The organism is Clostridioides sp. ZZV14-6009 (assembly GCF_020658095.1).
Taxonomy (GTDB): Bacteria; Bacillota; Clostridia; order Peptostreptococcales; family Peptostreptococcaceae; genus Clostridioides.
This window is the reverse complement of the sequence record NZ_JAGWDG010000009.1, coordinates 1-57,671: the sequence shown is the minus strand read 5'-3', so window position 1 is coordinate 57,671 and position 57,671 is coordinate 1. Positions and strand designations below refer to the sequence as shown.

General features: G+C 28.2%; 51 protein-coding genes (1 of these 51 running past the window's edge). 29 read left to right on the top strand and 22 right to left on the bottom strand.

Annotated elements, in window-relative coordinates; all coding sequences use genetic code 11:
• From KGF36_RS12505 to KGF36_RS12495, 3 genes are all read right to left on the bottom strand, one after another.
• Positions 1–860, bottom strand: the 5' portion of a protein-coding gene (locus KGF36_RS12505) for a conserved phage C-terminal domain-containing protein (protein ID WP_227828764.1). Its footprint begins 535 nt before the window's first position; the window shows 860 of its 1,395 coding nt (coding positions 1–860); it begins with the start codon at positions 858–860; its stop codon lies beyond the left edge, outside the window.
• Positions 861–1,312: 452 nt separating this feature from the next.
• Positions 1,313–1,570: a Mor transcription activator family protein gene (locus KGF36_RS12500; RefSeq protein WP_227828765.1), complete on the bottom strand. Its 258-nt coding sequence runs from the start codon at positions 1,568–1,570 to the stop codon at positions 1,313–1,315.
• Between the two features lie 507 nt (positions 1,571–2,077).
• Complete coding sequence (locus KGF36_RS12495) at positions 2,078–2,848, bottom strand: nucleoside phosphorylase (protein WP_227828766.1); 771 nt, start codon at positions 2,846–2,848, stop codon at positions 2,078–2,080.
• A 414-nt stretch (positions 2,849–3,262) separates the two neighbouring features.
• On the opposite strand from KGF36_RS12495, the gene KGF36_RS12490 reads away from it, so the two are divergent.
• The 6 genes from KGF36_RS12490 to KGF36_RS12465 all read left to right on the top strand — a co-directional run bounded on the left by KGF36_RS12490 (position 3,263) and on the right by KGF36_RS12465 (position 7,070).
• Positions 3,263–3,484, top strand: a complete 222-nt coding sequence (locus KGF36_RS12490) for a DUF1659 domain-containing protein (RefSeq protein ID WP_227828767.1) — start codon at positions 3,263–3,265, stop codon at positions 3,482–3,484.
• A gap of 290 nt (positions 3,485–3,774) precedes the next feature.
• Positions 3,775–4,005, top strand: a complete 231-nt coding sequence (locus tag KGF36_RS12485) for a DUF2922 domain-containing protein (protein ID WP_227828768.1) — start codon at positions 3,775–3,777, stop codon at positions 4,003–4,005.
• Positions 4,006–4,016: 11 nt separating this feature from the next.
• Positions 4,017–4,166 carry a YvrJ family protein gene (locus KGF36_RS12480; RefSeq protein ID WP_227828769.1) on the top strand — a complete coding sequence of 50 codons (150 nt, stop codon included), beginning with the start codon at positions 4,017–4,019 and terminating at the stop codon, positions 4,164–4,166.
• A 256-nt stretch (positions 4,167–4,422) separates the two neighbouring features.
• Entirely contained in the window at positions 4,423–4,860 is a 438-nt protein-coding gene (locus KGF36_RS12475; protein ID WP_227828770.1) for a LytTR family DNA-binding domain-containing protein, read from the top strand.
• A gap of 508 nt (positions 4,861–5,368) precedes the next feature.
• Complete coding sequence (locus KGF36_RS12470; protein ID WP_227828771.1) at positions 5,369–6,148, top strand: CPBP family intramembrane glutamic endopeptidase; 780 nt, start codon at positions 5,369–5,371, stop codon at positions 6,146–6,148.
• A gap of 94 nt (positions 6,149–6,242) precedes the next feature.
• Positions 6,243–7,070, top strand: coding sequence for a MerR family transcriptional regulator (locus KGF36_RS12465; RefSeq protein ID WP_227828772.1), 828 nt, complete (start codon positions 6,243–6,245; stop codon positions 7,068–7,070).
• A 115-nt stretch (positions 7,071–7,185) separates the two neighbouring features.
• On the opposite strand, the gene KGF36_RS12460 is transcribed toward KGF36_RS12465, so the two are convergent.
• From KGF36_RS12460 to KGF36_RS12450, 3 genes are read right to left on the bottom strand one after another with little or no spacing between them, the layout of a single operon-like run.
• Positions 7,186–8,892: an FtsX-like permease family protein gene (locus KGF36_RS12460; RefSeq protein ID WP_227828773.1), complete on the bottom strand. Its 1,707-nt coding sequence runs from the start codon at positions 8,890–8,892 to the stop codon at positions 7,186–7,188.
• Positions 8,892–9,596 carry an ABC transporter ATP-binding protein gene (locus KGF36_RS12455; RefSeq protein WP_227828774.1) on the bottom strand — a complete coding sequence of 235 codons (705 nt, stop codon included), beginning with the start codon at positions 9,594–9,596 and terminating at the stop codon, positions 8,892–8,894. The genes KGF36_RS12460 and KGF36_RS12455 overlap by 1 nt, the downstream gene beginning before the upstream one ends.
• Positions 9,596–10,225: a TetR/AcrR family transcriptional regulator gene (locus KGF36_RS12450; RefSeq protein WP_227828775.1), complete on the bottom strand. Its 630-nt coding sequence runs from the start codon at positions 10,223–10,225 to the stop codon at positions 9,596–9,598. The genes KGF36_RS12455 and KGF36_RS12450 overlap by 1 nt, the downstream gene beginning before the upstream one ends.
• Positions 10,226–10,640: 415 nt before the next feature.
• On the opposite strand from KGF36_RS12450, the gene KGF36_RS12445 reads away from it, so the two are divergent.
• From KGF36_RS12445 to KGF36_RS12405, 8 genes are all read left to right on the top strand, one after another.
• Positions 10,641–10,817 carry a hypothetical protein gene (locus KGF36_RS12445; RefSeq protein WP_227828776.1) on the top strand — a complete coding sequence of 59 codons (177 nt, stop codon included), beginning with the start codon at positions 10,641–10,643 and terminating at the stop codon, positions 10,815–10,817.
• Positions 10,818–10,910: 93 nt separating this feature from the next.
• Positions 10,911–11,492, top strand: a complete 582-nt coding sequence (locus KGF36_RS12440) for a TetR/AcrR family transcriptional regulator (RefSeq protein WP_227828777.1) — start codon at positions 10,911–10,913, stop codon at positions 11,490–11,492.
• A gap of 224 nt (positions 11,493–11,716) precedes the next feature.
• The gene (locus KGF36_RS12435) at positions 11,717–11,893 is read left to right on the top strand and encodes a hypothetical protein (protein ID WP_227828778.1); all 177 of its coding nucleotides are present in this window, start codon (positions 11,717–11,719) and stop codon (positions 11,891–11,893) included.
• Between the two features lie 352 nt (positions 11,894–12,245).
• Complete coding sequence (locus KGF36_RS12430) at positions 12,246–12,998, top strand: ABC transporter ATP-binding protein (protein WP_227828779.1); 753 nt, start codon at positions 12,246–12,248, stop codon at positions 12,996–12,998.
• The gene (locus KGF36_RS12425) at positions 12,988–15,108 is read left to right on the top strand and encodes an FtsX-like permease family protein (protein ID WP_227854774.1); all 2,121 of its coding nucleotides are present in this window, start codon (positions 12,988–12,990) and stop codon (positions 15,106–15,108) included. The genes KGF36_RS12430 and KGF36_RS12425 overlap by 11 nt, the downstream gene beginning before the upstream one ends.
• A 195-nt stretch (positions 15,109–15,303) precedes the next feature.
• On the top strand, positions 15,304–16,014 hold the full coding sequence (locus KGF36_RS12420) for a LytR/AlgR family response regulator transcription factor (RefSeq protein WP_227828781.1): 711 nt from the start codon (positions 15,304–15,306) through the stop codon (positions 16,012–16,014).
• Between the two features lie 20 nt (positions 16,015–16,034).
• Positions 16,035–17,369 (top strand): GHKL domain-containing protein, encoded by a 1,335-nt coding sequence (locus KGF36_RS20485; protein WP_413894792.1) that lies wholly within the window; start codon positions 16,035–16,037, stop codon positions 17,367–17,369.
• 295 nt (positions 17,370–17,664) lie between these two features.
• The gene (locus tag KGF36_RS12405) at positions 17,665–18,048 is read left to right on the top strand and encodes a GNAT family N-acetyltransferase (protein WP_227854773.1); all 384 of its coding nucleotides are present in this window, start codon (positions 17,665–17,667) and stop codon (positions 18,046–18,048) included.
• Positions 18,049–18,300: 252 nt separating this feature from the next.
• Here the strand turns inward: KGF36_RS12405 and KGF36_RS12400 are convergent, their stop codons facing one another.
• From KGF36_RS12400 to KGF36_RS12365, 8 genes are all read right to left on the bottom strand, one after another.
• The gene (locus KGF36_RS12400) at positions 18,301–18,870 is read right to left on the bottom strand and encodes a GrpB family protein (protein WP_227854772.1); all 570 of its coding nucleotides are present in this window, start codon (positions 18,868–18,870) and stop codon (positions 18,301–18,303) included.
• Positions 18,871–18,976: 106 nt separating this feature from the next.
• Positions 18,977–19,705, bottom strand: coding sequence for a HEAT repeat domain-containing protein (locus KGF36_RS12395; protein WP_227854771.1), 729 nt, complete (start codon positions 19,703–19,705; stop codon positions 18,977–18,979).
• Between the two features lie 141 nt (positions 19,706–19,846).
• The gene (gene fabF / locus KGF36_RS12390) at positions 19,847–21,082 is read right to left on the bottom strand and encodes a beta-ketoacyl-ACP synthase II (RefSeq protein WP_227842730.1); all 1,236 of its coding nucleotides are present in this window, start codon (positions 21,080–21,082) and stop codon (positions 19,847–19,849) included.
• Positions 21,075–21,413 (bottom strand): winged helix-turn-helix transcriptional regulator, encoded by a 339-nt coding sequence (locus KGF36_RS12385; RefSeq protein ID WP_227828788.1) that lies wholly within the window; start codon positions 21,411–21,413, stop codon positions 21,075–21,077. Before KGF36_RS12385 ends, fabF begins: the two co-directional genes overlap by 8 nt.
• Positions 21,414–21,879: 466 nt before the next feature.
• Positions 21,880–22,242 carry an ATP-binding protein gene (locus KGF36_RS12380; protein ID WP_227842731.1) on the bottom strand — a complete coding sequence of 121 codons (363 nt, stop codon included), beginning with the start codon at positions 22,240–22,242 and terminating at the stop codon, positions 21,880–21,882.
• A 109-nt stretch (positions 22,243–22,351) separates the two neighbouring features.
• On the bottom strand, positions 22,352–22,954 hold the full coding sequence (locus KGF36_RS12375) for a lantibiotic immunity ABC transporter MutE/EpiE family permease subunit (protein WP_227828816.1): 603 nt from the start codon (positions 22,952–22,954) through the stop codon (positions 22,352–22,354).
• 293 nt (positions 22,955–23,247) lie between these two features.
• Complete coding sequence (locus KGF36_RS12370) at positions 23,248–23,775, bottom strand: IbrB-like domain-containing protein (RefSeq protein WP_227828789.1); 528 nt, start codon at positions 23,773–23,775, stop codon at positions 23,248–23,250.
• The gene (locus tag KGF36_RS12365; protein WP_227828790.1) at positions 23,772–25,106 is read right to left on the bottom strand and encodes a phosphoadenosine phosphosulfate reductase; all 1,335 of its coding nucleotides are present in this window, start codon (positions 25,104–25,106) and stop codon (positions 23,772–23,774) included. Before KGF36_RS12365 ends, KGF36_RS12370 begins: the two co-directional genes overlap by 4 nt.
• 636 nt (positions 25,107–25,742) lie before the next feature.
• Here KGF36_RS12365 and KGF36_RS12360 point away from each other — a divergent pair.
• The 4 genes from KGF36_RS12360 to KGF36_RS12345 all read left to right on the top strand — a co-directional run bounded on the left by KGF36_RS12360 (position 25,743) and on the right by KGF36_RS12345 (position 28,341).
• A complete protein-coding gene (locus tag KGF36_RS12360; RefSeq protein ID WP_227854770.1) occupies positions 25,743–26,462 on the top strand; it encodes a CPBP family intramembrane glutamic endopeptidase in 720 nt (239 codons plus the stop codon).
• A 330-nt stretch (positions 26,463–26,792) separates the two neighbouring features.
• Complete coding sequence (locus tag KGF36_RS12355; protein ID WP_227828817.1) at positions 26,793–27,002, top strand: Type 1 glutamine amidotransferase-like domain-containing protein; 210 nt, start codon at positions 26,793–26,795, stop codon at positions 27,000–27,002.
• A gap of 155 nt (positions 27,003–27,157) precedes the next feature.
• Entirely contained in the window at positions 27,158–27,787 is a 630-nt protein-coding gene (locus KGF36_RS12350) for a TetR/AcrR family transcriptional regulator (protein WP_227828793.1), read from the top strand.
• Positions 27,788–27,939: 152 nt separating this feature from the next.
• Entirely contained in the window at positions 27,940–28,341 is a 402-nt protein-coding gene (locus KGF36_RS12345) for an FMN-binding protein (protein WP_227828794.1), read from the top strand.
• 129 nt (positions 28,342–28,470) lie between these two features.
• Here the strand turns inward: KGF36_RS12345 and KGF36_RS12340 are convergent, their stop codons facing one another.
• Positions 28,471–28,632, bottom strand: coding sequence for a type I toxin-antitoxin system toxin (locus tag KGF36_RS12340; RefSeq protein WP_227433577.1), 162 nt, complete (start codon positions 28,630–28,632; stop codon positions 28,471–28,473).
• Positions 28,633–29,356: 724 nt separating this feature from the next.
• Here KGF36_RS12340 and KGF36_RS12335 point away from each other — a divergent pair.
• Both KGF36_RS12335 and KGF36_RS12330 read left to right on the top strand, forming a co-directional pair.
• Entirely contained in the window at positions 29,357–29,755 is a 399-nt protein-coding gene (locus tag KGF36_RS12335) for a DUF6110 family protein (RefSeq protein WP_227828795.1), read from the top strand.
• Between the two features lie 86 nt (positions 29,756–29,841).
• Positions 29,842–31,941, top strand: coding sequence for a heavy metal translocating P-type ATPase (locus KGF36_RS12330; RefSeq protein WP_227828796.1), 2,100 nt, complete (start codon positions 29,842–29,844; stop codon positions 31,939–31,941).
• A 274-nt stretch (positions 31,942–32,215) separates the two neighbouring features.
• Here the strand turns inward: KGF36_RS12330 and KGF36_RS12325 are convergent, their stop codons facing one another.
• From KGF36_RS12325 to KGF36_RS12305, 5 genes are all read right to left on the bottom strand, one after another.
• Positions 32,216–37,420 carry a GTPase gene (locus tag KGF36_RS12325; RefSeq protein WP_227828797.1) on the bottom strand — a complete coding sequence of 1,735 codons (5,205 nt, stop codon included), beginning with the start codon at positions 37,418–37,420 and terminating at the stop codon, positions 32,216–32,218.
• 14 nt (positions 37,421–37,434) lie between these two features.
• Positions 37,435–39,936 carry an ATP-binding protein gene (locus KGF36_RS12320; RefSeq protein ID WP_227828798.1) on the bottom strand — a complete coding sequence of 834 codons (2,502 nt, stop codon included), beginning with the start codon at positions 39,934–39,936 and terminating at the stop codon, positions 37,435–37,437.
• Between the two features lie 436 nt (positions 39,937–40,372).
• Positions 40,373–41,608, bottom strand: coding sequence for an MFS transporter (locus KGF36_RS12315; RefSeq protein WP_227828799.1), 1,236 nt, complete (start codon positions 41,606–41,608; stop codon positions 40,373–40,375).
• A gap of 287 nt (positions 41,609–41,895) precedes the next feature.
• The gene (locus KGF36_RS12310) at positions 41,896–42,378 is read right to left on the bottom strand and encodes a MarR family transcriptional regulator (RefSeq protein WP_227828800.1); all 483 of its coding nucleotides are present in this window, start codon (positions 42,376–42,378) and stop codon (positions 41,896–41,898) included.
• A 391-nt stretch (positions 42,379–42,769) separates the two neighbouring features.
• The gene (locus KGF36_RS12305; RefSeq protein WP_227828801.1) at positions 42,770–43,702 is read right to left on the bottom strand and encodes a retropepsin-like aspartic protease; all 933 of its coding nucleotides are present in this window, start codon (positions 43,700–43,702) and stop codon (positions 42,770–42,772) included.
• Positions 43,703–43,990: 288 nt separating this feature from the next.
• Between KGF36_RS12305 and KGF36_RS12300 the strand changes: the two genes are divergently transcribed.
• Positions 43,991–44,461 carry a helix-turn-helix domain-containing protein gene (locus KGF36_RS12300; RefSeq protein WP_227828802.1) on the top strand — a complete coding sequence of 157 codons (471 nt, stop codon included), beginning with the start codon at positions 43,991–43,993 and terminating at the stop codon, positions 44,459–44,461.
• 39 nt (positions 44,462–44,500) lie between these two features.
• A complete protein-coding gene (locus KGF36_RS12295; RefSeq protein ID WP_227828803.1) occupies positions 44,501–44,800 on the top strand; it encodes a hypothetical protein in 300 nt (99 codons plus the stop codon).
• A gap of 350 nt (positions 44,801–45,150) precedes the next feature.
• Here KGF36_RS12295 and KGF36_RS12290 read toward each other — a convergent pair whose 3' ends face one another.
• Positions 45,151–46,602, bottom strand: a complete 1,452-nt coding sequence (locus tag KGF36_RS12290; RefSeq protein ID WP_227828804.1) for a GntR family transcriptional regulator — start codon at positions 46,600–46,602, stop codon at positions 45,151–45,153.
• 419 nt (positions 46,603–47,021) lie between these two features.
• Here KGF36_RS12290 and KGF36_RS12285 point away from each other — a divergent pair, with 419 nt between their 5' ends.
• The 3 genes from KGF36_RS12285 (at position 47,022) to KGF36_RS12275 (ending at position 51,632) form a co-directional block, all read left to right on the top strand.
• Positions 47,022–48,200 (top strand): GGDEF domain-containing protein, encoded by a 1,179-nt coding sequence (locus tag KGF36_RS12285; RefSeq protein ID WP_227854769.1) that lies wholly within the window; start codon positions 47,022–47,024, stop codon positions 48,198–48,200.
• Between the two features lie 565 nt (positions 48,201–48,765).
• Positions 48,766–49,422 carry a GGDEF domain-containing protein gene (locus KGF36_RS12280; RefSeq protein WP_227854768.1) on the top strand — a complete coding sequence of 219 codons (657 nt, stop codon included), beginning with the start codon at positions 48,766–48,768 and terminating at the stop codon, positions 49,420–49,422.
• Positions 49,423–49,547: 125 nt separating this feature from the next.
• A complete protein-coding gene (locus tag KGF36_RS12275) occupies positions 49,548–51,632 on the top strand; it encodes an EAL domain-containing protein (protein ID WP_227828807.1) in 2,085 nt (694 codons plus the stop codon).
• Between the two features lie 466 nt (positions 51,633–52,098).
• Here KGF36_RS12275 and KGF36_RS12270 read toward each other — a convergent pair whose 3' ends face one another.
• Positions 52,099–53,559, bottom strand: a complete 1,461-nt coding sequence (locus tag KGF36_RS12270) for an NADP-dependent glyceraldehyde-3-phosphate dehydrogenase (protein ID WP_227828808.1) — start codon at positions 53,557–53,559, stop codon at positions 52,099–52,101.
• Positions 53,560–54,012: 453 nt separating this feature from the next.
• Here KGF36_RS12270 and KGF36_RS12265 point away from each other — a divergent pair, with 453 nt between their 5' ends.
• From KGF36_RS12265 to KGF36_RS12250, 4 genes are all read left to right on the top strand, one after another.
• Entirely contained in the window at positions 54,013–54,591 is a 579-nt protein-coding gene (locus tag KGF36_RS12265) for a TetR/AcrR family transcriptional regulator (RefSeq protein ID WP_227828809.1), read from the top strand.
• 172 nt (positions 54,592–54,763) lie between these two features.
• A complete protein-coding gene (locus KGF36_RS12260; protein WP_227828810.1) occupies positions 54,764–54,997 on the top strand; it encodes a hypothetical protein in 234 nt (77 codons plus the stop codon).
• Positions 54,998–55,005: 8 nt separating this feature from the next.
• Positions 55,006–56,268 carry an MFS transporter gene (locus tag KGF36_RS12255; protein WP_227850491.1) on the top strand — a complete coding sequence of 421 codons (1,263 nt, stop codon included), beginning with the start codon at positions 55,006–55,008 and terminating at the stop codon, positions 56,266–56,268.
• A gap of 300 nt (positions 56,269–56,568) precedes the next feature.
• On the top strand, positions 56,569–57,138 hold the full coding sequence (locus KGF36_RS12250) for a hydrolase (protein ID WP_227433591.1): 570 nt from the start codon (positions 56,569–56,571) through the stop codon (positions 57,136–57,138).
• Positions 57,139–57,671: the final 533 nt, after the last annotated feature.

The window sequence follows — 57,671 nt, the reverse complement described above, 5'->3', positions numbered from 1 at the left end:
TTTATAACATTTTTACTTTGATTATCTTCTATGTCATTTTTAGTTATTTTATCTATGTCATTATATGTTTCATTAAATCTGACATTTGAAGACCTCGATTTTAAATTAGAGTTTTCTATTTTCAATTCTTCTCCAATAAATGGTTTGTTAGTATAATCTTTAATTTTATTAGTTACATTAGTAAAATTAATAGTAGGTTTTTCAGAGTTGATATTTTCATTATTAGAACGAGTATTTTTACCATGATTTTTTATTCCACTATAATCTAAGTCATTGCTTTTTTTATTTGCAGAATTATTCTTACTACTTGAATTATTACTACTTAATATACTACAGTCATCACAACTACTACATTCTGTATTATCATCAGTACTACTATCATATTTTGACATTCCACCATAAATACAATCTTCATCAATACAACCTTTATTTTCTGTATTTCCATAACTATACTCTAAATTACTGAACTCATAGCTCTCTACACTGTCATAGTTAAAATCTATAGTTTTATCACTATCAAATAAATTCTCACTAATACTATCAAATAAATCTTCACTAATTTCTGAACTAATATAACTATATATAGAATGCATCTTCCCCTTTGCTCCCTTAGATACAAGCCTTATTACTCCTAAATCTGAAAACTCTCTTACAAGCCTACTTATAGTAGAAATAGAAAGTTGTAAATCTGTAGCAGCTCTTCTTACTGTCATATAAAATTGACCTCTTGGTAAAGTCCCTTGCAATCTCTGTATATTTTCTTTTCTCATTATATAATGATTAAATCTTATTTTATTAATATCACTTGTTATATCAAAGCCTAATACTACCGAATTCAATTTATAAAATCCATTATTCATCTCTACTAACCCCTTTTCTACTAATAAGTAATCGATTCTCAATAATTATTACTTTATATAAATAACATAAAGTTTAAATTTAAATATACATTTATTTTAATATATTTTAAATATACTTATTAATCCCTTAAAATCCCTATTTATATTCTTAAATATGCAAATGTATTATGTCATATTTATTTATATTTTTTTATTTATATAGCTTATTTATTGTTTTTTCCCCTTTATACAAGCAATTGTACCATTTTGTTTATTTTTTATCCAACAAATATTTTCGACTATTTTTTTTGGATTCTCAATATATCTCCATTATTTAACAGAATATTTTATAGAATATACAGTCTATTTAAATTAATAGGCAATAAATTTAGTAAATTTGTCTAAAAAAAACTTTATAAAATGTCTTTTACCTACTCCATACTTAATCTTTACAAAATATTTTGTATAGCATTTTATATATTGTTTTCATTTATTATTCGCTTAATATTGCTCACACACATGTTGTGTTTAATAGCTAGTTCCCCATAATTAACTCCATTAAATTGTCTCACTATCTCCCTATTTCTTGCATATCTAAAAATCCCCTTACATGTAGGTATATAAGTGTTTGTACCTCCATACAATTTAGCAATCTCTACAAACTTATCAATTCCCACTATTTCCACCATTGCATGAAACTGAACTGGTATATCTTCTAATTTTACTTTCATAAACTACACTCTCCTTTAAAATATTTTTAATAGCTTTAATAGCTTTAATAGCTTTAATAGCTTTAATAGCTTTAATAGCTTTAATAGCTTTAATAAAGATTTTAATGGTTTAAGAGTAAAATGTTAATATTGGACTTTTAACTTTTTTATTTACAGATTAAATTTAATAATTTTTTTAACATAAACCTTAGACTAAAACGAACACTTCTAAAGAACTTTGACTATAATAATATTTTTCTATAAGTAACATAGAGCTATATATTCCATGTTATTTCTATATTCATATTTAAAAATATAATAACTTTGATAAAAGTACCTAATACTCTCTCCCTATATTCAAAAACTGATTCTTATCATGTGAATTCATAATTGAAAATTTCATTCATTGTATTTAGTGAATGAATGACTGTCCTTGCAAAACTTTATTAACAAATCATAATCCTTTCAAATCTAACAACAAAAAAAGCAGTAAACCTTAGTCGATTTACTGCTCTGGTAATTTTAAATTTACAACTTAATAGCACACTCCATTGCAAGCTCAAAGGTATGTACTTTTTGTGAAATCGGACGTATAGTTAATCCTCGTTGTTCCCATACATCTGAGTTTAGATTATCACAAGCATAAACAAACTGTGAAAATATAACATTTCTAAATTGTGCTGCGGCAGCTACAGCAGCACATTCCATATCAACTGCAATACATCCCTGTTTCTTCCGTGTAAGCATTTTATTACGTGTTTCACGATATGGAGCATCAGTAGTCCATATTTTACCTTTTATGTATGATAATCCTTTACTTTTAAATACAGATTCAATCACTTTAACTCCATGTGGGTTAAGTATAATTTCATCAGAGGCTGGTTGATAATGATAACTTGTGCCCTCATCACGGATAGCTGATGTTGGAATGATTAAAAATGCATCATCAATAGAATGGTCTAACACACCACATTCTCCACAGATAAATATCTTCTTTGCTCCTAACGCGACTAATTCTTCAAAGTTGGTTACACATGCTGGTGCACCTACCATAACCTGACAAATCCCAATTCTTATATTCTTGAAAAATACTTCATAAATTGGTATATCTCCAGCAACACTAATTAAACGACCTATTTTTTTGCCATTATACTTTTCAACAATTGTTTGTATCATAGATTTTGAAAATTCACATACGATAGTTTCAGGAAAATGACAATCAGGTTTTTCTATTACATAATCTGGCCTCAAAATCCCCCAAAAATCAGAGTCAAACTGTTCCAACAGAATTTCACTCATAATATAACCTCCTCTCAAAATTTAGTATAGCGTATTCCTGTTAAATATATGGAGTATATTATATCACGATGAACTAGCTAAAACAATTAAATATGTATATTTACAATCTAGCTACTGGACACAGATACTGGATACATCTAGATAGTTCATTCTAAAAGAACATATTGGATATTTTATCCCCCATATAAAATATTCTAAACAAAATCAATAAAAAACTATTGCACATATCACATATAAACATTAAATCATTCATTAAATCATTAAAACCATATATACTTATAAAGTTTTTTATAAAATTTTAACAAAAAATCTTAAGAAATTACTGTTTAACTCCGATATTATCTTATATGATACTATAGATTTAACAAAGAAAGTCGACAAATCTTTGAAATTAAATTTTTAGGAGGTAGTTTTATGGCAGTTGTTTCAACAAAAAATTTATCTAGTATAAAACTAAAATTGGATGCTGGTTTTGATGATAAGGGTAAGGCAGTTATTAAAAGTAAATCTTTCGCAAATGTAAAGGCAGAGGCATCAAACGATGATGTTTATGCTGTTGCAGAGGCAATCGCAAGTCTTCAAGAAAATCCTATTGTAGATATTTTAAAACTAGATAGCACATCACTATCTAAATAGTAACTTTCAAATATAGTCTACATTAAAATTCATCAACTATTTATATATCATGTTCAATATATAATACACTTGATATTATATAGATTTAACAAATTATACACTTAATATATTGATACTTTAAACAGGTTAATATCTTAAGTAATTTAAACATGTTCGTAAATTAAACATGTTAGTTATTTTAAATACTGTTGTGCTTTAAGTATAACAATATCAAAGTATTTTCTAAACTAACAATAATTAAAATACTTAAAGCAATTAAAAAAATAAATTATTATCGTGGAGGTAACTGTATGGAGATTAAGAAAAAATTAGTCATGAGTTTCAAGAATGTAAAGGATAAACAAGTTTCTTTTTCTATAGAAAATCCAAAGGAGGACTTAACTGAAGAAAATATAAAATCTGTTATGGATTTGATAGTATCTAAAAATGTTTTTTCAGTTGGAGGATTTGACCTTGCTTCTGCTGTTGAAGCTAAAATTGTAGAAACTAATACTACTCCTTATGACCTAGTTATAAGATAGGAGGTAATTTTGTGGATGATAGTTTACAATTGTTAATAACTAATGTTGGTTTTCCTATAGCTCTATCCATGTATTTATTGGTTAGAATTGAGGGCAAATTGAACACACTATCCAACAGCATTGATGCACTATCTAAAAATATTTTGACATTTGAGAAGTAATTTGACAATATATGCAAGTCATAAGATAGGTCTATTTGTAAAATAATTAGAGATATTCTATGAAAAGTACTACGATATTTGGATAATATTCCCAAATGGTCGTAGTATTTTTTCGAATTTTACCACTTTAAATTTGAATTTCACTATTTTAAATTTGAATTTAACTGTACTTAATTTGAAATTTAGCACTCATCTAGTTGGACTCAATAAAATATAATGCTATTCTAATGACAGTAATAAAATGAGGTGATAATTAATGAAAATACATGTCGAACAATCCACTAATTTTGATGATATTGAAATAATTATAAAATGCTCTGCCATTGACAATAATATTGAAAAAATAATTTCATTACTAAATACACCATTACTAGATATAAATGGTAAAAAAGCAGGAGAAATTTATAAGCTTAATATTTGCGATGTTTTATACTTTGAGACGGTTGGCAATAAAACATTTGCTTACTATAAAGATGATGTATTTGAAATTGACCTAAAAATATATGAATTATCAAACCTACTACATAATACATCTTTTTTAAGAATATCTAAATCCATGATTTTAAATATGGATTACCTAGAAAGTATAAAAGTAATATCACACAATCGCATGCAGGCTACTTTATCAAATAATGAAAAAGTTATTATAAATCGCCGTTACATAAAAAATATTAGAGATAAGCTAAATATTTAATAAAAATTACAAAAGTCCAAAATATTTTATTAATATCACTAATTATCTACTTATTAATTCACTTTATAGTCAAAGTAAAATAATCTATCTGGTATTAAATCTAAACTAATTATACATAGTGTAAATAGCTAATTATGTATAGTATAAATAGTTTAAAAATAATTAGTTAATACAAAAGCTAATATAAGTACGCATCAACGAAAACTAGTAAACTATAATTACTAATAGACTATCAATAAACACCAATAAGCTATTAATATTACTAACGGACTATTGATAAACACTAATAAGATATCAACAATTACTAATACTAAATAATACTTTCAGCCCTAAAAAATAAATATAAATTAAACCACTATTAACAAAACGAAAGGATAGTGAACATAAGATGCAATTATATAACCCCCATTTTAATTCAGATAAAAATTTAATTTTTTTCTTTACAATCACGCTATTATGGACTTGGGTATTCAGCTTTACACCTGTATTACTAGGAGTTACAAATACCATGCTTGGAAAACTTCTTTTTTACTCTGCATATACAGCCCCTTCCATCATAGGGCTACTTTTTGTTTTCACAATATATCCAAATAGTGCAAGAAAAGATTTTCTTTACAGGAGCTTTAGCTTCAAAGAAATAGAAATAAAATGGCCATTACTAACAGTACTCTTTTTTGCTTTAATTGTCATTTGTTCTTTACTAATAGGAAAGTATTTTCATCTAGAAATTAATGATGTAGATTGGATGCACATAGCTATTTATACACCTTATAAAATACCAATTATGCTATTTATAAGCTTTATACTAAGTGTACTTAGCCAAGAATTTGGATGGAGGGGGTATTCTCTTGATAAATTATTAGTCAGGTTTGGATTTACAGGTGCTTCAATTATTTTAGGAACTATTTGTGGAGTTTGGTATCTGGGATGGTATCTTACACCTGGTCAAATTCCATATAATCTACTGCAATATTCTTTATTTGATGCACTTTTATTTATACCATCTACTATACTTTTAAGCTTTGTTATTACATTTGTATATATTAATACACATAGAAGTATTTTAGCAGGCGGATTTGTACATATGATGTGTAACTTCTTTACCATTCAACTATGTTCTTACTATCATATTGAAGTATATGTAATAACTCAATATGTAAAAATAATATTTTGCCTCATATTAATTATTTACATAATTTCTTCTACTAAATTTAAACAGAAAATTAACTCTGAAATTGAGCAGATAAAATCAGACGAATTTGAATTCGAGTTAGACTGGGGATTATAGATTAAACTGGTAATTAAATGCATTTTCCTAAACACTTGAAGTATACAAAAACAATATATATACTGATTATAAGTGAGAAGGAGGTCATATTTTCATGTTTAAAATTGGAGAATTTTCAAAACTAACACAAGTCTCTATTCGAATGTTACGTTATTATGATGAACTTGGCATTCTAAAACCAGCAAAGATAGATAAATACACAGGTTATCGCCTATACTCTGCTGACCAAATTTCAACTTTACAAAGAATTATTTTACTAAGAGATTCAAAATTTACTGTTTCAGAGATATCAAATATTATTCATAACTGGAATGACGAGCTTGTGATTAAAGAATTGAATCGAAAAAAAATTGAAATACAAGATGAAGTCAAAAAAGAGCAACAAAGAATAAATAATATTGATAAATTGATTGATGCTATAGATGACAATAAAGATGAGATTCATTACAATGTTATCTTTAAGGAAATTCCCAGTTATAAGATTATCTCGCTTAGAGAAATAATTCCAGACTATCACTATGAAGGTATACTGTGGGAAAAATTATATGAATTTATTAAAGAAGAACATATAGAAATATCCCATCAAGCAAACAACAATATGGCACTTTATCATGATGAAGAACTTAAAGATTGTGGTGTAGATATAGAGGTTGGAATGGTTGTAAAAAAATTAGGCAAAAACAAATCTGGATTTATATATCGTGAGACAGAAGCAGTTGATATGATGGCATGTAGTATGGTATATGGTCCATATGAAAATATAGCTGGTGGGTATGAGTCATTTGCTTACTGGCTAGATACAAATAGTGATTATAAAATGGCTGGTATAAATAGGCAAATTGGTCATAAAGGGGTTCACAACGAGGAAAATCCTGAAAACTATCTTACAGAAATTCAAATACCAGTTATAAAAGTTAAATAGATTTCAATATAAATATTTACATATTAATGTTAAAGGTGGTGTCTCAAAATGAACTTTTTAGTTCATGAGGCACTCTTTTTTGTATAAAATCAAAAATATTTTTCTCCAATCTTTTTTAACTTAGATATCTCAAAGTAATATCTTTTTTTTGAATGCGACTAATTCTTGAGTTAAATAAGAACTTGATTATGGTATATAGTAAATTTAGTAAAATGAAAATAAACAAAATTACAAATATATTACATTGAAAAGGAATATAGTCATTTGTTGATAAAGATAAACTTTTATGAATGAGCTTACAAATTTCAATACTTGGTATAAGTAAAATGATAAAAGCAATGTTTAATATTGGACGGTACACACTTATGAACATCTTGTTGATTTTCTTGGCAGTATATCCCATCATATCTAAAATAAAAATGTTTTTGGTATCTTCTTGAAATTTTAAAAGAATAGTTAAATATAAAAGCAAACACCCAATAACACAACCTAATATTTGGCATATTACAGCACTGGTGCGGTTTGAAACATTATTCTCTTCAAGTTTAGCTATTCGTTCTGATGTATTTTGTATATGGGCTGTTCCTATCTCTGGTATATCTGTTATACTATTTGTATAAATACCGTTGTAAGAGTCTTGCGATATATTTAATAATTTTTCCAAATTACTTTTTGATGTGTATACGGAATAATTATCTGCATTTTGTGCAATATTGTAAACATGAAGTGATTTTTCTATATTATTTAATCTTACAGTTATATCAGTTCCCTTTTGAATGTCATACAAATCTGCCAATGCCTCACTTACAACAACATTATTAGTTGGTATATTCTCTATTTGACTTCCCCTCTCATCAGTTAGAAAAAATAAGCCCTTACTGTTTTCTATTCCCATAATAGAACCATTGATTTTTTTGCCATTACTTTCTACTTTTATATTTTCCTTTATGTAATACTCAAATTTTTCGTAATCCTGATGTACAGTCTGATAAACAGGATAAGATACATCATATTGATAGTTTCTTCCATGAGATTGTGTATCAAAAATATATTGACTACTTAAATTTAAAGAAAAGCTCATAATAAAAAGTATAGCAAATATCCACACAGAAAGAATAGAAATAAATATCTGAAATGGTTTTCTTAGTGCAAGTCTCATTGAAAAACTTGAAAATTTACTTAAAATCTGACTAAACATTCCCACATGAAATGTATTCATATTGTTATTTGCATTTAAAAAGTCAATAGTATCCTTTTTATTCATTTTTTCAAAAATTATCATAACTGAAATTGCAGGTAAAAAAGAACTTAGTAAGGCTGTACTATAATTTTGTATATATATCCCTTTAACCAAATGCTCCAAAGAATATACATCATTATATAAACCTAACATCACATCTGAGCCTATCCACCCTAAGCATAATCCGCAAATATTAGCAATAAAATTTAAAATTATGCTAATCAAAAGAATTATTAAAGCCATCTTTTTTGTAGAATATCCTAATGCAATATAACACCCTAATTCTTTTTGGTGCAAAGAACAATACTTCTTGTAAAACATAAAATATACAAAAACAGTAATCAATGTAAGCATTACTAAAAATGTAATAGCTAAAGTTTGATTTGATTGTAGAGATATAAGAAATTCTTTTTCTATATTTGTTAATACTGGTTTACTATTCAAATATTCTAAATTACCATCAATAGAAATCTGAACAAAAAAATACATAAATGACGATAATAAGCTCAACAAAAAAAGAATTATAATATTAGATTTCATGGATAATGCACTCTTACAAAAGTATTTTGCAAAAAATTTCATTATTCAATCCCCCAATCTATATCTTCAACAGCTAGTGGTGTATGATTTTGTATATCATTTATGACTACACCATCTTTCATTGTAATAATACGGTCTGCCATTTTTGATATTTTAACATTATGGGTAGAAAATATAACCGTTGTACCATATTTGTAGTTAAGTTCTTTCAAATATGAAACTACTTTTTTGCTGTTTTCTTCATCTAATGCTCCAGTTGCTTCATCACAAAAAAGAATATCTGGATTTTTTATAATTGCTCTTGCAATAGCCGTTCTTTGTCGTTGACCTCCCGATAGCTCAAAAGGAAATCTATCCTCTAAATCTTCTATATCTAATTGTTGCATAATTTCTTTATACGGAATATTATTGCTTCTAGACGATTTTCCTAATTCGATATTCTCTTTTACAGTCAATTCTGGCAAGAGAAAATACTCTTGAAAGATATTACTGAATTTCTCGTGACGTAAATTAAGTTGCTCTTTCTTTGATATATTTGTAATTGCTTTATTACGATAATATACTTTTCCATTAGTCGGATGTAGCAAACTGGACATAATATTTATTAATGTTGATTTTCCAGAGCCACTCTGACCTAAAATAACAGTAAATGTTTCAGAAATAAAATCCAAAGTTACTTCTTTTATTGCGCTCTCAAAAGAATTAAATTGTTTAGTAATGTCGACTACCCTTAAAATTTCTTGCATCATATAACCTCCATAGTAATAAAATCAAAAAACGCAATGTACTTTTGTGTTCCCAATGATTTATTTACTAATTCTTCCAAAGCTTTAATTTTATTTTTCATGTTCTTTGCTTCCCATTGAAAGAGTATATTATCAAGGTAGAAATTAGATAGTGTCAATAACATTTCAGCAACTTCCAAAGGGAAAGATGTCTCAAACTCTTTGCCTATTACTCCATCCTTTATAATAGAAGCATAGAAAGGCGACATATACTTTGTAAATGCAATCATTAGTTTTTGATGAAAAATAGCATTCTCAGGTTTATTTATTACTTTTGACTGTTCAATGTTGTCATGGAATAGGGAAATTCCATTCTTGATTGCCTTTTGTAATCGAACGACAGCACATTCTGAATAGTTATCCATATTTCGCAAAGCAATTACTGACTGGTTCACATACTCAATGATTGCTGAATCGACACATTCTTCTTTAGATTCAAAATAGTGATAAAAAGCACCTCTTGAAATAGATAACTCTTTAATAATTATAGAAATCGACATTTGCTCATATCCGTATTTTAATAATATCTGCCATATAGAAGCAAGAAGTTCTTGTTTTTTACTATCAAAATTAACTTTAGTTCGTGCCATATTTACCTCCTTATAAATAAACCGACTATCGGTTTATTTATATATTATCAAACCTACTTCACACTGTCAATGAAATATAGCTTATAAAATTTTACCTAAATATTATAAGCTCATAAAAACCTTAGAGATAATGGAGTTATTTAATCATCATCCTACTGTTACTCTTATTTAATTATTCTTATTTAATTATTCTTATTTAGTTGTTCTCATCCAATAATATTATTTATATATTGTCTACTTTTATCAATGTGGAAGAATTTCTAAACTCTCTATATACAGTTTACCAATATTTGTATTTTAAAAACAAAGATTATATTACAATTAAAAAATTATTTCTAACCTTTCATTTAGTAGCCACTTTTTATATCATTTTGTACAAAAAGATGGTATTGATATAGTTTTTGCAAAGGTATATATGAAGATTTTAAGTTCATTAAAATATGACGGAGAATGGATTTATGCTCCTTCTATACATTTTATAGAAGATTTATTATCTACAGAAGAATATCAAGTTAAACGAACTCCTGTAAATCATGAATTCAACAAGACAATTATAAAAAAACTGCCACCTTCTACCCTACTTAAAAACTAGCACTACATTGACATATAAAAGCTTTCGTGATAGTATCTAAACGTGTATTAAACACGTTTAATTTTTTTATGAGGAATTCTTAAGGGGAAAAATATGAAAATAGATTCAAAAAAAGAGCAACTAATTAACACAACAGTCCAGCTATTAACTTCAAATAGAGATATTTCAAGTATCACAGCTAGAGAAATCATCGCTAAAGCAAATGTCAATTTGGCTATGATTAATTATTATTTTAAATCTAAAGAAGCACTAATTAATACTGCTATTAAAAGAATTTTAAAATGCCATATGGATGAATATAAAGCTACACATGATAAAAAAAATTTAGCACCTAGGCAGGAATTAAAAGAAATGCTAATGACATTTTGTGATGTTATAATTTTATATAGTCAATTTATAGAGATTTCTGTACCTTACATATTAGTGCAGGAAGACATTATTTATCCATTTGAAATATTGCCTTTGATTAGGGCTCATTATAAAAATCACGACAATAACAAAACTGAGGAAGATTACAAGGTTATTGCATATCAAATAACTTCATTTATACAGTTAGTTCTTCTTCGCTCTAACGCTTTTTTAAGGTATAGCGGTATTGATATTATGGATTCAGAGAAAAGAAGTGCTTTAATTGACTCTCAATTAGATTTATTTTTAGTAGACACTATAAAGTAGTACTATTTCAGTTTAGTATTATCTCTATTTAGTATTTATATGTGTTTAGTATTATGTCTGTTTGGTACTATTTCAGTTTAATTATATGTCTACTTAGTTATATGTATATTTAATTATATGTTTGTTTAACTATATGTCTATTTAGTTTTGATACATAACTCTGACATAACTTAAAGATATTCTCATAGACTCAAATACTTACATTAAATAAAGGGGGAATTTTAATGTTTTTTACATTTATAGGGATAATATCAGCAGTTTTATTAGTATGTACAATTATATGCGGACTCTGGATAAAACTTAATAATCGCAACAATGACTCAAATTCTCACTTTACTTTTTCAATACTTTCAATTGTATTTTCGTTATTGATTGTGGTAGCTTTTTTAGTAAAAAAATAGTGTTTTTATATCATAAGATAAAAACATATAATTATTTTATGTTGTCTTCAAGTTATCATATAGAAGCTTTTTAGGCAACTAGTTTTTATACTATCACAATAATACTCTTTTCTATTGATTAAAATAAGTACAACCGCATTAACATAAATTTTATCTAAACAATTATAATAGTCTACCCTTTACATATCAGCATACCTTTTATCTAAATAATCGTAGCAATACCCTCTCAACAATTTTTCTAATTCAAACATTACAAAAAAACACCCAATTCTTACAACGAGACTTATATTCCCAGACCCCTTTCAAATGCTATCATTGACTTACAAGATAAATGAAAGCGAGGATGATATATATGCTTAAAGTAAACAATTTATGTAAATCATACAAGACAGGTAATAAAACGTACCCTGTATTAAAAAATATTTCTTTTGAAATCAATAAAGGTGAATTCGTTGCAATCATGGGTGCATCTGGAAGTGGAAAGACAACTCTCTTAAACTGCATTTCATGCTTTATACCAATTGATGAAGGTGAAATAACTCTTGGAAACAATAATATAAGAAACCTACAAGAAAAAGAACTTTCCGAAGTTAGAAATCAGCAGTTGGGATTTGTATTCCAAGATTTTATGCTGTTTGATGGTCTTAGTGTCTTTGAAAATATCTGTGTTCCACAAATTATCAAAGGTGGTCAAGTTATACAAATGGAAAACCGTGCTACTAGTCTATGCAAGTTATTTGGTATTGAACATATACGCAAAAAATACCCTGCCGAAATATCCGGTGGTGAAAAACAACGTACCGCCGTAGCAAGAGCTCTTATGAACAATCCAGATTTGATATTAGCAGATGAACCAACTGGTAATCTTGATAGCAAATCTTGTCGTACAGTAATTGACTCATTCCTAAAAGCCAAACAAGAACTAGATGCTACTATATTCATGGTTACACATGATAGCTTTGCTGCAAGTTTTTGTGACCGTGTTATTGTCCTTAAAGATGGAATGGTTTACAAAGAAGTCGTAAAATCAAATTCAAGACGTGAATTCCTAGACGAATTGTTGGAACTTTTAAAAGAAATGGGAGGCGGTCAAGATGACAATTAATAAATTATATGGAAAACTTCGAGCCTACAATTGGAAAAACTATACAATATTATTCTTTTGTATAATACTGTCTGTAGTCTTAGTAACTTCATATGCTTTAATTTATTTTAGCCCTACAGTACAAACAATCCTTCCAACTGGTGGAGATAGTAGAAAACAAGCCATAATGATATTTGCAGTTGCTATATTAGGATGTGCTGTTTTTACTACTTATGCCTCTTCCCTATTTTTAAAATTTAAAAGTAGAGAAATTGGTATTTTTATGGCTCTAGGAACAGATAAGAAAAATTTGAAAAAGATTCTATTTTCAGAAATACTACTTATTTCAATAGTCTGTTGTCTTTTAGGTCTTATATTAAGTATACCTGTATCTTTTGGTATATGGAAGATATTCCAATTAGTAATTATTGATACAAGAGAAATGGCGTACCAATTTGGAACTCAAGGATTTATATATGGTTTCATATTTTGTATATTTGTAACTCTATGTATTTTCTTACTTTCAGTAAAATTCATTAATCGTACAAATATAATTGATATACTAAATGACCAAAGAATCTCTGAACCAGTTCATGAAGTGAAAAGTTGGTATGGTATATTGGGAGCATTTTTTATGGTATTAGGACTTCTTCTAGGTTATGTCGTACCTTCAATAGTCATAAATAAACTTAATTACAGGTTGCCATCTATATGGAGCATCACTTACATATTCTCTGCTGTTGGAATTTACATGATTATGACATATGTAGTGGTACATGCAAAAAGAGGAAAACATCCAGAAAAATACTATAAGAACATTATATCTACTAGTATGATGCGATTTATGGGCAAACAAACAGTAAAAAATATGTGTGTTATTGCATTTTTAATTGCAGGAGCCTTATTTGCTGTATTCTATGTACCTAATATGGTTACAGGAATTAACGAAAATATTAAAAAGAATCCTATAGATTACACGTTCACTTATAATCAAAGTGTAAATCAAATATCAAAAAAAGAAATTGAACAGTTGGCAGATAAGCATAACGTAAAAATCCAAAACTACATGGAACTTCCTTCTATTGAATTAATTGTAGATGGTACAGAATCAATATTTAATAAAGATAGAACTATTGATGATGTATATATGAAAAAACATTCTTTAGCTATGTTCTTTAATTCTAAGGATTTCTCTAAATTAATTGGTAAACCTATCACTATAAAAAATGGCGAATATCTTGCTGTTGTAAGTAAAGGGAATGAAAATAGAGATTATGATTTTCCAAAATTTATATCAAGCCCAGCCACAGAAAAAGAAACTCCTTTTAAATACGCTGGAAGCCTAATATTTAATGGTTCTTTCTTTCAAAATGCTGGTATGAATGCTTATGTCCTTAGTGAAGATGATTACAACACATTTACTAAAGGTTTATCTATAAACAATTACAATAATTCTGTCCTATTTGATGTAGATAAAGCTACAGATACCTATGCTTTTGCTAGTGATTTAAAGGCAGAGACTATAAAAAGAACACCTAAGGAAATGGGAAAATACACTAGTTATGATGAATATGTGAAAAAACGCTATGAATCAGCTGGTCAAAAATATTTTATGGATGAAGAGTATCCAAGTGGAGAAGGTTCTTTAAAATTAACTCCAGATAATAATCAATTATATCTCCAATGGAAGTACTATCCTAATTTTAAAATTTTACAGAGTCAAGATATGATAAAAAATACGGCAGTATTCTTAATGTTATTTATCTATGTAGGTATCATCTGCTTTACGGCTGTGGGAATCATTGCATATACAAGAGGTGTTACAATAGCAGTAAATCACAAACAAATTTTTATAGACTTAAATCGATTAGGTGCTAACAACGACTATATAAAATTCTGTATTCGCAACCAATTAAAGAAAGTCTTTTCGTACCCTCTTATTACTGGAAGTTTTGTAATATATCTTTTTAACTTTATGATTATGGTAAACAATGATGGTAGAATTGTTCATAGTGAAGTCAATGCTCTTCTGATAAATCTAGGTTTGCTAGCGATTTGTGGGGTTTATATGTACCTTATATATCGGTTGACTTATAAAAAATTCAAAGAAATTATTGGGATTTCAAAATAAGTTTGCTTAAATGATTCTAGATAAGGCTTCTCTAAGTACATCTATATAATTTTTATCTGTACGATTCTAGTTAAAACTTATTTAAATAAGATTCTACTTTGCTACCTAGATATATTTTCTCTTTTATATATCTAGGTATCTCAATTTATTATATACTTAATTATATAAATATAAAACTTGAAAGGAGAATACTCATTGATTTCAATTTGTATTTGTGATGACGAAAAACAACAAAGAAGTATGCTAAACAAAATCATCACAAGAGAAATGGATTTGTGGGGCTATCCCTGCCAGATAAAAGAACACTCAAATGGCGAAAGTCTAATATACAACCTAGAACACGAAAATTATTATATGGACATCATTTTTTTGGATATTGAACTTGGAGAAATTAATGGAGTTGATATAGCAAAAGTCATCCGAAAATACTCAAAAGATACTATAATTATCTTTGTCACAGGTTTTTCTGACTATGTGTTTCATGGATATGATGTAGGAGCTTTAAACTATATCTTAAAACCTTATAAAAGTGAAAAAATATGTGAAGTCTTAAAAGAAGCACTAAAAAAATTAGAACAATGGAAAGAACACTTTATTACAGTTCAGATTGGAACTAACCTTTGTAAAATCAATACAAAAGACATTCTCTACTTCAAAAGTGAATTAAGAAAGTTGACTGTAGTAACCCCTGACAAATCTTTAGAATATTATGGAAAACTAAATGACATGGAAGACATCCTTCCATCTAATTTTATACGTACACATCAGAGATATATTGTCAACTTAAACTATGTAGACAGTGTAAATCAGACGTATGCTAAAGTACAAAATGAAAAAATTCCTATAAGTCGTCAAAAATATCAAGAAGTTGTAGGAAAATTTGCAAGACATATGCTAGAATCTTAATTTTTAGAAAGGTTTTTCAAATGGATACTTATTCAATAATATCAAACGCTACAATTTATATTACAGTTTTAATTAGCATTTTTATAGCTTTTTTTCTTTATAAGCTAACATCTTATTTTATAGACTTTAGGAAACACTGGATTTTTAAAATAATATTGATTTTGGGTTATTCTATTATCACTCAAATGATAATATGGCTTTCTGACCCTGTAAATATCCTCTTTACACTACTTGGATATTTTATACTCCTTATAGTCTGTAGTAAAAGTAGGTTGATTCCTATAATATCAGTTATAATGATACTCTATCCTATTATAGTTGGTATTAATTTTCTTTTTATAAACAATCCTCTATATAGAGAACTTGTAAGCTCAATTGAGTATACTGCAATACTTTCAATTGTTAAGATAGTTTCTGCCATAATTAAAGCATTTTTATGGTTTTTGATACATTTTTTCTTAAAAAATAGATTAGTTAATATAAAACAGTACCTTACAAATCGCATATGGATTTTTATTGATGTTGTATGTATGTCTTCGTTTTTATCAATATTAATCGCCATTATTTTACCACCTACTAATTTAATTCCTATGGGTAAGGATAATATTATTTTAGGTAACTTGCCTTATGGTACTTATCTAATTATTTTATCTGCAATTATAGCTAATATTGGTGTAATACTTCTTTTAAATCCACTAATTGAAAATGTAAAGATGAAGTTAGAAAATCAATCGAATCATATAAAAGAAGAATATTACGACTTACTAGAGAATCAACAGGTTCAGATACGCAAAATACGACATGACATAAATAACCACTTCCAAATGATTGAATCTTATTTAGAGGTTGAAGATATTGATGGAGCTAAAGATTATTTTACACAATTAAAACTTGGTTTTGGGACTTTAAGTGGTAAGCAGTTTTGTAAAAATCCAGCCCTTAATTCAATTTTAAATCTTCGTCATGCAAAGTTGGAAGAAAATGGTGTTGATGTTCATTTTAATATAGATATAGACAATCACTTTGGTATAGAGCCAATGGATTTATGTACTATTTTTTCAAACTCTTTGGATAATGCTATCGAAGCATCCTTAAAGATTCCCGACTTATCCAATAGAAAAGTGATATTAAAAGCACGTTGTGAAAATGAATATTTTAGTTATTTATTGACAAATAACAAGGTAAATACTATCACTAAAAAACATGGCTTATTTATTTCAGATAAAGATAATAGTAAATCTCATGGATATGGTGTTGAAAATATCAAGGAAATTGTTGATAAGTATAGTGGAGAGTTGAACATTTCTTATACTGATACAGATTTTTCTTTATTTCTTTATATTAGGTTATGTTAGTGTTAAGCTGAAAATCATATTGTACAATAAGAAAGCAGGACATTGTTTGCACCCATTAAACTATACACCAGCTTTTCAATCTCACTGCCCACATTATCAAGTTCCACTTGCAGGTCACTGATTGCCAGACAAATTGGACAGGTCATGTCGATGAACGAGAAAACCTCTGAGAAGTTTCAGCATTTAGCGAAAAAGATTATGGATAAGGTGTGAAAATAGAGTTTTGAATGTGATTGTTATTTCATAGCTTGAATGATATAATATTGAAAATAAAAATTTTTTAAGGAGAATAATCATGAAATATATTGTTGATGATTATGAATTGGATGCTAAGGTCTTCCTATCTTTGGCCAACAGTGTTTGGCCTGGCAAATATGACGTTGAAAAAACACAGAAGGCATTGAAAAAAACAATCAATATTACAGCATATGAAGAAAACCGCCTTATTGGGTGCATCAGAATATTATCTGATGGTTATTATTTTGGTACAATCACAGAACTGCTGGTTTTACCAGAGTTTCAAAAGAAAGGTATTGGAAGCAAATTGTTAAACCTGGCCAAAGTCCACACACCGACATCACTATACTTTGGTGCACAGCCAGGAGTAGAAGAATTTTATGAAAAGAACGGTTGTCAAAAAGATATGCAATCATATATGATAAAAAAGACAAATTTCTAAGTAAAACCATATCTACTTCTATACATGAAATTGAATTGACAAATCCTAATTTGCTGGGAAGATAGTAAAGTCAGTCGAGTCAGTCAACGGTTAAGCCCATTAATTTAAGACTTGATTGGTTGACTACTCCCCTCTCTAGGAGCATACGATATTTGTTACCAACAACCTGCTTCACTATCTACATGTACTTCCTTGTAAACTTATCTAAACTTAAATTTAAATATATTAAACTTAAATATGGCAAATAATATCCTAACTGTATCTATTAGAATACAATTCCCTAGCCTTTTCAGTAACCTCTTTAACAAAATCTGATTTATTATCTGTATAAGCATCACGATTATGCTCATATTCCTTCCATAATTTCAACTTAAGACTTTCATATTCCTTCGCAACACTTGGATTATCAATCAAATAATCTCTAAAAAATAATTCATCATTATCTCCTGCACACCTTATATGTAAATGAAAAACCCGTTCTGCAAACCCATCTACTGTATATCCTTTATTAAGTGAAACCCTCTCACCACTTTCAGACATGCAAATATAGCCATTTGACTCAGTTAATTCTTTAATCTTTTGCATGTTGCAGTCAGGCTTTATCTCAATCAATATATCAACAATCGGTTTTGCATAAATTGTATTCACAGAAGTACTTCCAATATGACTTATTCTCACAATTTTTTGCATAGGAAGTAGTTCAGTTAGTCTAGATTCTTCTTCTTCAAACCAATCTTTCCAACATTCCCTATGATTAGTTAAAAATATAGGAAATAGCTCCCATAATTCTTCTAATGTCATATCTGGCAATTGTTTTTTCATAAATCAGTTACTCCCTTTTAGATTAGTAAATTTAATTGTTCTTTATACAATTTTATTGCTTTTGATTTTATTAATTTCTACGATTTTATTAATTTTGATTTTATTTCTACAACTTTATCTCTTTTTTAATCTTACTTAGAGAACACTCAGCTTCATTTTTTATTAAATCATTTTTATCACTATATAAAACTTGCTCAAGAATATCTATACTTTCTTGAGTCTTAAAAGAAGAAAGGCACATTACACATTTCCAAATAATTAAATCATCTTCCGAATACTTTTCCATTACACTTACAATCTTTTTAAAATAATACTCACTAGCTACCTCTTGATTATAAAATATCATAAATCCTATCGCATCAATTAATTCAGAAATCTTAATCCTATCATCACTCTCTAAAACATCAAACAATGCAGGTAAAACCTCTACATTCATCCTTGCTAAACTTCTCGCAATTATATCCCTTGCCAATGGGTAACTCTTCTTTTTAGAAACCTTGTCTGGCAAATATTTATGTTGATTGTTTCCTATTATTCCAAGATATTTAATCATCTGTTTTGCAGTATAAGTATTACCCTTTTCAAGGGCATTACAAATCTCAATCTTCGTATATAGAAATTTTTCACCACAAAGCTTTCCTAACAAAAATTCTACAAATTCTTTATTTTCGACTCCATATCTTTTTGACATTAAGTTTATAGAAACTGACCTTTCAACTGCTTTTGATGAATTTGCTAGTTCTAATAACTCTTCATCTGAATACGATTGAAATTTATTGATATATTCTTCTGTAATAAAACCTCGCTTTATCCAATCTTCATTATTACTTTTCATAAATTAACCTCATATTATTAATAAATTAAATTCCATCTTATAGCTAACAAGTTTTAATTTAACAATTTAATATTACTTACAACAATCTAATATACTTCCTTTGCATCTCTCGGTAGGCTTCTCACATGCTCCAAAAAACTCCTACTCCTCAAACTTCTTCAAACAAATAGTTGCATTATGTCCACCAAAACCTAAAGAATTAGAAAGTGTATATCTCACATCTTTCTCAATACCACCCTCTACAACATAATTTAAATCACAATCTGGGTCAAAATTTTTATACCCTACAGTCATAGGAACAAATCCCTCATCTATAGATTTTACACAAACTATTGCCTCCAAAGCTCCAGCTGCACCTAATAAATGTCCTGTCATTGATTTTGTTGAACTAATAAGTACATCTTCAGAAGCCTCTTTTAATGCTAACTTTATCGCAATGGTTTCGTATTTATCATTAATTGGAGTAGATGTACCATGTGCATTTATATAGTCAATTTCACTTGGATTGATTCCACCTTCATTACACGCCATTAAAATTGCTTGGCAAGCTGCTTCTCCTGTAGGGTCTGGACTAGTAATATGATATGCATCTTCTGTTACACCATAACCCACTACTTCAGCATAAATCTTAGCATTTCTTTTTTTAGCATTCTCCAAGCTTTCTAATATCAAAACAGCTCCTCCTTCACCCATGACAAATCCATCTCTGTCTTTATCAAAAGGAATTGACGCTCTATCAGGATTATCGCTATTACTCAAAGCTTTCATATTATTAAATCCAGCCAATGTAAATTCAGTTATACATGCTTCAGAACCACCAGCCACACAGACATCCAATCGTCCATGTTTAATAGCTGTAAATGCTTCACCTATTGTATGAGTAGATGTTGCACAAGCAGAGACCAAAGCATAATTAATTCCTTTAAATCCATATTTAATGGCAATAGTTCCAGCAGCCATATTTGATATTAACATTGGTATTGTGTATGGAGAGACACGTCTCCCACCCTTTTCTACAAACTTTCTATATTCACTTTCAAAAGTATGTATTCCACCTATACCACTACCAACTATTACACCTATACGATAAGGGTCAAGTTCTTTAAAATCAGTTCCACAGTCAGAAATTGCTTGTCTTGTTGCTTCAACTGCATATTGACAATACAAGTCATTGTGTCTAATCTCTTTCTTAGAAAATGATAACAAAGGATTAAAATCTTTTACTTGCCCTGCTACTTTTACAGATAAATCCGTAGTATCAAATCTATCAATCATCTGTATACCATGATTTCCTTGTTTTACATTACCCCAAAACTCTTCAATATTATTTCCAATAGGGGATACTACCCCAACGCCAGTTATTACAACTCTATTCATATTTACTCTCCTTTTTATTATACTCTTTATACATATTACCCCATTCAACTAAAGAAACTAATATAGGACGCAAAGTCATACCTAATTCAGTTAAAGAATATTCAACTTTAGGTGGAACTTGTGCATAGACTTCACGATGCACCAAGCCTTCATCCTCCATACTCTTTAGATTCTGCGATAACATTTTTTGACTTATATTTTCAATTGATTTACTTAATTCACCAAAACGCTTTTTTCCACTTATTAATTCTCTTAATATTAAAAACTTCCATTTATCACCTATCATTTGCAGTGTGATTTCTACTGGACAAGCAGGTAAATATTTTTTCATATTATCCTCCTTAACTAACTTAAAGTTATATACTCACTTTTAGTTAGTATAATTATATGATACTATATTTACTACGTCAAGGTAACAGATTTTATTTGTAAAAAGCTTCTGTATTTATTATAGAAGCTTTATATATTCATTTAAAAAACTCTTTGTATTTATTTGTAGAAACTTTATATATTCATTGTAAAATCTATTTATATTCATTTAAGAAGCACTTTGTATTTATTCCACAAACTTTATATATTCATTTAAGAACTTATAAGATATTTTCTTTCCATACTTCAATACAACAAGAGGTATCAACATATTGCTGATACCTCTTTTATATACTTAACATAATCACGTATTAATATATTTATAATATTTACCCAATAAAAAATTAAAGATGAATGATTAGAGATTAAGAATTTAACCATCATGGAAAGTATGACATTATTGTCAAATCTAAGTAAGTGTGGGAAGATTACTCTTCCACTTCCCTTTCATCAAATATTTTATGCTGAAATATCACACATGTACCACCATATTCCGCATTTTCTATTCTGATTGAACCACCAAGCATCTTAACTAATTGCTTGACAATGTACAACCCTAAGCCAGAATGTCCACCTTCAGTTTGTCTAGCCTCATCACCTCTATAAAATTTTTCAAAAACTTTATGCATATCTTTAGCACTGAATCCAGTACCAGAATCACAAATCTCATATGAGATATATTCTTTTTCTGCCTTTGCTGATATTTTGATTTTTCCACCTTCCGGAGTATATTGCAGACTATTGGATACGATATTATCAAAGATTCTTTCCAATTTCTCTATATCAATCAAGATAGGTTCTTCTACATCACTTTGAATATAATGACTACAGGCATAAAAAATGTAAGCCAACGAATTGCTGTACGTTTTGTTTCTAGCCACTCTGATGATAATACTCCTATCATTTTACTTCCCTCCTATTAAACCAAATGCTTGTAATTACTGTAATTACAACAAATACAACCATGGATACGATAATTCCAACAGGAATCACAGATGAATCTAAAAGGGGATTTCCAGTCTCCAAAATAGCTCCATTTGGATGCACACCAACAATAGGACACATCAGCCTCATAGCCCAACTCCATGGTACTGCAAACCATAAAGATTTTATTGCTGTAAGAACACTTACCATCATACCTACAAGTGCAATTCCCATACTTAAGAATGTTCCTTTCCATGTAGCTGCCCACAACTGAATAGGAATAAGTGTAAGAGAAACAAACCAACAAACAAAGCCTCCAGCAATAATCTTTCCAAATGGGATTGCTCCTTCTGATAAAAACAAACCACTAATGATTGTTGCAACTATCAAAACTAGTGTTGAAAGCAGAGTGTAAACTGCCATAGCCATAATCTTATTAATCCAAATAGTCATAGGTGAAACATTATATGCACACAAAGTGCGATAATTCCCAGCTTTTCTTTCCTGACCAGCTACCAAAGTTGCAAATAATCCCATACCAAGAGGTAAAAATACAAGTTGCCACGAATATTTATTTATAAATGAAAAAAGTTAAGCAGTACTAACAAAGAAAAAGAGCAGGATATCATCCTACTCTTTTTCTTTGTTAATATTATGTATTTATATCTTACACTACTCTATTCTCAATACTTGTATTTATTCAAAAGCTTTAAACTCAAGTATATTTTCTTTAATATACTGCTTCATATTTCTTTAAAACACTTCTTCATAGTTCTTTAAAACACTTCTTCATAGTTCTTTAAAACACTGCTCCAAAAAGGTTAATAGTATTTCTATAGTATTTAGACTAAAAACATATCTTTTTAATTATCTTATTTAGTATCAGAATCAAAAGGAATCCATGCACGTCCAAACTCTTTATCTTTAAATAAATAGGATAATCCAGTTATTTGCTTTAATCTAAGAATCTCCTCAATATCCATCCCTAAGTGCTTTGATATCCATTTATCAGATTTTCCAATATCACAAAGTTCCTTTATAATATTGCTCATTAAATCCACATTATGTGAACCTCTTGCACGATTGTGACGAATAGTACTTGCCATTCTCTCATCAAGTGATTTATCAATTACTGAAACAGGAAGTACTCCACCTTCTCTATCATATATATCCTTATTTTCAAGCATTATTCGATATCTATGAAAACCATCTACAATAACATATTTGTCATTTTCTGGATTATAATAACAAACAATCGGCATTGTATATCCATCTTCTTTTATACTTTTATACAATAACTGCATTTCTGGTGGAGCCACTGCATTTGGATTATAGTCGTTAGATTCTATCTTTTCAATCGGGACAGCGATAATTTCATATACAGGACTTTTATACTTCATAGCATCTTAACTCCTATCTCAAAAAATTTTTCATACTTTTTCTTAATGTACTCTGTTTTCATTCTTTGCTCTTTTGTAGGACTAAATCCCATAAACTTACACATATGGTCATTTTTCAAAATACAATAACACATTCTTTTCCAACTTGGTATATCTTTAGTAAATTTAATATCATCTGTATCATCAGGTATATCTCCTAAGAATATAACTCTACTTTTTTTATCTTTTGTATGATTAGAAATTCCATTTCTTTCTATATTATACCCTTTTCTTATCAACTCACATATAGCGATTTCTGGCAAACCTCCGCCTTTATTATTCCAGAAGTCAATAGATGTTGAAAATTTTTTAATATAATTATTTCTTATATTTTCAGGTAGAGTATCAAGCAGAAAATAAGTGAAACTTTTCCATGTATGTCCTTCTGGCAACTTTACACTACGATACCCCATAGCTTTTGTTTTTCCATAAATAGAAGTAAAATTAGCCCCTTGTACTCTAGCAACCAATTTCACCCATACTTCTGGGTCCAATATCTTATATAAATTTAAACTCTCTTTTGCTGAATCATTGAAAGGAGATGCTACTCTCATTTTTCTTGGAGGCAATCCAGCTTTATAGAACAAATCATAGATTTTATTGTATTCATAGTCGAATTTATAATTGGCTACCCAAACATCTTCTAGTCCCCAGTCATATAAAGGAGATGCTGTCCATACATTTTTAAACTCCTTTGTTATCCAACACTTGCCTTTATATCCATGCTGTTTATTCACAATAGCACAATAACGTTGTAAGGATTCCGAGGCTCTTGTTCCAAGTAAACAAACAATTTTTGCACCCTTATGCTTGTCTCTCATCCACCTACCAAATTGCTTTGCCAAACTTTCCTGCTTCATCTTATATTTATAGTAGGTAAAAGGATTACTTTCTTGATTTATTACGTATTCTTTGTTTGGCATTCTTCTTACCCATAATTCTTCTTTCTCATCATCCCATGGATACCAAAACATTTCATGATTACCTACAGCTGTTCTCGTAGCCATTGGCAGACATACCCAATATGGTTCAATATCTTCAAGATTGTCTTCAAACATTTTTTCAACATATTCTGTTGTCATACTATATTGAGCCTCAAAATCTTGATGAAATACTCCTATTTTGGATTTTATATTATATTTTCTTTTATAATCCAAAACTAAATTCAATAATAGACCACTATCTTTTCCTCCACTGAAAGATACATAGATATAATCAAATTCACTGAAAACATAAGAAAGTCTGTCTTGAAAAGCTTCAAATACACTGGATTCCAAATATCTTTTATCCATTTGTAATCTCCCCTTTCAAATAGAAGTTCATGAAAACTTATAACATAATATTATATATGCACTTTTAGTAGTAATCAGCATAAATTATGAATCCTCTAAGTGCATAAATCAAAAAAAATAAATATAATTATAATATAAATCAATTTTTCTATTATAAACTATATTTTACCATTATTTTACATAATTTTCCAACAGCATAATTATCATTATTTCTTCAGTATTTAGCCCAATATTTTGTATTTTACATATTTTTAAAATCAAATTTTTATTTTCCAAGTTTATAATTTTTTAGATTATATATTTCTTAGGTAAATTTTAAAAATGTCTTTGCTTTTTTTATTGTTTTATAAGAAAAATAATATAAACATATATCATATTTAAAATAATATAGACATGTATAGTATTTAAATATACTATTAACTTATAAGGTCGTAATTTCATACATCAATAATTTTTATAAAAATCAACTATTTTTAGATTAATTATTTCATTGATTAATTTTTAAATTGATTGTTTCATTGATTATTTTCAAGGTAATTATTTCATTGATTGTTTTCAAGTCAATTATTTTATTGATTATTTTCAAGTTAATTATTTTTAAATTGATTGTTTTATTAATTATTTTTAGGAGGATTTATGAATTTTTCAAACATAAAAAAGTATTTTTTAAATTTTTGTGGAGCAATACTAGTATCTTTATTAATAGTTTTCGTATATCTTATTGCTTCAGCCTTTGAATCAACCAATAAATTATTCTCAAATCAAACGATTAATTCTATGTCAACTTTTATAATTTCTTTTATAATCGTATTCGTATTAGCTAAGGTATATAATGAAGGTATACTAGAGGATTCATACAAAAAACTTTCTATAAAAAGTTTTTTAAACTATGACAAAAAATATATCTCATTGACATTATCACTATTAATAATATCTATAGTATTTTGTAAAATACTAGCATTAATTATATATGACTTAACACAGGAATATGGTTCTGACACAGAGCTTAGTCTTGCCATTTTTATAAGTTCTTTTACATATGTACCATTTATAGAAGAATTAATATTTAGAGGTATGTTTTTTAACATTGCGTCTAACTTACTAGATATGAAAAATAACACTGTAATTAAGATTACAATTATAGTCAATCTCATAACGTTTTTAATAATGCATTATACTAGTTTTGGTTTTCCAAATTTTAATTTATTTTTATCCTTATTAGCGTCTATTCTTCCAAGAGTAGTGATTTCAGCATCACTTATATATATTTACATTAAGACTAAAGACATTAAGTACGATATTATTTTGCATATGTTATATAATTTTATTATTATTATCATAAATTCAATTTTCTAATTATCATCACAAATTGTACTCTCTTTTACATATGTTATATTATTTTATATCGCATCATAAAACACACTTTTATGACCTAATTACAAATTATCCCCTATAACTTAATTAGTATATATTTTTAGTTAAATTGGGTAATAAAAAATAAAAGGATGGTGATTTCATTGAAACTTAATAAAGGTATCAAATTTACAATAGGATTGCTTATGGATATAGGAATTAGCTTAGTTTTAGGTCTCAATCCTCTATTAACAACTTTATTTGCTCTACTATATATAACACTCTATATTCCAGATATTTGTAATATTATAAAAAAATAAATATTCATCTGAAATAGACTATATAGAAAAAGCTCCCTACTTAAAAGACTACTCTCGCTTGAATTTAATTGATTTTTATGTAGTACCACATTCCCAAAATTGGGAATTTGGAAAAGCTGTAGAAAAAATAGTAAATGCGTATTCTAAAACTTTAGAATTAAAAGCTATTAATGATAATCAAGCAATATTAATTGAAAACGACAGTGTTAGAATTTTAAAATAATTTAATATAAATAGCACCAAAGAATGATAAACACTGGCTTGTCATATCTTTGGTGCTTTTTTATGCAATACGTTTTAGAATACTAATTGACAAAAAAACTAAACCTCATTATAATTAAACTACTAGTTTAATTAATTTCATGAAAGGAATATGATATGGGAAGAAGAAAAAAAGAGCCAAAAAGTGTACACCGTGAAAACATTGCTTCTGCTGCTCAAATTCTATTTATGCAAAAAGGAATTGAAGCAACATCAATGGATGATATTGCAAAAAAAGCTGGTTACAGTAAAGCAACCTTATATGTATATTTTAAAAACAAGGAAGAAATTGTTGGTGTATTAGTACTTGAAAGCATGAAAAAACTGCATACATACATCACTTCTGCTTTAGAAAAACAAACAAGTACAAAAACAAGATACGACTTTATCTGCAATGCACTATTAAAATATCAAGAAGAATTTCCATTTTATTTTAAAATAGCTCTCGATGAAATCAACATTGACTTTGAAAATACCGACTACTTACCTGAGGAAAAAGAAACCTTCCGTGTTGGTGAAGAAATCAATGAGAAAATAAAACAGTTGCTAAAGGCTGGTATCTTATCAGGTGAGCTTAGAGAAGATATTGAAATTATGCCTACTATATTTTCACTTTGGGGAATGTTATCTGGCATTATACAGACAGTAGCAAATAAAGAAGCTTATATCAAACAAGAAGTAAAACTTTCTAAACAGGAATTTCTTAAATACGGATTTGATATGCTTTATCGTTCTATTTCTAAATAGATAAGATAAATCTACAAATATACAACTATACAATTTCTTATAATAGACATTATTACTTTATATATTTGAATATATCTGAAATTCCATTAAAACAAAAGATATTCAAAACAATTACCAAATACTCTAACTAAAAGGATTGAGAGGTATTAGAAATGAAAGTAAGCAAGAAAAAAATCATTTATCGTATTATCGTTATAGTTTTGCTGATAGGACTTGCATGCCTTGGAATATATTTAAAACAAGTTAAAGATTATAAACAAACAGTAAAAAATATGACCTTTAAAAAAGTAAATATTTCCGATATTGCTGATGGAACCTATGTTGGAGAATGTAATGTAAATATCATATCTGCTAAAGTAGAAGTCACTGTAAAGAGTGGTAAAATTTCAAGCATTAACCTTTTGGAACATAAAAATGAACGAGGAAAAACAGCAGAAAAAGTTATTGATAAAGTACTTAACAAGCAAAAAGTAGATGTAGATGCTGTATCAGGTGCAACAAATTCAAGTAAAGTTATAAAAAAAGCAATCGAAAATGCACTCATAAAAGGATAACTATACTTAACAAATTTCTATAAGAGTAAAAATATTGTTTTTGAATATCTGTACCAATTTGTGGTATAATAAAAGCAAGAAGAACTACAATCTATTTCGTCGTAGAGTGAAGTTCATAATTAAATGAAGCTATTTAAACTTATGGAACTTGATTTTAAAATCAAATTCCCAGCCACTTTTACTCTTGCCACGAGTTGAGTGGCTTTTTACTTTCGTAAATACTTTACAAATTAAGTAAAATATTAAACTAGCAACAACGCCAGCTATTACATTAAGTAAAAAGTTATTCATACTTCCCACCTCCTTTCATTAGGAAGTAGGTTTTATCCTAGTATGAACTCCACTCTTAAATTATAGGTTACATCTTCTTGCTATAAATATTATAACATATACTTTCCCATATTTTACCTGTGTTTTTATTCTAATAACTCCTTTTTCTTTTCAGCATCATATATACCTACTATCATCAAATATTATTTAGAAATTAGATTTAATATAATAAAATCAACTATAAACAAGAATAAGTTTGTTTCTCTAAACAATGTGATACTTATAGGAATATGTTACAAATAAAACTTTCAATAATTGAGCCTTGAGTAGTGATAAAATAATATTTTTCACAAAACAAGCCAAATAATTGATATAAATTATCATTTTCTGTTGAAAGTTACATTCATGCGTGCTATACTTAATTTCATAAATGGTAATAAATGTCATATGATTTTACAATTCTATTAATAATAATTATTATTAACTTTTAAATTTCGAAATGAATATCAAGAATTTTCTAAAATATAGAAGAATTCTCTAAAATACAAGAGAATTATTAAAATATAAAAGAATTATATATGTTATATAAAAACACATAAAACTACACAAAAACATATAGTACACTTAAAAATATAATAGAACTATATAATACTACTTTCGTAAAATCATACTCTATTTTTAGCATTTATTACTCTATACATAAGATATATAAATAAAATTTAACTTAATGAAAGGATACGATAAAATGAATATTTTAAAAATGAAAAAAACAGGGATATTTTTAGGAGGAGTACTTTTAGGTACTGTAGGTGTCAAAATACTTTCAAGTGATTGTGTAAAAAAATCTTGTACTAAAGCAACTGCTGGAGCATTGAAAGTTAAGGATTCTGTTCTTGAGACAACTACTAAAATCCAAGAAAATATGGAAGATATTTTAGCTGAAGCAAAAGAAATCAATGAACTAGAAGAATTATCTTCATCTAAAGTAAAAAAAGTGCAAGAAGATGCTGAAGTTGTACAAGAAGCTCTTAAAGCTGAAAATGTACAAACTGTAGAAAAAAACACTGATTCTAATAGCATTAAATGTGAAGACATCAAGGAAAATGGTACTGAAGAAAAAAATAGTACTTGCACAGCAGAATAAATTTAACGATTATTATGGTTAATACTATCAGGTGTTATGATTAATAATATCAAGTATTATGATTAATAGTATCAGGAGGAAGTAAATTGAATCTTTATATAAAGCATGAAATCAGAGGTCGTATACGTTTTGATTTACAGCTTGGTAAATTGAATAACAAGCAGGCAGATACTCTACTATATTATTTGACTTCTATAAATGGTGTTACCAAAGCAAAAGTTTATGATAGGACTGGTGACGCTGTTATTTATTACACTAGTGAAAGAAACTCTATAATAAAAGAAATCACTAAGTTCAGTTTTAATAATAGTGAAATAGAAAAATTAGTCCCTGAACACACTGGTAGAGAGTTAAATAATTACTACAGGGATAAATTAGTAAATAAGCTATTGGTAAAGAGTGTATCTAAGATATTTTTCCCAAAATCTTTAAGATTTTTTTTTATAGGACTTCACTCTATAAAATATTTCAAAAAAGGTATCTCTTCTTTATTAAATAAAAAGATAGAAATTTCTGTTTTGGATGCAACTGCAATAGGTATCTCCATTTTTAGAAAAGACGTGAATACAGCTGGGTCAGTGATGTTTCTTCTTGGTATAGGCGAATTACTAGAAGAATGGACTAGAAAAAAATCTATAGATGATTTAGCACAAAGTATGTCGTTAAATATTGAAAAAGTATGGTTAAAAAAGGATGATACTGAAATTTTAGTTCCAATTTCAGAAATAAAAGAAAACGATTTAGTTAGTGTAAATATGGGAAATATGATTCCATTAGATGGAGTTATTGAATCTGGTGAAGCAATGATTAATCAGGCATCTCTTACAGGTGAATCTCTTGCAGTTAATAAAAGACAAGGCTCTTACATATATGCTGGAACTGTGATAGAACAAGGTAATATTGTAATGTGTGTCAAAGAAAAGGCTGGTACTACCAGATTTCAAAAAATTGTAACTATGATTGAAGAATCTGAGAAACTTAAGTCTTCTGTCGAAGGAAAATTTGAACATTTAGCAGATACCCTAGTTCCATATAGTTTTTTAGGAACTCTATTTACTTATGCAGTTACTAGAAATCCTATAAAGGCACTTTCTATTTTGATGGTAGATTTTTCTTGTGCATTAAAACTCTCTATTCCTATTTCTGTATTATCAGCTATGAGAGAATGTAACAATTATAATATTGCTGTAAAAGGTGGGAAATTCCTTGAAAATGTTGCATATGCAGATACTATTGTATTTGATAAAACAGGCACATTGACAAAGGCTCAACCAACTGTTTCAGATATAATTACCTTCCAAGATTATAATAAAAAAGATATGTTAAGACTAGCTGCTTGTTTAGAGGAACATTTCCCACATTCTATAGCTAATGCAGTAGTGCATGAAGCTGAAAAACAAGGTCTAAGTCATAAGGAAATGCATACAGAAGTAGAGTATATTATTGCACATGGTATTTCAACAAAAGTTGATAATAAAAAGGTTATAATAGGTAGTAAACACTTCGTATTTGAAGATGAAAAATGTATTATACCAGATGGCGAGGAGTATAAATATAATAATCTTTCAGACGAATATTCTCACCTATTTATGGCAATATCGGGGAAATTATCAGCTGTTATTTGTATCAGTGACCCTTTACGAACAGAAGCTAAAGATGTAATTTCAAACTTAAGACAATATGGACTCAAAAAAATTGTAATGATGACTGGTGATAGTGAAAAAACAGCTAAGTCTATAGCCAGCAAAATTGGAGTAGATGAATATTATTCAGAAGTTCTACCAGAGGACAAAGCTAATTTTATTAAAGATGAGAAACTAAAAGGTCGTAAAGTTATTATGATTGGCGATGGAATCAATGATTCTCCTGCTATATCTGAGTCAGATGTTGGAATTGCAATGAGTGAAGGAGCTGAGATAGCAAGAGAAATTTCAGATATTACTATATCAGCAGATAACTTAAATAATTTAATTATTTTAAAACAGATTAGCAATAAACTTATGAAAAGAATTGGTTTAAGTTCTAAGTTTATTATTGCTTTCAACTTAGGTTTGATTTTTCTTGGTGTAGGTGGATTTATTAGACCAAGTACATCTGCATTTTTACATAATGCTTCTACGGTTGGAATAAGTTTAAACAGTATGACAAATTTATTAGATAAACCTAATACTTATAACTACAATTAAAACCCATTGTATAACACATTTCTATCTAAAAAATTTATAATTCATATTTAAAAAAGCACTTTTAAACAATTAAACAATAATATTTAAAAGTGCTTTTATGACTAAATTTTATAACTAAAATCAACCTACTTCAATATTACTTCTCAATAATATTCAATACTGCTTAATACCATTCAATATTACCTCTCAATACTACTCAATACTAAAGGTAAATTTCCATAATATTTCTACTTCACTACTAAAAACACCCTTCCTTAAATCTCACTTCAAACTGCTATATTTCAATCAATCTCTGTTCATAGCATTTTAGCTCATTTTGTTTTAGATAGTTAAATTCAGACTCTACATAAATACCACAACCAATAAACTCAATTGTTAGATTTGGTATATTCTCTTTCAATATACTCATCTGTTCATATATAATTTTTTCCCACAAATCAGCCTGTAATATAGAGAAATACTTCATACTTTCTCCACTGTTATCCATATCCTTTTTGATTTCAGACCAGTTTTTTAGCAAGACGCCTCTTTTATCAATATATCCAAGTTTTTTAAAGCTCTCTATACTCTGATTCCATGCATCTTTACTACTCTTATCAAAATATGACTCTAGCTTTTTACTTTGCTCACTTGTCAATAAGTCATAAGAAAGCTTCTTATTAAAATGTGCTTTCAAAGAAAGTTTAGCCATAGAATACGGGCTTCTACCAGAGTTTAATCCCGCATTTTTAAACTTTTCTATTCCTTTATCTTCTATTGAAGACCATATAGAGTTTACTGAATCTGAATCATCATCTTTTCTATATTTAACATCCAAACCATGTGTAATATCGATATAATTTTGTGGAAATACATATTGATAGTACATATCTTTGTTATCATCATACAGAGAAAAATATCCTTTATCATATAAATGCATATGTACATTTATTTTTAAACTATCATCTAAAATATTTCGTCTAAGATTAGGTATATTTGCATAAATAGTTACATATTTCATTGCATCATAGTTTTGATTTATTGGAATTTCAAAGCTAATTTCTTCTCCTGTCAAAAGCTTTTTCACTTCTTCTTCATCACAATCATATAAAGAAAATGTATTTTCAAATCCCACACGTGATTTTCCAGCCAAACTTCCTGCTAATGGTATTTTCAAAATATGATTATCTGTTTTTTGCCATTGATAAGTATCTTGAGCTAAAAACTCTTTAATTTGTCTATTTTGTTCCTTTGCCTGCTTTAGCACCTCATCTTCATTTTCTGTTATTCCTACATGGCATCTATTTAAGATATTTACTATATTGCTTCCAAATGGAAACGTCCATAATTGAAAAGCTGCTGCCTCCACTTGGCACAAATATCTAATCTGATTCAATTCAATTTGATGAATAAGCTTTTTCTGATACTCATTCATTTGGTTACCACTGTCTGACATGTGATAAATCAGTTCTCCCATTGCAAGATTGTCTTTTTTCTTGTCAATCTTGTCAGTAATAATAATCTGAGCATCCATCATGTCCTGTACTTTTTTGAAAATTCCCGAAATATCCTCTGCATTTTCCATTTTCAAGCTTTCAAACTTCTTAATTAATTCAGTTAATACATCTTTCATTTTTAGTCTGCTTATCTCATTTTCAAAAATATCCTGATTTTTAACTATAGTATCAAATCCGTCTACAAATGGTATAATAGATTCTTTCAATGTTTTATCTTTGAACTCTGCCATCTGAGTATTTAAACTATCTAGTTTTTTAATATTATCTTCTTTTGTCTTAATCGCATCTTTGACTACTTTTATTTTATCTTCAAAACTAGCTTTTACATTTAGACAATTATTAACACTACTAATTGCTGTATTGATAAAAGAACAACTTGCACTACCAATACTTAATACATTTTTAATAGTTGCTGTTCTTTGCTGTCTTTCAATAGATGCTTTACACTTCTCTAGTGCAGCCAACTTATCTTTTTGTTGTTTATTACTATAATTTGCTTCCAACATACCCATTTCTTTTTTCTGAATGTTTGTGTATATCTTTTCATACTCGCCTTCATCCAGTCCATTTTTTGCTGCTGCAATGTCATTATCTTTCCCTTGGTAGTCATTATTATCTAAAGACTTAGTCATAATCTCTTTAATTTTATTAAAATTATCTATCTTTCCATCATCGACACCAACTAATTTATTTGTCATTGCTCCTAAAGCATTCTTTCTATCTTCATTTAACTGAGCTCCAAGGACAAAACTCATACCTTCAGAATCCATTTTGAAATCTGAAAAACTAACCATTCTGTTAGTCCATTGGTACTCTTCTTCCTTAGCTGAAAGATTTTCTTTTAAAGATTTTGCACTATCAAAAGCTCCCAGACAAGCTTGACCAATACCACTTAATGATGATAGTAAGCTCAACGCACTCTGTATTCCAGAAAGAATTAGCTGTGTTTTCATTTGTTCCTGAAGTTTTTCCTTCTTTTCTTCTAATTTCTTTATGTCTCCTTTTTCATCTTCTTTTATCTTTAGAATTTCTTGAATCAAAAGATTCATTTTTGCTCCAACAGAAAGCATTTTATTTTCAAGTTCTTTTTTCAAAACTTCTATTTGTTGATTTCCTGAGTCAATTTGAGTTAAGACATTTTCCTTATATGTATTGAAATATGCTTCTTTTAATTCATCTTTTTTTCCTTGTTCCAATTCTTTTAAAGTCTTCTCTAGATAATCTGTCAGAGTTCGAATATCTGTAACACGATTTCCTCCAATTTCATCTTCCTCTATCATCTGCATATAAAATGCTGCTTTCTGTTCTAATGCAAATAAAATCATGCTCCATTCACTAAAATTCTGATTTTCTTTTACAAAAGCTTCTATTCTATTAGACTGCATCAATTTATTTATAAGATAGTCATAAATCTCTTTTGCTTCTTGGTAAAACTCTTTCTTTGTATGCATATCATCTAGTGAAATTACTTCTTTATTTTTCTTATCAAATTTATAATACTTCTGAAGAATTTCTCTATTTAACTGCATTTCCACTTTCTCAACTGCATTAAAAATCTCATAAATATGTGAAATTTCTAAAATATCTGCTTCTAAAATTCCTACTGCACACAAAAGTTTAAGGTTTCTATATCCTTTACTTCCAGAAAAACCAAATCTTTCAAAGAATTGATAGAAAAATGTATCCATTGATAGAGAATACTCCTGCTTTAGCAATGCGTTTTCTACTAATGATTTTCCAGGATGCCCTTCTTTTCCATCTGCTCCATCTAGACCTGAGTCTGCAAGTTTTTTAATTGTCCAGTCCTTGTGTTTTGCATAAAGAGCATCTAGTGCCTTTCCATCATCTGCTGTTTCCTTACTGTCTGAACCACGACCTATCACATATCTATCAAAATAGTAATAGTTTCTGTCACTATCATCTATTGGAACAGAAGTTCCTATATATCTTATTGTTTCTTCAAAAATTCCTCGGATTCCTCCAAGACCTCCAGCTCCACCTTTTCCTCCAGAACCGCCTTTTCCTGCTAAGCCATGTCTTCCGTCTCTTTGGTTTATAGAATTTTTTAGTACTGTTGCTTGTCCAAGGAGATAAATCTGTCCAGCCTTACTTCCAAGACCAGCATTTCCACCATCTCCACCTGTTCCTCCAGTATTTCCTTGTTTTCCTTTTTCTGCTTCTACTATATAGTATTTTGTATCTTTCTCCTTAGTAAACTCTTTTTTCTCTGGCTTAGAACCTAGTTTTGCATTTGCTCCAGCTATTCCGGATGCTCCTGTTTCTCCTACTTTTCCATCTTGGCCGTTTCCACCTTGTCCACCATCAGCATAAAGCTTAAGTTCGCCTTCTTTTTGTATATGTTTAAAAGATATTAAAATATCGCCTGAAGTTCCTGCATTATTTCCAGCTCTGCCATTCATTCCGTTATAAATAGAACTTTCTCCATCCAATTTTTTTGCATCATTTCCAGAAACATTAATTGAATAAGAACCTTTTGGTATACATAATTTTTCAACTAATAGAACTATGTTTTTACCTGAGAAAACATCCTTCTTCATATCACAATCTATTTTTAGCTCACACTCTCCATACATATATATAGATGATAATTCATTAAGTTTATAGCCAGATATGATTTTAGTCAAATCTGATAAATTCACTTTAGGTACAGGAATATATATAGAAAGTACTTTGTCTTTTTCATATGATTTTATATATGTACAGTTTTGAATTTTTTCTCTTCTATATTCTTCATCTAGAAGTTTCTCAGCTTCTTCCTCTTCCAATTCCTTCTCTGCTATCCAGTATTTAATACATTTTAAAGTGTCTTCTAGCGTTGTATTTAATAATGATTTTAACAATTCACTTAGACCGACAATATTAGTTTCTCTACAATAACTATTTAGCTCTAAAACAAGGCGTATTTTTTCTAATATGTTTACTTTTTGTACACCATCACCATAGAAAAGTTCTTGCACAAATCTCATGAGTCCTTCAATACTATTTGTTTTTCCTAAGCTCTGACTCATTTGTTCCAACTGAGTTTTTTTCTCTTTTAGATTTTCTATAGAAGATAAAATAGAAATAGAATCTTCTAACGCCTTTTTTACACTTTCTATATAAGGAGCTAGAAGTTTTTCTAGTTCTTTATATGTTATATCAACAGCTTTTTGTATCTCTATTTTACAAGAGGCAGTAAGCATTAATCCCATATCAGTTTTTTGGAAAGTATTTGGAAGTTTTTCTAGTTCTCCCAATAGATTTTCTGGCTTTGTGTCCATCGGATTACATAATTCTATAGACACATTATCTGATAGTACCACATTTAACAGATATACCAGTTCTTTATAACCTTCATAATCTTTTTCTTGGCTATCTAGGTCTTCTTTTACTTTTTTCAGTATATTTCTAACTTTTTCTTTTGTTACACTACTACTAGGTGACTTAGGTATTTTATTGATAAGAAAGAAAAAATTTTCCTTATACTGTGTATATTCATTAAACATATCTTTTAAGTTTTTAGCTGTATCAATTAACAGTGTATGTCTAGAGTCCAGTAAAGACTGGTAGTCTAAAATGACTACTATCCCTTTTACATTTGAAGATGCAGAGATAGTTTCTCTTACAAGCATTGCTCCTGCAATCATATATTCAGCTCCACGATTATCAAAAAAACCAGGACAATCGCATAAAGAAAATGCTTTATTTTCAATATCTACAACTTCTGGGCATAAAGTCTTAGAATATACACCATTTCCAATATCAACTGCTGAATCTTTAGCTGTGATGTATACTTGTCCAGTTTCCGCATCTGTCTTTTCTTCCATCTCACAACCTTTTAAATAGTTGATACAAGTACTTTTTCCAACTCCTGAAGCACCCAGGAATAACAAAATCGATTTTTCTCCTAAATTGTATCTTTCCAGTTCATGCCTTCCATCTTCTAAAAGATTTATGATTCCATTGTACAATTCATTTGCCATGTGTTCATCCCTTTCTATACTTCAGCACAATAGTTTTGATATTTCTCTTTAACAAAACTTTCCTCTACTTTTAAAACTGCTGTTGATACTTTAGAATTTGGATTATTATATCCTCCAGATTCTCCTCTATCTCCATAATCAGCATACTCTCTTGATGGACCTTCTTTTCCTTCTTTCCAACTTCCACCTTCAAAAGTTATACGATAACTAGCAATACCAGTTAGCTTATAATCCCAACTTGTAAAATATCCTGTATAGTATACAGTGGAATCTATAGCACTTGGAGAAAATGAAAGTGTATTATAACCATGATGACCTCCTTTTCCTCCATTTCCACCAAAACCTGGTCTTCCATCTGGACCTCTTTCTCCATCTCTTACTGTTATATCACAACAGCTGATTAACTTATCTCTCTTTTCATCTGAATCTGCCAAGAAGTAGATATTTCCTTTACTTCCTCCATTTCCACCTCTTCCAGCATTTCCTCCTTTTCCTCCATTATCTCCTTTTGCACCACTTGTTCCTGATGCAAAATAACCTTTAAACATTTTTCCATGGAAACTACTTGTATATCCTGCATCACTTCCATTTCTACCTGTGCTTCCAGTCTCACCATCTTTACCATCTGTTCCTCTTGAACCATTTCCTCCATTTGCTATTAGTGTAAGGCGATAGTTTTTAATTTCTTCTTTAATATATAAATAAATATTTCCTGCATCTCTACCATCTTCACCATTTCTTCCATATATAGAATTATCTATAATATTTCCACTCTTTCCGCTTACATTAATCTTAGCATTACTACTTACATCAAGATTCTTACAAGAAATAATGATATTTTTTTCTGATGCAAAATCCATTCCAAGATTATCATCCATATAGATAGTATCTTTAGCTGAAAACATAATTGTAGAGACATCCTCTCCCACTTTTCTATTTCTAAAAGCCTCTAGAACACTACTTATTACTAAGTTTGGAATTAGTGCCTTCACTTCTATGACTGTCTTGTTTTTAATTTCAAATGTTTTTATTATAAATGGAGTTAAAATATATTTACTTACAAGATTTCTAATTATTTCATTACCTTTTTCTCCATAGGTATTTAATCTTGTTATATTTTCTTCTAATTCTTCACTATTTCTATCTGTAAGATTCTTTAAAATAGGCTCAAAATCACGTTTACTATATATGTAATCTGTTTTATTTGCAACTTCCATCAATTTATCTCTATTTGATAATGTCCATACCTGTTTTTGTACCTCATAAGAAACTAAAATCTCTTCTACTTTCTTTCTTATAATAATAAATTTTTGTTCCATTATACTTTTACTTGTTTTTTCTATAATAGATTCCATATATACAGAAGATAGTGAAATTTCAGCATCTCCATGGTCTGTATATTTATTTAAGTCTTTAATTATACCCAAGTTTCTCTTTATCTCATTTTGTAACTTTATACATGTGTCTTCCAAGAATAATCCACTTTCTCCTGACAATAAATTGATAAATTTATCTAAAGTAATACTAGCTGTATTAACTGAACTTTCTAACCAGTCTTTAAATATGTCTACTACTCTATCATATTTTGACATTTCTTGAATCATTGTTACTCTTTCAACCTTTTCAATAAAGTCTTCTGTATATTCCTTAACATAAACTTCTAGTCTAGATACTATACCACCTTGAATATCTTTTATTAATGTATCTAAAACTAATCTTGCATCTGCACTGATTGGATATTGGAATGCTGATGTTTTATCTTTTACTTCTTCTAAATTTATTACTTCTTTTAATAATCCTTCTCTTTGCTCTGCTTCAAGTGGTTTACAAAGATGAATATTTTTTCCTTCTCCTTTTAGCAATTCTTCAAATAACCAAGCTTTATCTTGTATATTATTTTCTGGACTTTCACACAATTGTTCGTATTTTTTTCTAATCACATTATATATTTGTTTTTCTGTTCTTCCTAAAAAGCTTTTAGAAACAAAGAAAGTAATACTTCCTCTAAAATTCTCTTTATGAAGACACATATTTAATTGTTGAAATAAATCAAGTACTTTTGTAAGTCTAGCCTCTAATATATCTGCTTCTGGTATTAGTACAACTACGCCACATATAGATGCAGAATTTCTAAACACCTCTCCCAACGAAACTGCTGCACTAATGTCATGTGCTACACCTCTGTTATCACTGAATCCTGCAGTATCACATAATTTTGCATCCATTCCTTCTACTTCTCTTCTCATATCTACAATATTTGGATACAAAGTCTGTGAAACAGCTCCTGAACCAATTTCTGCAACAGGGTCTACACATTCAATATATGAGATACCAGTATCTTCATCTTCTACTTCCTTCATTTCACATCCTGCAAGATAATTAATTGCTGTACTTTTCCCACAACCTGTGCCTCCAAGAATCAAAATTAGATTCTTATTTATAGCCTTATCTATTGCTACTTTCCCTTCATCTAATAGGATTTTGATTTCTTCTAAAAGCTGATTTTTTTCTTCCATGTATCTTCCCCCTTGTTTATTGTTATAAAATTTTTTAATGTTAAAATAACTGTGCTTGTAAAATATAGCCTTTACTAACACAGTAATTTTATTTTATATATCTAATTATACTTTTTATTTTATATCTAATTACATTTTCTACTTTATATTATTTTTTCTACTGCTCTAAACTTTGACCATCCTCCACAATGAATATTCATATAAAAAACCTCCTTATATGTTTAAATTTATTTATATAATAGTACCAATTTTCTAAATATTCAATACAATTCGTGTAACTAGTCGATAAAAGTGCATAACTGGACAAATAGTTTGTATAAAAAACTTTGAAAGTCAAATTTATTTAATTAAAAATAATATAATACAAAAAAACAGTCAATCTATTAAAATCAACTGCTCCATAAATTGAATTTTTACTTATTAGATTTTACAAAGTTTATACATTTGCATGTGTTCCCCTATACAAAACTGATATTGCCACTGCTATAAGTATCATGCCCATAAAAGCAGGTGCCGCATGACCAAGAGACACATAGATTTGACCTCCAATGATAGGTCCAATTATTCTCGCTAAAGATTGAATAGATTGACTACCCCCTTGAATCCTTCCCTGTTCACTAGAATCGACAGACTTGGATATCATCCCATTGAATGAAGGTCCAAAGATAGAATCGCCAAAACCAAATATAAACATTCCAACAATAAAAATAGGATAGAATGAAAACAGTGCCGATGCTGCAATAAAACTGTAACCTATAATCTCCGAAATCATTCCAAGAATGGCTATCTGTGCATCACTGAGTTTTCTCAAAAGCTTTGGCATTATAAAACCTTGTGAAATGATGTCTTGGATACCCATAATTGAAAATACAAGTCCAATTAGTGCGGGTTTCCAATTGAAAGTATCTATTGTAAATTGTGAAAAGACAGACTGTAAAGACCCATTTGGTATCCAAAGTAAGAATGCTGATACAAGTAGCCTTTTTAAGTTTTTTACAGAAAGTACATTTGCAAGCTGTATAAATGGATTTAGCCTTGCAAGTGTAATCTCCTTTAATCTATTCTTCTTATCAAGGCTCTCAGGCATATATAAGAATCCATAAATAACATTCAATAAAGTTATTATTGCCCCAAAGTACATTGGTACAGAATAACCAAACTTAGCAAGTAATCCACCTACAGTTGGACCAATAACACAGCCTACACCTGAAAAGGCACTCACCCATCCAAAGTATTTGCTTCGATATTCTCTAGGAGTGATGTCTGCAAAATATGCGAAGATAGTGCTTATGCTACCACCTGTTATACCTTCTATTATACGTCCAACAAATAGTACCCACAGAGCTCCTCCTATTCCAAAAACTAAGTACCCTATTGCAGAACCCAAAAGGCATGATAAGAGTAATGGACGACGTCCATATCGGTCGCTTAAAGCTCCAAGCCCAGGAGCTGCAAAAAACACGCAGATTGCATAAACAGAAGTTAGCATTGTAACAACTATAGCTTGTTCTGATGGACTATTTGTATAAGGTTGCACTAAGAATGGAACAACAGGCGCTATGATAGTGAATCCGATTCCGCAAAGAAACGCAGATATAAGACCAAATATCAAAGCCTTTTTATTTACAATTTGTTCTGTATTCTGTTCATTATTTGATTTAAATATAAACACTTAAATCCTCCTCTCAAAAATTATAATTTGGTTTCCTTCAGAAACATATTCCTTCTATTTCTTTATTACTTTTTTACTTTTTTACTTTTTTCATTATTTTAATTCCTTGGAGACATATTCTTTTTTTATTACTTTAACTCCTATGGAATATATTTATCTCTTTATTATTTTGATTCCTTGGAAACATATTTATCGTATCACCATTTTGTTTCCTTGTCAACAAAATAATAGCAATAAAAATACAGCCCGCTCTCAATAGAGTTGGGCTGTCTATAGTTTCAATTTCTTTATTCTAATTTATTTTGACTTAATATTATACCTTGTTTCTTTATTTCTGCATCCAGATGCCTATTGTAATTTTCCGCAAAGCTAATCATAATATCAAATTGTTCGTCAGTTACCTGCTCAAATACAGCTTTATCACGTTCTTGAAACTCATTGTGCAGTCCCTCATGAATTTTATAAACTGCTTTCCCCTGTTCAGTAAGTCTAAAATAAATTTCTTTCTTGTTATCAGACTTCTGGTAGCTTTCGATAATTCCTTTTTTTATGAGTTTCTTAGTTAGCTTACTTATTGCACCTCTAGTCATATAAAAGTGCTCTGCAAGCTTTGTCACGTTGCAATCTACATTTCTTTCAATGTATTCGATACAATGTACTTCAGAAGATTTATAACCTTTAAGACTTTCTTCCATCTTAAATTTATTAAGCCAAACCATCTTGTTTAATAAGTCCCTGAAACCCATTATGACCTGTTCTTCTTTATTCATAGCCTGTCCTCCCACCCGTTAGTGCATTAACAATATTATATTAAACTTTTGTTTCTATTTCAACAATGTTAAAATAATTATTTTAGGAATCGAACTATACATAAACATAAAAAAGGAAAACAGAATCATCTAATTTAAACCTACATTCTTTTAGATTTAATCAATATCATATAAGTGTTGATAACTATACAAGTAAACATAAATTTGAATGATGATTAAGATAATTAAATGGTTTACAAATAATTTATATTATAAATAAAACAACATGACAATACATCTCTTGTACTGTCGTGTTGTTAAAATACATGTAATGTTTTAATAATAGTTTTTACAATAAAAGGCAGTGTTAACTAAGTTTTATTTATATACTGTTTAGTCTTTAGTCTATATACTATTTAGGATTACTGAAAGTCATCTTCCTAGAATCGAAATCAATTGACCATTTATAGTTTTTCAAATAATTATGACCTATCAAACCATCTTCAAAGAATCCAACTTCCTCATAATATCTGGATTCCTCACCTGTTGTATAGTTCCCAAATCCATTTTCCAGTTGCAAGCTACCTAGACCATATGATGAGATTTCAAAAGTACCGTCTTTATAATCACTTCCTCCCATTCCACTACTTTGTCCTTCAGAAGCTGACTTTAACTCAGGCATTGGAATCCCAGCTAAGTCCATTGTTTCTTTAGGTAGTTGCATTCCAGCATCTTCTCCATTAGCAAACCCTGAATCCATAAAGAAGTTCATTCCACTTTTCTGATTTGTTGAACCTTTAGCATACATGTAATGAGTAGAAGCAAGCGTGAATGGAATCTCTTCTAATACTTTATCGTTGGCAAGCATTTTATTGGCATTGGCCATACCTACTTCATTTCTAGGTCTTAATACTAACTGGCCACTAGAATAATCAATTGTAGGTATAAATTCCTTCAATACACTTGTACCAATAACGCCATGAACATTTGACGCATTACCTTTAAATGCTTCTTCAAATCCCTCAAATGAACCCATCATTACAGGGACATTCTTCATGTTTACATCTCCTATAGTAAGTGAGTCAACTTGACCAAAACCAACTTCGACGATATTACCTCCTTGGAATGTACCTTCTTTCTTTGAAGCTGTTTTAATACCAAGCTCTTTTGTAAGTTTACTATCCGCAACAAACATTGCACCACCAGTATCAATAAAAGCATTTATTCTTTTTCCATTTATCTCAACTGGAACAACAGGTAGGGGTTCACTTGTTACAAATGGAATAGCACTTTCTTCTTTTCCATTCCAGTTAATTTGTCTAGTTTTGCAATAAATAACTCTCAAATTCAAATGAGCTTGGGAGTTTTATTTAGTAATTAGTAATATTTTAAGCTTATACCAAAAGATTCATTCCTCTAATTTTATCCCCTGTACTATACTTAGATATTAAAATTTTCTTGAATTCATAACTTTAAGCTACTTTATCAAATAATAAAATTTATATAAAATGCCTATTATTACAAAGATGCAACTCAAAGTTGACAAAAAACATAGTAGGATTGATAGTGTGCAACTTGTATATTTGTTAATATTTTAGAATAAAGATTGAGAAATATTGAGGAGGAAAATAAAATGGATATATCTGAAAAAATTTTAAAACTAAGAAAAGCAAATAATCTATCTCAGGAGAATTTAGCAGAACAACTTAATGTATCAAGACAAAGTATATCAAAATGGGAAACAGGTCAATCTGTTCCAGAAACAGAAAAGTTAATTGCTTTAAGCGAAATATTTAATGTTACAATAGATTATCTTTTGAAGCCATCTGAAATAGATGAGATATCAATTAGAACAGAAATTCTAGAAAAACAGCAACAGCAGTTAGTTGAAAAGGAAATAAAAAAGGATAAAATCTTATTTATTGTATTAAGCTGTCTAGCCACATACTTAATTGCATTCGCTATATATATTATTGGACACTTCTATTTTGAAATTTGGAATCCAGGTGTAATATTAAGCGAGTTTATAATAGCAACAGCAATTGCTATTACTATTAATTTAAAGCATAAGTATAAAGTTGATAAAAATTCTATAAATAATTAAATCGTAGGATAATGTAAAGTTATTTGAGGGGGAAAACAAATGAAAAAAACTAAATCAAAGGTATTAAGTTTAACACTAGCAACTACTTTTTTCGTAGCAACAACAGCAAATTCATATGCTATGTCAGCAGCTAGAAAAAATCAAGAGGTAGGAGCTCCAAAATACAATGATGAGGTAGTATATATGTATTTATCTCATTTTGTAGATTTTGAAGGAGATAATTATGAAGAAGGTTTGTGTACATATATAACTAAATACGATAGAGAGGCTTATGATAGATATTTAAGTAGAGGTTCTGCTTTTAGAAGTGCTAATTCTATGCGTTTATTACAAATCTAATAGCATTGAAGGGAGATTTACCTTCATTTTAAAGAATATTGGACTGTATATGGAGTTGGAAATTTTATAATAATTTTAGAGTGTATGTTAATTATTTTTGATGACAGTTACTATTTATCCCATATAAATAAAAAATCTAATTCTGATAAATAATAAAAAGGGTTCACCCTAATTAGAGTGAACCTTTTTTTATAGTAAAATATGTATTGTTGTTAAATAAACATTTAAAAATTAATAATGGATGCTTTCAACTGCTCCACCCATAAAACATCCACTATCTAGCCTATTATACGTACAAGATAAATAAAATTTATACTATCTCTATATTGTCTTTAATGATACTTTTAACTTCACTCTTCTATTATACTTTCTATATAGACATAACATTTTTTCAATTGTTGAAAAGACTTCTTAAAAAGATTTGAAAATGCTACTGAAAATCCTTTAACATCACCTTTTTTTAAGTACATCAATATTTCAAAACATATCCCGAAACGTGTTTTTAAAATTTCGGGGTATTTTTCAGGAAAAAATCGCTCTATATAAATCCCAAATACAATATATTGCTTTAAATGCATAAATATTTCTTGCATTATATAAATTTCTGAACAATCCACTATTTTACATAGCAAAACGAAATCTGGATAGATATTGCATTCTTCAGAATTCTTTTGTAAATGTCTTAAATGAGCTTCTATATTTTCTATCACCACAGAATCTATATTCTCACCCACTAAAAGTACCACATCTTCTAATGTAATTGTAACAAACTCCATAGCATCTAAAAGCAATTTTAATCTTTTAGCTCCTTCTTTTGTTTTAATATAATCATCAGTATACTCAGAAAAAAGAGTTATATATGTTCCCTTTCCATTAATTGTTTTAGCAATTCCACATTCATTTAATTCATTATATGCACTTCTAACTGTTGGAAGAGATATATTATACTTACTAATTACAGAATTAATAGATGGTAGACAATCCCCTGTTTTAAGATTTCCTTCAAAAATTTGAGATATGATATCAGAAACAATTAAATCATATAGATAACAATTTTTTAATGCCATAGAACTAAAATTATCTCTAGCTTTCTCCTGTGAAATACGGTTTTTTACAATTTCCAAAGTAAATTCCCTATTTTTTTCATACATATAAATTAATAATTGTTTAAGTGCAGTAAAATTTCTATTTAATACATATAAATAAACCTGCTTTATTTGTTCAATATACTTATCTCGAAAAAAATCTACAGAACTATCATCTAATTTATCAATACTATAGGTTATTTGTGAAACCATTACATTACTCTGAATAATATCACAAAAAGAATGAATAAGTAAATTATTTGACTTGCTGATTAGTTTATTTATATATTTTAGTTTTTGCTCTCTAAATATAAAATGGTTTGAATTATTTTTTTCCATATAGCTGATAATATCATATAATTCTTGCAAGTCTTTTGATGTAAATCGCTCTATATTATAAACAGCAAGCGCAGGAAATATTAAGCTAAAAACTTGATACATATCTGCTATTTGCAAAATTTTCTCATACACCAATTCAGATTCCACTAATTTTTCACTTACATTATGAATCAATACTGGTCTAGCACCAGCTTTTGTTTCTATAAAACCTTCTTCTGATAACATTTTAATTACTGTTTTTATGGTATTTTTTGATACCATATATTCTTTAGACATTTTTTGAATGGAGTCGAGTTTATCTCCAACTACAATTTTGCCTGTATAAATTTGCTGAATTAAGCATTGAAAAATAATTAAATACTGTGGTTTTTTTTTCATATTTTTTCCTCTTTAATAATTTAAAATAGTTGCTTATTTTTATGCTATAAACTATAATTATTATGAACCATTTATATATATGGTCTAAGTTTTATAATCTTATAACACTGTAAAATATCCTACCATTATTTATAAATAAGTTAGAAAATTGTCAATAATGCAAATTTCTAATGAATATATACATATATTTAACAATGAAATGGTTTAACTTATTTTACAGAATAAGCAGATAGAATTATGGTAGTAATATAAAATGGGTGAACAAGATTGAAATACTCTATAACATAAACACATATGATAAAAAAATATAATCATATTAAAGCAATTTGTAGATATACAACTAAGATTCGCAAAATTTGAATACATTAGACTTATTCTATTTTAATTAAACACAATTTCACTTTAAAAGAGGATTTACTATGAAATACTATATTTTTTTAGCTATAGCTATTATATCAATAATTGAATTCTGTAATATTTATATATGCAGAATATTATCTGCCCAAAACAAAACTGTATCACCATATAAAAATTATAAATCAATATTTTTAATAAAACCATTAATTTTTTTGATAATGATGTTTACAAAATTACCATTACCACTATTTTATATATTATTTCATCTAATGAATCATAAGGCATTTTTAATAAATAATAAAAATGCTAATAAATACTTTATATCTAATATGTCAGTGATAAGTTTTTATATTTTTCACCTTATTACTTTAAGTGTAATATCACTCTTGGAAAATACAAGCTTATATACCCTATATATGGATACATACTATAGGTTAATTAGTATTTTAATAGCTTATACTTTAATTTTTATCTTGTTGTATTGTATAGATAAAATAAAAGAACATGTTTTTATATTAGTTCAAAATAATATAGAACTTAATTTGTTTTCAAAGTTTATTTGGTTTGCTATAGGATATATCTTGTTTGACAGCATACAGGTTATACTTTCACCTCCAAAGGCTTTAACTTCCTACTTTATAATTGGAAGTAATATATTATTAGCTTTACAAATAATTATATTTATTAATCATATATATTCTATTGAAAAAAATATTTATTTAGAAAAAGAACACCATAAATTAGAAATAACAAAATATGAACAATTATTAAGAGTTGACTTATTAAATAAAAAGGCTAATATTGATGATTTAACATCAGCATATACTCGAAAATTTGCTTTTGAAAAAATGCAATCTTATATTGATAATAAGTTATTATTTTCATTAGTATATATTGATTTGGATAAGTTAAAAACAATAAATGATACATATGGACACTTGGCTGGAGATAGCTACATTATTAGCTTCTCAAATATAGTTATTGACAATTTAAGAACAGAAGATATATTTGCTAGAATAGGAGGAGATGAATTTATAGTGATTATGCCTCAATATAGTGAAAATATTACAAAAGAAGTCATGGATAAAATACGTAATACCATGAAAAATCAGATATCTTTTAGTTATGGTATTGTAGAGGTATCCAGTAAAAATAAAATGACTCTAGAAGAAATTATTAATACTGCAGATATTAGAATGTATACTGATAAACAAAATAATCATAGAAAGAACAAAAACTAAAATGAAAATGTATATGATAATTATCCTAACAACGTTACCATGTTATTTATCTTATTATCTTTATCACTATAATTTTTTTAAATATCTTGATGCTATAACTGATAACTCTAAAAACAAATATAAAATATATATTATATATTCTTTATTTAATTATTCAATTTTTTTAATCTGTACCTATCTAAGGTTAAATTTAATTATAAACTGGACAATTTTTATGTTAGTTTTATTTACACAGATTAAAGTAACTTACTCCATGTCTAACATAAAAGCCTTTTTTTATTCATTAAACTGTACTATTATTGGTCTGTCAATAAATATATTTTTCAGGTCATTAATTTCGATAGTCTTAGATATGCCAGCATATTTATTTGATAGTAACTCTATTACAAATATTTACAGAGTATTTCCTATAGCATTTAGTTTTATTGTTACAGGATTATATTTTTATTATAAAATTTATAAAAATACTCAGATTAGCTTTGAAAATATCTTAGAAGATAAAAAAAATTTAATTTTTTTACTGAGTCTTATGTTTGTAATGTATCTATATTTGTGCCTGAGTCTAATGGTATACTATACTGTTGAAAACACATTAATTTTGAAGTTATATGGAATTAAATCATCCATAATGGTTTTAATAGGTAACTATATTGCAGAAAAATATAGCTTTAGAATCACTCAAATTAAGGGCTATGATATTAAAAACCAACTAGATTATTTGGAAAGTCTAAAAATAGAAGATGAAATTAAAAGATTGAGTGATACTGTATATAAAGACTTATTGACTGGTTTTTATAATAGGCCTTTTGCAAATAAAAAGCTATCAGAATGGAGATTTAATAACTATGAATTTACTTTATGTTTTGCAGATTTAAATAATTTAAAAATTGTAAATGATAAATTTGGACACCAGTTTGGAGATAAATACATATCCACTACTGCTCAAATAATAAAAAAATGTATAAATATAGAACAATCTTTATTGTTTAGGTATGGTGGAGATGAATTCTTATTTCTTTTATACAAGATAACTACTTCCCAAGCAGAGCAAATAATGATTGATATTAACCATGAACTATCAAAATTAAGTAACACTGAAGATTACCCTTATACACTTTCTATTAGTTATGGACTAGTTGAATGGGACGGAATATCTGATACTGAAACTTTAATAGCAAAAGCAGACTCCTTGATGTATGAAAATAAGCTTAAAAATAAGTAACAGTCAAATAAAACTATTATTACATCTCTAGTTATAATATATAAATTATTAATAATTTATATATTATGTTTTTGCTTAATTGAAATTAATCTATAAAAAATGTATATTGTGGAGGAGGCCCGATAATGTCAAAAGACACAGACTTTACAAATATTGAATACGACTTCTTAATGAACGCATTAGATGTAAGCGTAAGTAGACATCTAATTGATGAACATTACACTGTGGTTTGGGCTAATAATCGTTATTATGAAATGTTTGGTTATACAAAAGAGGAATATGAATCTCTTTTTCATAACCAGTGTGACCTTTTCTACAAAGAAAATCCAGATGATTGGAATGAACTTGTGAATAATGTCGCAAAAGCTTTCTCTAAGGGAGAGAGAAAATACGAACACCTTGGTCGTATGAGACATCGTAATGGGAAAAAACTTTGGATAAAATTAATGGGGTTTTTAACTGGAGAAGTTGTTGATGGATTCCCTGTTTCCTACTCTGTCATGGTTGATATTACAAGACAAATGCTGACTCAAATAGAACAAACTGTAACTTACAATAATTTTCCAGGTCTTATTGCTAAATTTAAAGTTACTGATTTTGGTTTCCAACTATTAGATGCAAATAAAAAGTATTTTGATATGTTTAAAAACAAAGTAAATTTTTTAATAGAAGATATAAATTCAGAAATTTACCTCGACTCTATTTATAAATATTATGATGATTTTAGAAATGGAAAATATATTTGCTTTCCAATTTCTCCACAGAATCTTAAAGGTGAAATTGTCCATATGCAAGTCATAGCTGAATGTATAGATTGGGAAGATGATAAACCTATCTATCTTTTGATATACTCAGATGTTACAAAATTAGTTGAGCAAAACAAAATTATTGAAGAAAATAATAAGGAACTAGAAAAACTAGCATTTACTGACCAGACTACAGGTGGAATGAATCGCACACAGTTTAATATAATAGCAAATGAAATCATAAGTTTGTCACCAGCTGGCACATACACTCTTGTTTGGCTAAATATGCAAAAGTTTAAATTAATAAACGATTTAGCAGGAAATATTGCTGGAGATAAGCTTTTAAAATATATCTACAACTGTATAAAATTACATTTAAATGAAGGTGAATTTGTTACTAGAATTTTTGCTGACAACTTTACTCTTCTTCTAAAAGAAGATAAAAAAAATATCAACTCCAGATTAAACGCAATAGTTACACATATTAATAGATTCAATGATAACAAAGATTATAAATATATGCTCTATTTTACTGCTGGTGCCTATATAATTAATGACACTTCTTTGGAAATAACAAAGATTCAAGATAGAGCAAATGTAGCTTCTAAATCTATTAAGAATATTGAAAATCATGAGCTATGTATTTTTAATTTCTATAGTAAATCAGATAAAGAAAAACTTATACTTGAGAAGAATATAGAAAACAGAATGTATGAGGCACTTGAGAAAAAAGAATTTCAGGTTTATTTACAACCAAAACTAGAATTATCCACCCAAGTTATATGTGGTGCAGAAGCTTTAGTAAGATGGGTTCATCCTGTTGAAGGAATAATGCCTCCTAATGAATTTATTCCCTTATTTGAAAAAAATGGATTCATTGTACAATTGGATTTATATGTGTTTGAAGAAGTTTGTAGTACTTTAAGAAAATGGATTGATAGTGGATTAAATGCAGTAAAAATCTCTGTGAATATGTCTCGCTATCATTTTTCATTCAAAGATTTTATTAATGCATATAAAGAAATAGCTGAAAAGTATTCTATCCCTCCACATCTTATAGAAATTGAAATTACAGAAACGATTGTATTTAAAGATGTTAAAGTGTTTAGTGAAATAATAAATGAGATTCATAAAAATGGATTTAAATGTTCTATTGATGATTTTGGAAGTGGTTATTCTTCAATTAATATGCTTAAAGATATCTATGTTGATACTATAAAATTAGATAGAGCATTTTTTAAATCAGAACGATTAGATTCTCAACGGGAAAGAGATATAATTGTTTCTATAATTGATTTATCAAAAAAGTTAAATATGACCACTGTAGCTGAAGGAATAGAGACTAATTTTCAAAAAAACTTTTTAAGAGAAATAAACTGTGATATGTTACAAGGTTATGTATTTTCTAAACCATTACCAATAAAGGATTTTGAAAAACTTATGTTTCAGAAATATACTAATTAGTGGTATAAAATGATTCATTCTAAAAGATATTTATTTTAAATATACTAATTAGCAATATGACATGATTCGTTCTAAAATAAAGAATAAATAATAGAAATTATTTTATATAGCTTTGTATTTTTAAATGCACATTTAACTATAAAATTCTTATATTAATATTCTTAATGATATGAATATCTATACTTTGTAAAAATAACAGATAAATTTAATACTTTATAAATTTAAATTTAAATTTAATTTTTTGCTAATATAAAAATGTATCGATTTATCTTAAAAAACAAAATATAAAGTGGAGAAAATTAATACCTCCACTTTATCCTGCCTTTATATTAATTTTTATATATTTATACTTTTATCTTTATATTTCTAGTTATTTATCCATACCTCTAGTTATTTTTTTACATTTCTAGTTACTTATTTTATTTCTTCTATTTCCTTTACTTTTTTTACTTCTTTTATAAGCAGTCTACAGCCCCTTAACATTTACTACTACTGCCTTAGGTCTAGTCATAGCCTCAATTGAATACTTAACGCCCTGAGTTCCCATACCAGATGCCTTCACACCTAAAAATGGGAAGTGGTCTGGTCCTCTCTCAGTCTTATTATTTATTTGAACAGTACCAACCTCAAGCTTATCAGCTATATAAAAAGCCTTATCAATATCACTTGTAAATACTGATGATTGAAGTCCATACTCTGATTGATTGGCAATTTCAATTGCTTCATTTATATCTTTAACTCTTATAATCGGAAGTACTGGTCCAAAAGGTTCCTCCCAAGCAATTTTCATATCAACACTTACATTATCTAACAATGTTGGATAGAATAAATTATTTTTTCTAACATTACCTGTTATTAATTTTGCACCTTTATGCAATGCATCATCAACTAATCCTTGAACAAAATCAGTTGATTTGTTATCTATAAGAGGCGTAATAACTACTTCATCCATTGGATTTCCAACTGTTAACTTCTCTACTAACGGTTTTATTTTTTCAACTAGTTTATCTGCGACACTCTCTTGAACCAAAATTCTCTTTACTGCTGTACATCTTTGACCTGAATATGAGTAAGCTCCAGCCACTATATTTTTGGCTGCAAAATCCAAGTCTGCATCTTCTAATACAATAGCAGCATCTTTTCCACCAAGTTCCAATAATAATGGTACCATTTTAGATATTTTGGATATATGTTGACCAACTTCAGTACTACCAGTGAAATTTATAAAGTTGATTCCTTTATGAGTTACAACATAATCCCCTATTTCGCTACCTCTACCTGTAATTGTGTTAAGTACACCATCTGGTATACCAGCCTTTCTCATAATTTCTACTAAATGAAGTGCACTAATAGCTCCTTGTGTAGCAGGCTTTAGGACAACTGCATTTCCACCAATAAGTGCTGGTGCAATCTTTGACATGGATAAATTTACAGGATAATTAAATGGAGATATAGCTAAGACAGTACCTAATGGAACTCTTGAAACATAAGACATCTTATTGCGTGTTCCTCCAGGGAAATTATCACCACTAATAGCTTCACCTTCCATATTCTTTCCTACATCTGCTGTATATCTTAAAAAATCTGCTGTTCTTTCAACTTCTGCTCTTGCAGATTTTATATCTTTAGCTATTTCAAGTACCAATATGTTAGCTATTTCATCCATATTCTCTATCAATAAGTCAGCTGCTTTATGAAATATATTAGCTCTCTTATATACAGGCATATCAGACCATACCTTCATACTTTCTTTTGTATTTTTAATAGCTTCATCTACTTCATGCTTTGTCATAGATTGTACTTTTCCAACAAGTGAATTATCTATTGGCGAGTAAATTTCTATTGGTTTTTTTGAATTGGATTCTACCCATTTTCCATTTATTAAATTTTTATATACATTTTCTTCTGTTCTAAGTTCATTAAACATATTTTTATTCCTCTCTGTGATATAACATTATGTATTTAAATTATAGCCATTTATTTGTTATGTAAACATTTCTTTTTTTCATAAACGTTTACCTCAAAAAAAAATTTATAATCAGTATTTTTTTTAATTTAAGTATCTTTGTAATTTATGTGATTTTATCTTAATATATCCCTGCAATTTAAATACTTCTCTCTTAAGGTATCCTAACTACTTTTGTTTACTACTTCTCTTTTTATCTATTCATTAAATTAGTTATCTTTATCAATTTATATATGATTTATTAACCTATTTAACTGAAAAACAATCTATAGTTTAATTTTTTAAATTAAAAATAACATAAATATAAATAGCTTTATACTTGACAAATTTATAAATGGACAATATCATATATGTATGACTAAAAAAACTTTTTAAGTCATACATAATACATGCTTATGGAAAGGATTGATAAATATGGCTAAAAGCTTTACAGAAGTTGAAAAAAACAATATAAGAGAAAGATTAATTTTAGAATGTGAAAACCACTGGTCTAGATATGGATATAAAAAAACTAATATTGACGAACTTTGTTCAAAAGCAGGAATTGCAAAAGGTTCTTTTTACACATTTTTTGACTCAAAAGAAAAGTTATTTTTTGAAGTATTAAATGGAATTCAAAATAGACTTATATCATCAATATACGAAATATTGAATAATATGCCTGCAAAAGAAGGATTTGTAGCATCTTTAAAGATGTTATATCGCTTATATGACAAAAACCCATTCTTATATTGTCCTAGAGATTCTGATTCTATTGCTTTTTTAAATAAATTACCTAAAGATATGGTTTCAACGCTTGAACATAACAATATACAAAGCTTCTACGATTTAATTGAAAAATATGATTTTAAACTAAAAATAGAGAAAGAAAAAGCCTTTGGTGTTTGTAATGCTCTATTATCAAGTCTACTGTTAAAAGAAGATATTGGATATAACTATTTTGAAGTATTTGATTTCATGATAGATAGTCTTGTAGATGACATGTTTGAATAATATGATGTGCTAATTTTGCTAGATTATATAAGTAAAATAAATGATTATGTAGAATAAGTAACTATAAAATTAAATAAACAAATTAAATAAACAAATAAATTGAATTACACAGCAAAATAGCAAATTTTGTTTTTCTGTTAAAATTGCTTTAAAATTCTTTTAGGAGGTCTCTATGATTGAACTAATACAAAAACTAAACGATGCTATATATAAAGTAAATGAAAAATTAAACATACATACAAAACTTGTAGACCCTGGTAGTGAACTTATGCCTTTTTACTCTATTCTATCTATAATATTTTCTATATTTTTGATAGTGTTAGGAATTAAGATAAAAAGAACATTTCCAATAGTAATTGGTGTTATAACAATTATTATAAATATTTTAATAATTTTAGATAGGTAGGTGTATATATGACAAAATCACTAAATACTTTCAACAGAAACTTCAACTTAATGGTATTAGGTCAAATAATTTCGCTGTTTGGTGCCTCAATACTTAAATTCGCTTTATCTCTATACATACTTGATATAACAGGAAAAGCAGGAATATTTGCCACAATACTTGCAGTATCTTCAATTCCAATTATAATATGTTCCCCTATTGGTGGAGCTATTGCAGATAAATTTAATAAAAGAAATTTAATGGTTATTTTTGATTTTTCAAGTAGTTTAACTGTTCTAGTCTTAGCATTATTTTTATTTAACAATAAAGGTTCAATACTGCTTGTAGGAATTATCATGACCCTACTTTCAGTAATAAGTACGATGTATCAACCCACTGTTCAGTCGAGTACACCTATCCTAGTTGATAGTAAAAATTTAATGAATGCAAATGGTATAGTAGCTGGAGTTGCATCTCTTACAAATATCGCTGGACCTGTGCTAGGTGGTGTTTTATATGGCATTCTTGGAATTAATGCTATTGTAATTATCAGTTGTATAAGCTTCTTTTTATCAGCGATTATGGAAATATTTATTCAGATGCCTTTTGTTAAACAAGAACAGTCTGGTAATATCATAAAATCTATCTTTAATGATATAAAAGATGGTGTTATCCACATATGTAAAGAAAATCCTACTCTATTGAAAATATTATTTATAGCAATGGCATTAAATCTCTTTTTAACTTCAATGCTAATTGTAGGTATCCCCTATATAATAAAAATAACAATGGGTGCTAATGACACCTTATATGGTACCGCACAGGGAGCAATATCATTTAGTTCACTGGTAGCTGCTATAAGTGTTGGCATGTTCTCTAAACATCTAAAAATTAGTAATTTATATATATATCTTTGTGTATGTGCACTGATGTTTATTCCAATGGCATTTTCAGTATATCCATCTATATTAGAAACAGGGTTGGCAGTACCATTTTTAATTCTTGTAATATCCTCTATGTTAATATTTTTCATGACAACAATTATCTCAATATTTGCCATAACAATCACTCAATTAGAAACTCCAAATGAACTGTTAGGAAAAGTAATGGCAATACTTTTTGCAGGAACAGCCGCCGCAATGCCTCTTGGTCAGGTCATATATGGTAAACTTTTTGATTTATTATCAGATAGAGTTTACATTATTATCATAGGCGTTGGTGTAGTTACATTCTTTATAGCAATTATTTCAAAAGTAATGTTAAAAGACAAAAGTGCAAAGTACAACAAATAGAGATTTTATTATATATCTAATTGTATTTTTCATAAATAATATCAGTATAACATTTATATTCATAGATGCATTACTATGTTTAATTTTAGTATTAACTTTACAAAACATACAAAACTATATAACTGTAGCATAATATACGAATGTGTCATATACACTGATAAAATTTTAATTTTCACTAATTTCTGAATTTAAGCGCAAAATTATGTATTAGTGTGTTGACGTATTGGAAATTGATTGATATAATCAATTAAAAACAAGCTTTATAAAAATTCAAAATATTCAGCTAGAGGAGTGATAGTAATGAGTTACATGCCAAATTTAGAACAAGCATGGGAAATCTTAAAAAAATACAATAAGGAAGAATTTCATATAAGACATGCTCAAATTGTATCTGGTGTTATGAGATATTATGCAAAAGAATACGACCCTGAAAGAGTAGAATTTTGGGAAATCGTTGGACTTTTACATGACTTAGACTTTGAGATGTATCCTGAAGAACATTGTGTTAAGCAAAGAGAATTAATGACTGAACTTGATTTAGATAAGTCAATAATCGATTCTACTGTAAGTCATGGATATGGATTAACTGGCTCAGATGTTAAACCAGAGCAATTTATGGAAAAAGTTTTATTTGCTGTAGATGAGCTTACTGGATTAATTGGTGCTGCTGCAATAATGCGTCCTTCAAAAAGTGTATCTGATTTAGAATTAAAGTCTGTTAAAAAGAAATTCAAAGATAAGTCTTTTGCTGCTGGCTGTTCTAGAGACGTTATAAGAAGTGGTGCAGAAATGCTTGATTGGGAACTTGACAAACTTATACAAACAACTATAGAGGCTATGAGAAGCCTAATTCCAGAAATGGAAATATAGGCTATCATACATATAAAGTAAGTATAATAAAATCAAATTAAATACTAAAACAACTTTATTTATATAAAGTATCTGATTATTTATTTATCAATTTAATAGTTTCATTAATAAGCAGTTACCTTGATACAAACATTTTGTTAATTTAATAATTTTATCAATATAACATAACTTTAATTGCAATAGAAGTTACATCTCTAAAGAGTTTTTCTCCTTTCGATGCAACTTCTTTTTTATGTTATGTTATCTACTGATTCTACCCCTGTTATCTACTTCTAACCACATCATCTATAAATCTCAGATTTTATATTTTAAAACTCATTATATGTACAACTCTCTATATGTATAACACACTATATGCATAACTCACTATATAACACACTAATTTAAATAGATTCTTATAATTGACACACTCCCCATAGCTAAAGCAAGGGGATTCTTGGTGGCTAACGACTTAATACTATCTAAACGATAGAATCATAGGTGGTTACAAAGCCAAGCTACTTGGACGGTGTCTTCGCCACTACTACCTTATA

Excerpts from the sequence above, each read along its gene's own strand:
- KGF36_RS12335 (WP_227828795.1), top strand. The coding sequence starts at position 29,357 with ATGAATATTTTAAAAATGAAAAAAACAGGGATATTTTTAGGAGGAGTA.
- KGF36_RS12290 (WP_227828804.1), bottom strand. The coding sequence starts at position 46,602 with ATGAAAAAAAAACCACAGTATTTAATTATTTTTCAATGCTTAATTCAG.
- KGF36_RS12385 (WP_227828788.1), bottom strand. The coding sequence starts at position 21,413 with ATGAAAAAATATTTACCTGCTTGTCCAGTAGAAATCACACTGCAAATG.
- KGF36_RS12470 (WP_227828771.1), top strand. The coding sequence starts at position 5,369 with ATGCTTGGAAAACTTCTTTTTTACTCTGCATATACAGCCCCTTCCATC.
- KGF36_RS12370 (WP_227828789.1), bottom strand. The coding sequence starts at position 23,775 with ATGAAGTATAAAAGTCCTGTATATGAAATTATCGCTGTCCCGATTGAA.
- KGF36_RS12455 (WP_227828774.1), bottom strand. The coding sequence starts at position 9,596 with ATGCAAGAAATTTTAAGGGTAGTCGACATTACTAAACAATTTAATTCT.
- KGF36_RS12285 (WP_227854769.1), top strand. The coding sequence starts at position 47,022 with ATGAAATACTATATTTTTTTAGCTATAGCTATTATATCAATAATTGAA.
- KGF36_RS12310 (WP_227828800.1), bottom strand. The coding sequence starts at position 42,378 with ATGAATAAAGAAGAACAGGTCATAATGGGTTTCAGGGACTTATTAAAC.
- KGF36_RS12250 (WP_227433591.1), top strand. The coding sequence starts at position 56,569 with ATGAGTTACATGCCAAATTTAGAACAAGCATGGGAAATCTTAAAAAAA.
- fabF (WP_227842730.1), bottom strand. The coding sequence starts at position 21,082 with ATGAATAGAGTTGTAATAACTGGCGTTGGGGTAGTATCCCCTATTGGA.
- KGF36_RS12345 (WP_227828794.1), top strand. The coding sequence starts at position 27,940 with ATGAAAGTAAGCAAGAAAAAAATCATTTATCGTATTATCGTTATAGTT.
- KGF36_RS12265 (WP_227828809.1), top strand. The coding sequence starts at position 54,013 with ATGGCTAAAAGCTTTACAGAAGTTGAAAAAAACAATATAAGAGAAAGA.
- KGF36_RS12490 (WP_227828767.1), top strand. The coding sequence starts at position 3,263 with ATGGCAGTTGTTTCAACAAAAAATTTATCTAGTATAAAACTAAAATTG.
- KGF36_RS12440 (WP_227828777.1), top strand. The coding sequence starts at position 10,911 with ATGAAAATAGATTCAAAAAAAGAGCAACTAATTAACACAACAGTCCAG.
- KGF36_RS12430 (WP_227828779.1), top strand. The coding sequence starts at position 12,246 with ATGCTTAAAGTAAACAATTTATGTAAATCATACAAGACAGGTAATAAA.
- KGF36_RS12325 (WP_227828797.1), bottom strand. The coding sequence starts at position 37,420 with ATGGCAAATGAATTGTACAATGGAATCATAAATCTTTTAGAAGATGGA.
- KGF36_RS12405 (WP_227854773.1), top strand. The coding sequence starts at position 17,665 with ATGAAATATATTGTTGATGATTATGAATTGGATGCTAAGGTCTTCCTA.
- KGF36_RS12485 (WP_227828768.1), top strand. The coding sequence starts at position 3,775 with ATGGAGATTAAGAAAAAATTAGTCATGAGTTTCAAGAATGTAAAGGAT.
- KGF36_RS12475 (WP_227828770.1), top strand. The coding sequence starts at position 4,423 with ATGAAAATACATGTCGAACAATCCACTAATTTTGATGATATTGAAATA.
- KGF36_RS12460 (WP_227828773.1), bottom strand. The coding sequence starts at position 8,892 with ATGAAATTTTTTGCAAAATACTTTTGTAAGAGTGCATTATCCATGAAA.
- KGF36_RS12400 (WP_227854772.1), bottom strand. The coding sequence starts at position 18,870 with ATGAAAAAACAATTGCCAGATATGACATTAGAAGAATTATGGGAGCTA.
- KGF36_RS12320 (WP_227828798.1), bottom strand. The coding sequence starts at position 39,936 with ATGGAAGAAAAAAATCAGCTTTTAGAAGAAATCAAAATCCTATTAGAT.
- KGF36_RS12295 (WP_227828803.1), top strand. The coding sequence starts at position 44,501 with ATGAAAAAAACTAAATCAAAGGTATTAAGTTTAACACTAGCAACTACT.
- KGF36_RS12340 (WP_227433577.1), bottom strand. The coding sequence starts at position 28,632 with ATGAATAACTTTTTACTTAATGTAATAGCTGGCGTTGTTGCTAGTTTA.
- KGF36_RS12360 (WP_227854770.1), top strand. The coding sequence starts at position 25,743 with ATGAATTTTTCAAACATAAAAAAGTATTTTTTAAATTTTTGTGGAGCA.
- KGF36_RS12450 (WP_227828775.1), bottom strand. The coding sequence starts at position 10,225 with ATGGCACGAACTAAAGTTAATTTTGATAGTAAAAAACAAGAACTTCTT.
- KGF36_RS12365 (WP_227828790.1), bottom strand. The coding sequence starts at position 25,106 with ATGGATAAAAGATATTTGGAATCCAGTGTATTTGAAGCTTTTCAAGAC.
- KGF36_RS12300 (WP_227828802.1), top strand. The coding sequence starts at position 43,991 with ATGGATATATCTGAAAAAATTTTAAAACTAAGAAAAGCAAATAATCTA.
- KGF36_RS12255 (WP_227850491.1), top strand. The coding sequence starts at position 55,006 with ATGACAAAATCACTAAATACTTTCAACAGAAACTTCAACTTAATGGTA.
- KGF36_RS12500 (WP_227828765.1), bottom strand. The coding sequence starts at position 1,570 with ATGAAAGTAAAATTAGAAGATATACCAGTTCAGTTTCATGCAATGGTG.
- KGF36_RS12465 (WP_227828772.1), top strand. The coding sequence starts at position 6,243 with ATGTTTAAAATTGGAGAATTTTCAAAACTAACACAAGTCTCTATTCGA.
- KGF36_RS12280 (WP_227854768.1), top strand. The coding sequence starts at position 48,766 with ATGGTATACTATACTGTTGAAAACACATTAATTTTGAAGTTATATGGA.
- KGF36_RS20485 (WP_413894792.1), top strand. The coding sequence starts at position 16,035 with ATGGATACTTATTCAATAATATCAAACGCTACAATTTATATTACAGTT.
- KGF36_RS12395 (WP_227854771.1), bottom strand. The coding sequence starts at position 19,705 with ATGAAAAGTAATAATGAAGATTGGATAAAGCGAGGTTTTATTACAGAA.
- KGF36_RS12275 (WP_227828807.1), top strand. The coding sequence starts at position 49,548 with ATGTCAAAAGACACAGACTTTACAAATATTGAATACGACTTCTTAATG.
- KGF36_RS12270 (WP_227828808.1), bottom strand. The coding sequence starts at position 53,559 with ATGTTTAATGAACTTAGAACAGAAGAAAATGTATATAAAAATTTAATA.
- KGF36_RS12260 (WP_227828810.1), top strand. The coding sequence starts at position 54,764 with ATGATTGAACTAATACAAAAACTAAACGATGCTATATATAAAGTAAAT.
- KGF36_RS12495 (WP_227828766.1), bottom strand. The coding sequence starts at position 2,848 with ATGAGTGAAATTCTGTTGGAACAGTTTGACTCTGATTTTTGGGGGATT.
- KGF36_RS12425 (WP_227854774.1), top strand. The coding sequence starts at position 12,988 with ATGACAATTAATAAATTATATGGAAAACTTCGAGCCTACAATTGGAAA.
- KGF36_RS12435 (WP_227828778.1), top strand. The coding sequence starts at position 11,717 with ATGTTTTTTACATTTATAGGGATAATATCAGCAGTTTTATTAGTATGT.
- KGF36_RS12350 (WP_227828793.1), top strand. The coding sequence starts at position 27,158 with ATGGGAAGAAGAAAAAAAGAGCCAAAAAGTGTACACCGTGAAAACATT.
- KGF36_RS12445 (WP_227828776.1), top strand. The coding sequence starts at position 10,641 with ATGAAGATTTTAAGTTCATTAAAATATGACGGAGAATGGATTTATGCT.